At 61.1% G+C, this 54691-nt stretch carries 54 protein-coding genes and 1 rRNA gene; 23 read left to right on the top strand and 32 right to left on the bottom strand.

What is annotated here, in order from left to right; all coding sequences use genetic code 11:
- Positions 1-90 precede the first annotated feature (90 nt).
- Both ABIB44_RS20405 and ABIB44_RS20400 read right to left on the bottom strand, forming a co-directional pair.
- Entirely contained in the window at positions 91-417 is a 327-nt protein-coding gene (locus ABIB44_RS20405; protein ID WP_354586533.1) for a hypothetical protein, read from the bottom strand.
- Positions 418-476: 59 nt separating this feature from the next.
- A complete protein-coding gene (locus ABIB44_RS20400; protein ID WP_354586532.1) occupies positions 477-1286 on the bottom strand; it encodes a PhzF family phenazine biosynthesis protein in 810 nt (269 codons plus the stop codon).
- A gap of 209 nt (positions 1287-1495) precedes the next feature.
- Between ABIB44_RS20400 and ABIB44_RS20395 the strand changes: the two genes are divergently transcribed.
- The 3 genes from ABIB44_RS20395 to ABIB44_RS20385 all read left to right on the top strand — a co-directional run bounded on the left by ABIB44_RS20395 (position 1496) and on the right by ABIB44_RS20385 (position 4518).
- The gene (locus ABIB44_RS20395) at positions 1496-2068 is read left to right on the top strand and encodes an RNA polymerase sigma factor (protein ID WP_354586531.1); all 573 of its coding nucleotides are present in this window, start codon (positions 1496-1498) and stop codon (positions 2066-2068) included.
- Complete coding sequence (locus ABIB44_RS20390; RefSeq protein ID WP_354586530.1) at positions 2065-3732, top strand: outer membrane beta-barrel protein; 1668 nt, start codon at positions 2065-2067, stop codon at positions 3730-3732. The genes ABIB44_RS20395 and ABIB44_RS20390 overlap by 4 nt, the downstream gene beginning before the upstream one ends.
- Before the next feature lie 267 nt (positions 3733-3999).
- Positions 4000-4518: a 2'-5' RNA ligase family protein gene (locus tag ABIB44_RS20385; RefSeq protein ID WP_354586529.1), complete on the top strand. Its 519-nt coding sequence runs from the start codon at positions 4000-4002 to the stop codon at positions 4516-4518.
- Here the strand turns inward: ABIB44_RS20385 and ABIB44_RS20380 are convergent.
- The 4 genes from ABIB44_RS20380 to ABIB44_RS20365 form a co-directional block, all read right to left on the bottom strand.
- Positions 4467-5003: a BLUF domain-containing protein gene (locus ABIB44_RS20380; RefSeq protein ID WP_354586528.1), complete on the bottom strand. Its 537-nt coding sequence runs from the start codon at positions 5001-5003 to the stop codon at positions 4467-4469. The genes ABIB44_RS20385 and ABIB44_RS20380 overlap by 52 nt on opposite strands.
- Before the next feature lie 222 nt (positions 5004-5225).
- A complete protein-coding gene (locus ABIB44_RS20375; RefSeq protein WP_354586527.1) occupies positions 5226-6767 on the bottom strand; it encodes a glycosyltransferase family 39 protein in 1542 nt (513 codons plus the stop codon).
- A gap of 156 nt (positions 6768-6923) precedes the next feature.
- Positions 6924-7922, bottom strand: a complete 999-nt coding sequence (locus ABIB44_RS20370) for an alpha/beta hydrolase family protein (protein ID WP_354586526.1) — start codon at positions 7920-7922, stop codon at positions 6924-6926.
- Between the two features lie 49 nt (positions 7923-7971).
- Complete coding sequence (locus ABIB44_RS20365; protein ID WP_354586525.1) at positions 7972-8235, bottom strand: hypothetical protein; 264 nt, start codon at positions 8233-8235, stop codon at positions 7972-7974.
- 166 nt (positions 8236-8401) lie between these two features.
- Here ABIB44_RS20365 and ABIB44_RS20360 point away from each other — a divergent pair, with 166 nt between their 5' ends.
- A complete protein-coding gene (locus ABIB44_RS20360) occupies positions 8402-9757 on the top strand; it encodes a YfcC family protein (protein ID WP_354586524.1) in 1356 nt (451 codons plus the stop codon).
- Positions 9758-9892: 135 nt separating this feature from the next.
- On the opposite strand, the gene ABIB44_RS20355 is transcribed toward ABIB44_RS20360, so the two are convergent.
- Positions 9893-10294, bottom strand: a complete 402-nt coding sequence (locus ABIB44_RS20355) for a GlcG/HbpS family heme-binding protein (protein WP_354586523.1) — start codon at positions 10292-10294, stop codon at positions 9893-9895.
- Positions 10295-10305: 11 nt separating this feature from the next.
- Positions 10306-10938 (bottom strand): flavin reductase family protein, encoded by a 633-nt coding sequence (locus tag ABIB44_RS20350; protein WP_354586522.1) that lies wholly within the window; start codon positions 10936-10938, stop codon positions 10306-10308.
- 71 nt (positions 10939-11009) lie between these two features.
- On the opposite strand from ABIB44_RS20350, the gene ABIB44_RS20345 reads away from it, so the two are divergent.
- Complete coding sequence (locus tag ABIB44_RS20345; protein ID WP_354586521.1) at positions 11010-11483, top strand: MarR family winged helix-turn-helix transcriptional regulator; 474 nt, start codon at positions 11010-11012, stop codon at positions 11481-11483.
- Between the two features lie 44 nt (positions 11484-11527).
- Here ABIB44_RS20345 and ABIB44_RS20340 read toward each other — a convergent pair whose 3' ends face one another.
- Positions 11528-11938: a DUF6960 family protein gene (locus ABIB44_RS20340; RefSeq protein WP_354586520.1), complete on the bottom strand. Its 411-nt coding sequence runs from the start codon at positions 11936-11938 to the stop codon at positions 11528-11530.
- A 183-nt stretch (positions 11939-12121) separates the two neighbouring features.
- On the opposite strand from ABIB44_RS20340, the gene ABIB44_RS20335 reads away from it, so the two are divergent.
- On the top strand, positions 12122-14014 hold the full coding sequence (locus ABIB44_RS20335; RefSeq protein WP_354586519.1) for an alpha-amylase family glycosyl hydrolase: 1893 nt from the start codon (positions 12122-12124) through the stop codon (positions 14012-14014).
- Between the two features lie 149 nt (positions 14015-14163).
- Entirely contained in the window at positions 14164-15513 is a 1350-nt protein-coding gene (locus tag ABIB44_RS20330; RefSeq protein ID WP_354586518.1) for a carboxylesterase family protein, read from the top strand.
- A gap of 178 nt (positions 15514-15691) precedes the next feature.
- Here ABIB44_RS20330 and ABIB44_RS20325 read toward each other — a convergent pair whose 3' ends face one another.
- On the bottom strand, positions 15692-16321 hold the full coding sequence (locus ABIB44_RS20325) for a nitroreductase family protein (protein ID WP_354586517.1): 630 nt from the start codon (positions 16319-16321) through the stop codon (positions 15692-15694).
- Positions 16322-16505: 184 nt separating this feature from the next.
- On the opposite strand from ABIB44_RS20325, the gene ABIB44_RS20320 reads away from it, so the two are divergent.
- The 7 genes from ABIB44_RS20320 to trpS all read left to right on the top strand — a co-directional run bounded on the left by ABIB44_RS20320 (position 16506) and on the right by trpS (position 23299).
- Positions 16506-18344: a glycosyltransferase gene (locus ABIB44_RS20320; RefSeq protein ID WP_354586516.1), complete on the top strand. Its 1839-nt coding sequence runs from the start codon at positions 16506-16508 to the stop codon at positions 18342-18344.
- Positions 18345-18380: 36 nt separating this feature from the next.
- Positions 18381-19250, top strand: a complete 870-nt coding sequence (locus ABIB44_RS20315; RefSeq protein ID WP_354586515.1) for a DUF4198 domain-containing protein — start codon at positions 18381-18383, stop codon at positions 19248-19250.
- A 71-nt stretch (positions 19251-19321) separates the two neighbouring features.
- A complete protein-coding gene (locus tag ABIB44_RS20310) occupies positions 19322-19696 on the top strand; it encodes an STAS domain-containing protein (protein ID WP_168675310.1) in 375 nt (124 codons plus the stop codon).
- 178 nt (positions 19697-19874) lie between these two features.
- Positions 19875-20786, top strand: coding sequence for a ribonuclease Z (locus ABIB44_RS20305; protein WP_354586514.1), 912 nt, complete (start codon positions 19875-19877; stop codon positions 20784-20786).
- Positions 20787-20927: 141 nt separating this feature from the next.
- The gene (locus ABIB44_RS20300; RefSeq protein WP_354586513.1) at positions 20928-21674 is read left to right on the top strand and encodes a queuosine precursor transporter; all 747 of its coding nucleotides are present in this window, start codon (positions 20928-20930) and stop codon (positions 21672-21674) included.
- A 30-nt stretch (positions 21675-21704) separates the two neighbouring features.
- Entirely contained in the window at positions 21705-22316 is a 612-nt protein-coding gene (locus tag ABIB44_RS20295; protein WP_354586512.1) for a hypothetical protein, read from the top strand.
- A gap of 8 nt (positions 22317-22324) precedes the next feature.
- Entirely contained in the window at positions 22325-23299 is a 975-nt protein-coding gene (gene trpS / locus ABIB44_RS20290) for a tryptophan--tRNA ligase (protein WP_354586511.1), read from the top strand.
- 63 nt (positions 23300-23362) lie between these two features.
- Here trpS and ABIB44_RS20285 read toward each other — a convergent pair whose 3' ends face one another.
- From ABIB44_RS20285 to ABIB44_RS20265, 5 genes are all read right to left on the bottom strand, one after another.
- On the bottom strand, positions 23363-24307 hold the full coding sequence (locus ABIB44_RS20285) for a hypothetical protein (RefSeq protein WP_354586510.1): 945 nt from the start codon (positions 24305-24307) through the stop codon (positions 23363-23365).
- Positions 24308-24421: 114 nt separating this feature from the next.
- Entirely contained in the window at positions 24422-25639 is a 1218-nt protein-coding gene (locus ABIB44_RS20280; RefSeq protein ID WP_354586509.1) for a CaiB/BaiF CoA transferase family protein, read from the bottom strand.
- Between the two features lie 47 nt (positions 25640-25686).
- A complete protein-coding gene (locus ABIB44_RS20275; RefSeq protein WP_354586508.1) occupies positions 25687-26376 on the bottom strand; it encodes an ATP-binding cassette domain-containing protein in 690 nt (229 codons plus the stop codon).
- On the bottom strand, positions 26373-26705 hold the full coding sequence (locus ABIB44_RS20270) for a hypothetical protein (RefSeq protein ID WP_354586507.1): 333 nt from the start codon (positions 26703-26705) through the stop codon (positions 26373-26375). Before ABIB44_RS20270 ends, ABIB44_RS20275 begins: the two co-directional genes overlap by 4 nt.
- A 46-nt stretch (positions 26706-26751) precedes the next feature.
- Positions 26752-27498 (bottom strand): class I SAM-dependent methyltransferase, encoded by a 747-nt coding sequence (locus ABIB44_RS20265; protein ID WP_354586506.1) that lies wholly within the window; start codon positions 27496-27498, stop codon positions 26752-26754.
- A gap of 325 nt (positions 27499-27823) precedes the next feature.
- On the opposite strand from ABIB44_RS20265, the gene ABIB44_RS20260 reads away from it, so the two are divergent.
- Positions 27824-29563, top strand: a complete 1740-nt coding sequence (locus tag ABIB44_RS20260; protein WP_502916507.1) for a DEAD/DEAH box helicase — start codon at positions 27824-27826, stop codon at positions 29561-29563.
- A 79-nt stretch (positions 29564-29642) separates the two neighbouring features.
- Here the strand turns inward: ABIB44_RS20260 and ABIB44_RS20255 are convergent, their stop codons facing one another.
- The 5 genes from ABIB44_RS20255 to argS all read right to left on the bottom strand — a co-directional run bounded on the left by ABIB44_RS20255 (position 29643) and on the right by argS (position 34863).
- Positions 29643-30461: an SDR family oxidoreductase gene (locus tag ABIB44_RS20255; protein WP_354586504.1), complete on the bottom strand. Its 819-nt coding sequence runs from the start codon at positions 30459-30461 to the stop codon at positions 29643-29645.
- Between the two features lie 110 nt (positions 30462-30571).
- On the bottom strand, positions 30572-31468 hold the full coding sequence (locus tag ABIB44_RS20250) for a 1,4-dihydroxy-2-naphthoate polyprenyltransferase (RefSeq protein ID WP_354586503.1): 897 nt from the start codon (positions 31466-31468) through the stop codon (positions 30572-30574).
- Positions 31469-31620: 152 nt separating this feature from the next.
- Positions 31621-32214 (bottom strand): glutathione peroxidase, encoded by a 594-nt coding sequence (locus ABIB44_RS20245; RefSeq protein ID WP_354586502.1) that lies wholly within the window; start codon positions 32212-32214, stop codon positions 31621-31623.
- A gap of 108 nt (positions 32215-32322) precedes the next feature.
- Positions 32323-32904 (bottom strand): LOG family protein, encoded by a 582-nt coding sequence (locus ABIB44_RS20240; RefSeq protein WP_354586501.1) that lies wholly within the window; start codon positions 32902-32904, stop codon positions 32323-32325.
- 165 nt (positions 32905-33069) lie between these two features.
- A complete protein-coding gene (gene argS, locus ABIB44_RS20235; RefSeq protein ID WP_354586500.1) occupies positions 33070-34863 on the bottom strand; it encodes an arginine--tRNA ligase in 1794 nt (597 codons plus the stop codon).
- 326 nt (positions 34864-35189) lie between these two features.
- On the opposite strand from argS, the gene ABIB44_RS20230 reads away from it, so the two are divergent.
- Positions 35190-36122: a DNA adenine methylase gene (locus ABIB44_RS20230; RefSeq protein WP_354586499.1), complete on the top strand. Its 933-nt coding sequence runs from the start codon at positions 35190-35192 to the stop codon at positions 36120-36122.
- A gap of 8 nt (positions 36123-36130) precedes the next feature.
- Here ABIB44_RS20230 and ABIB44_RS20225 read toward each other — a convergent pair whose 3' ends face one another.
- The 3 genes from ABIB44_RS20225 to ABIB44_RS20215 all read right to left on the bottom strand — a co-directional run bounded on the left by ABIB44_RS20225 (position 36131) and on the right by ABIB44_RS20215 (position 38143).
- Positions 36131-36634 carry a hypothetical protein gene (locus tag ABIB44_RS20225; RefSeq protein ID WP_354586498.1) on the bottom strand — a complete coding sequence of 168 codons (504 nt, stop codon included), beginning with the start codon at positions 36632-36634 and terminating at the stop codon, positions 36131-36133.
- Between the two features lie 4 nt (positions 36635-36638).
- The gene (locus ABIB44_RS20220) at positions 36639-36878 is read right to left on the bottom strand and encodes a helix-turn-helix domain-containing protein (protein ID WP_354586497.1); all 240 of its coding nucleotides are present in this window, start codon (positions 36876-36878) and stop codon (positions 36639-36641) included.
- Between the two features lie 290 nt (positions 36879-37168).
- Entirely contained in the window at positions 37169-38143 is a 975-nt protein-coding gene (locus ABIB44_RS20215) for an arginase (protein ID WP_354586496.1), read from the bottom strand.
- A 313-nt stretch (positions 38144-38456) separates the two neighbouring features.
- Between ABIB44_RS20215 and ABIB44_RS20210 the strand changes: the two genes are divergently transcribed.
- Together ABIB44_RS20210 and ABIB44_RS20205 are read left to right on the top strand one after the other, a co-directional pair.
- Positions 38457-39854 carry a type III PLP-dependent enzyme domain-containing protein gene (locus ABIB44_RS20210; protein WP_354586495.1) on the top strand — a complete coding sequence of 466 codons (1398 nt, stop codon included), beginning with the start codon at positions 38457-38459 and terminating at the stop codon, positions 39852-39854.
- 96 nt (positions 39855-39950) lie between these two features.
- Positions 39951-40106 carry a hypothetical protein gene (locus tag ABIB44_RS20205; RefSeq protein WP_354586494.1) on the top strand — a complete coding sequence of 52 codons (156 nt, stop codon included), beginning with the start codon at positions 39951-39953 and terminating at the stop codon, positions 40104-40106.
- Between the two features lie 221 nt (positions 40107-40327).
- Here ABIB44_RS20205 and ABIB44_RS20200 read toward each other — a convergent pair whose 3' ends face one another.
- Both ABIB44_RS20200 and ABIB44_RS20195 read right to left on the bottom strand, forming a co-directional pair.
- Positions 40328-40738: a hypothetical protein gene (locus tag ABIB44_RS20200; RefSeq protein WP_354586493.1), complete on the bottom strand. Its 411-nt coding sequence runs from the start codon at positions 40736-40738 to the stop codon at positions 40328-40330.
- Complete coding sequence (locus tag ABIB44_RS20195; RefSeq protein WP_354586492.1) at positions 40735-41253, bottom strand: D-glycero-alpha-D-manno-heptose-1,7-bisphosphate 7-phosphatase; 519 nt, start codon at positions 41251-41253, stop codon at positions 40735-40737. The genes ABIB44_RS20200 and ABIB44_RS20195 overlap by 4 nt, the downstream gene beginning before the upstream one ends.
- Before the next feature lie 73 nt (positions 41254-41326).
- Here ABIB44_RS20195 and hemG point away from each other — a divergent pair, with 73 nt between their 5' ends.
- On the top strand, positions 41327-42667 hold the full coding sequence (gene hemG, locus ABIB44_RS20190) for a protoporphyrinogen oxidase (protein WP_354586491.1): 1341 nt from the start codon (positions 41327-41329) through the stop codon (positions 42665-42667).
- Positions 42668-42791: 124 nt separating this feature from the next.
- Positions 42792-43529, top strand: a complete 738-nt coding sequence (locus tag ABIB44_RS20185) for a polyprenol monophosphomannose synthase (RefSeq protein WP_354586490.1) — start codon at positions 42792-42794, stop codon at positions 43527-43529.
- 123 nt (positions 43530-43652) lie between these two features.
- Here ABIB44_RS20185 and ABIB44_RS20180 read toward each other — a convergent pair whose 3' ends face one another.
- Positions 43653-45773: a transglycosylase domain-containing protein gene (locus ABIB44_RS20180; protein WP_354586489.1), complete on the bottom strand. Its 2121-nt coding sequence runs from the start codon at positions 45771-45773 to the stop codon at positions 43653-43655.
- A gap of 206 nt (positions 45774-45979) precedes the next feature.
- Between ABIB44_RS20180 and purB the strand changes: the two genes are divergently transcribed.
- From purB to ABIB44_RS20165, 3 genes are all read left to right on the top strand, one after another.
- A complete protein-coding gene (gene purB, locus ABIB44_RS20175) occupies positions 45980-47320 on the top strand; it encodes an adenylosuccinate lyase (protein ID WP_354586488.1) in 1341 nt (446 codons plus the stop codon).
- 38 nt (positions 47321-47358) lie between these two features.
- On the top strand, positions 47359-47856 hold the full coding sequence (locus ABIB44_RS20170; protein WP_354586487.1) for a DUF6252 domain-containing protein: 498 nt from the start codon (positions 47359-47361) through the stop codon (positions 47854-47856).
- A gap of 105 nt (positions 47857-47961) precedes the next feature.
- Positions 47962-49065 carry a glycosyltransferase family 9 protein gene (locus ABIB44_RS20165; RefSeq protein WP_354586486.1) on the top strand — a complete coding sequence of 368 codons (1104 nt, stop codon included), beginning with the start codon at positions 47962-47964 and terminating at the stop codon, positions 49063-49065.
- A 37-nt stretch (positions 49066-49102) separates the two neighbouring features.
- On the opposite strand, the gene ABIB44_RS20160 is transcribed toward ABIB44_RS20165, so the two are convergent.
- From ABIB44_RS20160 to rrf, 6 genes are all read right to left on the bottom strand, one after another.
- Positions 49103-50239, bottom strand: coding sequence for a glycosyltransferase (locus tag ABIB44_RS20160; RefSeq protein ID WP_354586485.1), 1137 nt, complete (start codon positions 50237-50239; stop codon positions 49103-49105).
- A gap of 7 nt (positions 50240-50246) precedes the next feature.
- Positions 50247-51239, bottom strand: a complete 993-nt coding sequence (locus ABIB44_RS20155) for a glycosyltransferase family 2 protein (protein ID WP_354586484.1) — start codon at positions 51237-51239, stop codon at positions 50247-50249.
- Complete coding sequence (locus tag ABIB44_RS20150) at positions 51217-51741, bottom strand: DUF4199 domain-containing protein (protein WP_354586483.1); 525 nt, start codon at positions 51739-51741, stop codon at positions 51217-51219. The genes ABIB44_RS20155 and ABIB44_RS20150 overlap by 23 nt, the downstream gene beginning before the upstream one ends.
- 51 nt (positions 51742-51792) lie before the next feature.
- A complete protein-coding gene (locus tag ABIB44_RS20145; protein ID WP_354586482.1) occupies positions 51793-52350 on the bottom strand; it encodes a DUF4199 domain-containing protein in 558 nt (185 codons plus the stop codon).
- Positions 52351-52426: 76 nt separating this feature from the next.
- Positions 52427-54487: a BatA domain-containing protein gene (locus ABIB44_RS20140; protein WP_354586481.1), complete on the bottom strand. Its 2061-nt coding sequence runs from the start codon at positions 54485-54487 to the stop codon at positions 52427-52429.
- A gap of 108 nt (positions 54488-54595) precedes the next feature.
- Positions 54596-54691 (bottom strand): 5S ribosomal RNA (rrf, locus tag ABIB44_RS20135); the annotation flags it as partial.

The raw sequence follows: 54691 nt of genomic DNA, 5'->3' as shown, positions 1-54691 counted from the left end.
AGCCTGCAAAACTGGTTGGCCCTGCACTGGCTCGCTTTTACCGTGCTGCTACTGCGTAAAATTACGTCGCCGACTACTTCCTAAACAGCTTCATATGCAGCTTAAAATCATCTTTTGGATGTTGCTTAATTCATTTTCAATTTCTGCATCTGGTTCGTTAAAATAGACCCTACAAGGTGAAATCAACAGTTCATTATCAACCCATATTGTTAAGGAAAATGGGTGAATCAGATTATCAACCTTATGAATTTGCCCATCTGTCAGTTCCACATTATTAACATCAAACGGCAAAATATTTAATACCGCTTCAACGTCACTTTTCAGTACACTAGGAAAAGCGTTGAGAAGCCTTTGCCTATACTCCGAATAGCCTTCTTTTCTAAACCAATTTATCATCACCGAAGTCTGTTTTAACAACGAATTTAGCTGTTAATCAACGTATTTACTTTGGACAATGCTAGCGAAAGCGGCGGTTTTCAACTCCCCGCCCCCACCAGCAGCTCCCCCGCCGCGTACGTCACGGCGTAGCCTCCAATATCCACCCGGCCGCCATCGCGCAAACGGCACCAGAGGTCGCCGCCACGGGGCGAAATCTGGCGGGCGCGCAGCTCGGCGCGGCCCAGCTCCTGGGCCCAGAACGGGATGAGCGTGCTGTGGGCTGAGCCCGTGACGGGGTCTTCCGGCACGCCCACGCGGGGGGCGAAAAAGCGCGACACAAAATCAATTTCGCCCGCGCCGGGCGCGGTGGCGATGATGCCCACGTAATCGAAGGTAGCGATGGCGGTCATATCAGGTTTCAGAGCGGCTACTTCGGCTTCGGAAGCGAACACGGCCACGAGGTCGCGGGCGGCCAGCACGGCGTGCGGCGTGCCACCGAGGGCCGCCGCCAGGCCGGCCGGCACCTCGGGCAACAGCTGCGGCGGGCGCGAGGGGAAGTCGAGCACGAGGCGGCCACTGGCTTCGCGGGCTACCCGCAGCGGCCCGCTTTGGCTGTGGAAGGTGACCTGCTCGCCGGCAAAGCCCAGGTGCTGAAACAGCACGTGCGCCGCCGCCAGCGTGGCGTGCCCGCAGAGGTCGATTTCGACGGCCGGCGTGAACCAGCGCAGGTCGAACTCGGCCGTCGTGCCGGCGCGGGGCACGAAGAAAGCGGTTTCGGCTAGGCTGTTCTCGGCCGCGATTTGCTGCATGAGCGCGGGCGGCAGGGCGGTTTCGAGGGGGCATACGCCGGCGGGATTGCCGGCGAAGGGCGTTTGGGCAAAGGCATCGACGTGGAAGTAGCGGAGCACGGCTGCGGAAGATTTAGATGGATGGCACGGATTGATTTGGCTGGCAAGATTACGACGCGGAACAACGAACTGCAGCCGGAAACCGGAGCCGCTATTGCAAGCTTGATTTCAAAATACTTTTGGGGCCGCGCAACCCACCCGATGCCTCGCCGGTCAGGGGTGCACGAGGCGGGTTGGTACCGTTCGCCTTTCTTTTCCTTTCCTACTGCATGCCGCCTCCCGTGACCACGGTTGATGACGCCTTGCTGGCCGCGTGCCGGCGGGGCGAGTCGGCCGCGCAGCACCAGCTTTACCGCCTGCTGGCCTACCGGCTGATGGGGGTGTGCCTCCGCTATTGCCCCAATCGAACCGAAGCCGAAGACGCCCTGCAAAACACCTTCGTTAAAATTTTTACCCGCCTCGACCAGTACCGCGGCCAGGGCCCATTCGAAGCCTGGGCCCGCCGCATTGCCGTCACCACCTCGCTGCACGCCCTGGAGCAGCACCGCCTGCGCCACCCCGGCCCGACCGGCGACACCCTTGCCGACCTGGCCGCCGACCTGCCCACCACCGAGCCCTCGGCCCTCGACCACCTAGCCACCGCCGACCTGCTGGCCCTGCTGGCCACGCTGCCGCCCGGCTACCGCACGGTGCTCAACCTCTACGCCGTGGAAGGCTACTCGCACCAGGAAATCGGCGAGCTGCTGGGCATCGCCGAAGGCACTTCGAAATCGCAGCTGGCCCGGGCCCGGCGGCTGCTCGAAACCCGCCTGGCGACCCACCATTCGCCCCAATTACCATGACCGACCACCAACCCGACGACTTATACGACGCCTTGCGCGACCGCCTGGCCGACTACGGCCAGGAGCCGCCCGCGCCGCTGTGGGCCAACATTCGGGCGCAGCTGCCGCCGCCGGTTGCGGCCCCGCAGCTACGCCCGCGAACCCGGCGGCGCAGGCTGGCGGCATTGGCCTTGCTGCTGCTGCTGGTGATAGTGAGCGTGGGTACCTGGCAGTGGTGGCAGCCGGGTAGGCAGTCCGTTGGCCGGATAGCCACGCGGATTACCAGCAAGCAGGCAGCTCCGGCGGCCAGTCCACCAGCCGGATTAACGGCAGCAGCGGGGCATTCTGCTACAGCCGCGGCACCCGATAATACGATTCGGCAAGCTTCGGCTGATGCGCTGGCGCGTGCCTCCGGGGCAGCAAGCGGAGCTGCCAACGACGGCTTATTACACGAAGCGGCAGCAGCAAAGTCGGGGGTAGTCGCTGCCTCGTCGCGCCGCTCGCCGGCCGCAGCAATTTTCAACACTACGCCGCGACCTCGGACATTGGCTGCTGCCCGGGCAACCGGGCCTGGGAGCGGAGTAGCCGTGCGCGCGGCCAGCCAGGCGGGAATCGACAAGCTGACTTCCGAGCTCGCTACTCCGTCGGCCCTGGCGGTGGCGCGACCCGTTATTACTGCTCGCAACCATCCCTTGCGGGCCCCGCAGCTTCCGGCCAGCGGCCGGGAAAGCGCGGCCCGCACTGCTTCCCAACTGGCGATTTCGGCCACTGGCAAGCAGCAGCCAGCCGAGATTTGGTTAGAATCATTGGCCCAAACCACTCAGAAACCACTGCTGCCGGCCGCTGTGTCCGCCCGGGCGGCCTGGCAATTGGGAGTGCCACGGGTAGCCGAATTGGTACTACCTCCTTTCCCGGTTCCGGCGCAGTTGGCGCGGGCTGGCACCCTGCCGCCCCTGTCGGTGGCGAAAGTCCGACGCTGGGCGGTGCAGGTGGTGGCCGGGCCAGCCCTCACCGGGCGAGCACTGGGCGCGGGGCAGCTTAGCTACGCCTCCGGGCCAACGCCCCCCTACCTACCCAGCAATGGCCTGATGCGCAACCTATTTACCACCAGCTCAGTGGAGCATGAGCGAGCCGCCACCGGCTTTGGCGCGGAGGCACAGCTGCAACGCCAGCTGAACGGGCGCTGGAGCCTGGGCACTGGCCTGGGCTACCAGGCATTCGCGACCAACCAAGCGGTGCGCGTGCGCGTGTTGCCTGGTGCGCCCACTGCCAGTAACCCCTCCCCCGATTCGGTAGCAACGATAACCGTGCGCAACACCTACCATTTTCTGACCTTGCCACTGCGCGTGAGCTATCAGCTGGGGGCCGGGCACCCACGCCTGCGCTACGGCCTGCGGGCAGGGGCCGACCTCGCCTTTTACCTGGGCGGCCACAGCACCGAAGGCACTAGCTACAGAGGCAGCAGCTCCAGCTGGGGTGCCAGCGGTAGCCCTTACCGCCCGCTCAGCCTAGCGCTGAGCCTGGGTGCCGAAGTCCGTTTCCAGCTCGCCCCCCGCTGGGAGCTGCTGGCCCAGCCCACGCTCACGCACTTTATTACGTCGGTGGCGCGGCCATCCTTGGGCTATGTGCCTCGTTATCCGTTGGCCGCCACCGCGCTGGTAGGCGTGGCGTATTGGCTGCGATAGGGCGGCATGGGCTTATTGCAGTCTGACCCAATCATTCCCACGCGCACCGGGTTTTTGCCCGGCCAATGCGCGATTTCGGCTCCGCTGCCCAGGTCCGGCCCCGGTGGTATCGGTGCGCTTGGCGGGCTCCAGAATACCGCAGTTTGCGGCGCGGCCGGCTGAATCAGGAGGAAAATGGGGCATGGACGAGCTGGAAAGGACCGGCCGCCAAAGTGCGGCCACGGCCGCCGGCTTTGCGTATCTACCGGCACCAGCAGCTTTTCCGCAATGCCCGACAACGCCCCCGCTCCCCTCATCCTCACCCTGAGGCTCGACCCGGCCTCCCAGGCCTATTTCGATGCCCTGCGGCAGCGGCACTTTCCGCCCGCCATCAATTACCTGGCCGCCCACCTCACGCTGTTTCATCACCTGCCGGGAGCTGAGCTAGCTGCCGTGCGGGCCCATTTGCAAACCCTGGCTCGCGCTACCGGGCCCCTGCCGCTGCGCGTGGCGGGGCTGCGCTCGCTGGGCCGGGGCGTGGCGTTCAATCTTGAAAACGACGAGCTGCGTGCCCTTCACCGCCAACTGCAAACGCACTTCGCCCCCTACCTCACTTCGCAGGACCAGCAGAAGCTCCAGCCGCACGTCACCATCCAAAACAAAGTGGACCCCGCCGCCGCCCGCCAGCTGCTGGCCGAAATGCAGGCCGATTTTGTACCGTTCGAAGCCGTGGGCACCGGGCTGCGCCTGTGGGCCTACCGCGGCGGGCCGTGGGCCAGCTTGGCCGAATTGCCATTTGGGGGCTGAATGGATGGCGAGCGCTGCGGGGGGTGAGCCGCGCGGTCGCCAGGCTGGCCGAGTACGTGCGAACAATGCAATTCCACGAATTCCAGCAGTAAATCGGCAATCACTTCCGGTTCGTCGTAGCCCTGCGGCGGCAATACGCGGCGGTGCGACTGGTCGAGGCAGGCCGTGAGACGGACTAGCGCGTCGGGCGCGACTTCGGCAAAGCCCAGGCTGGCGTACGGAAACAGCGGCCCGCGCACGGCAGCCGCTTCGAGGGCACGCACGGCGTGGTGGCGCGGGTCGGCAGCAATGCGCGCATACAAAGTTGCCACGGCCGGCTCCGGGCCCTCGAGCACTCCCAGAAACTGCGGGCCGGCCCGCAACAGCAGCCCCCCAATGCCCTCACTGTAGTTGTAGATGCGGGCCTGCATGAGCAGCCGTTCGAACTCGGCCGACCCGAATGAACGCGCGGCCGTGCTAGCATAGGTAATGCGGTAGGTTTCCATAGGCAGAGAGGTAGAAGCGTATTTCTTTGGTTGGGAAGGCTACCTGGCGCTGGCCCGGAGGCCGTACCGAATCAGACCAAAAGCCGCTTCCCTGCTTGCTTACACAAAAACCACGGAGGCAGGCGGCGCGGGCAAACAACCCCGCCTTGGCACCAGATTGACCATCGGGCCAATTCAATACATAATATATATTGAATACTTTGCAAATAAAAGAAACCGGGCTTATCGAGCCTTATTTTCCCACTGAGCCAGTTCGGCACGCCACTCCTCGTTCACCCGCGCTAGGAGGGCAGGCCCGGGCCCCCGGCCCAGGATGATGCGGGTACCGCGTTCGCGGGCGTAAGGGTCGGCTACGGCCCCGAGCTCGCGGTAGCTGGCGAAGTACCCGGCCAGCTCGGGGTGCAGCTCATCGTCGATGATGAGCACGGCCTGCCAGTCCTGCCGCACCGGGAACCAATACAGGAAGCTGCCATTGAAGCTCTGGGCCGGCGTCAGGGGCCGGTGCCGGTTGTAGTAGTTGATGGCGCTGGCCTGGCCATAGTTGGCGCATTTGATGAGGGTGTGGGCGCGAACCGCAGCGGGCAGGCTTTGGTAGGCGGCCCAGGTTTTATCGGCCAGCTCGCGCCAGCCGCGCATATCGGCATAGTCCTGGGGCAGGGCGTGGATGCGGCCATCCTCCCAGGTGTACAGGCCCAGCGGCGCGAAGCGGGCGCGCAGGGCAGCCATGGCCGCCGGCGGCCGCATCGGGTAGATGAACGGCAGCAGCGGGGCCAGCAACGCCAGCGGCAGCAGCACCAGTATTGGCCGCAGCCCCGCCGCCAGCCGCGGCCACGCCAGGCCCGCCAGCCGCGCCTCCCACCACCACGCCCCGAAGCTGAACAGCCCCGGATAGTAGCCCAGCGTGTAGTAGGCCTTGCCGTGCAGTGCCACCTGAATGCCCACGCCCAGCACCGCCACCCACCCTACCACGCAGTAGGGCCGCAGCCGGGGGCTAAGCAGCAGCGCCAGCAGCCCCGGCACCCACACCCACACGGCCCCCAAGCACATCAGCAGCTGCAGCTTCCAGAACTCGGTAGGGTCGACGTGCACCAGCTGGGTGTCGTGCAGCAGCTGCATGTGGTGCCGAAACGGGATGCCGTGACGGAGTTGCCAGGCCAGGTTGGGTGCCCACACCAGCAGTGCCAGTGCCGCCGCGCCCCAGAAATGCCGGTTCAGCAGTACGCGGCGGGTAGGCGTGAGCAGCAGCGCGCCGCCCAGCGCCGCGATAAAAAACAGCGTGGTGTACTTGTTCAGCAGGCCCAGCCCGAGGCCCAGGCCCAGCAGGTAGAGGAAGCGGGGCCGCTCCGTTTGCACGTAGCGCACCAGCCAGTAGAGGCCGAATACAAAGCCAAACACCTCGAACGAGTTGGGCTGAAACAGCAGATTGAGCCGGGCGAAGGCCGTGCCCAGGTAGCAGGTGCCCGCCAGCGCCGTGGCGAACCAGCCGCCGCCCAGCCGCTGCGCCAGCCGCATGACGAGGTACAGCGTGGCCGCGCCCCACAAAAATGGCCAGAACCGCACCCAGCCTTCGCCGCCGCCCAGCGCCAGGCTCAGCCAGCCCTGCGCGGCACTCAGGGGCGGCACTTCGAGGTAGCCCCAGGCCAGGTGCCGGCCGTGGTTGAGGTAGAGGTATTCATCGCGGTGCAGGTCGTACTGCGAGCTGATGAGAAAGTAGCCCGAAACGAACTTGAGCAGGGCAAAGGCGAGCGGCAGGCGGCGGTTCATGCGGGGCAAGGTAGCGGAGCCGATGTAAAAGCAAGATATTACAATGTTATAGAACCAAGCATTTTTGCTAGCCGGCGGTATTTCAATTTGCAAATCATGCATAACAATGGCCAGCTTACCGACGTGGACCGGCTGGTCGAGTAGCCCCGGCCGGCACTATTTAGGCCACAGCCCCGCCCAGCGCAGAAAGTCCTCCCCCACCTGGTCCCAGTAGAAGTCGTCGTAGTCCAGCTGCCCGTTTTTCACGCCGAAGAAATTATGCTCGCGCCCGGGGTACTCGCGGAAGGTGAAGTTGGGGCGGTGCTGCCGGATGGTTTCCAGGCGCAGGTAGTCGTCGCCGGCCACGCCCCGGTCGAGCGTGCCGAAGCCCACGAACACCGGCACCCGCGTACGCAGCAGCTCGGGCATTTCTGAAGCCGCGAAGCCGTAGGAATTGCGCGGGTCGTCGCCTTGGCAGTCGGTACGGGTAGGGTCGGCCACCACTTCCTGCCAGCGCCGGAAAGTGCCGGCTACCTCGGCCGTATCGGCGGCTTGTCGGCCCATGGCCAGCATCGACATCTGCCGGCCCAGGGGGTTGCCGCTCAGATACACCGCCCGGCTCACCAAACCCGGCACGGCGGCCAAGTGGGCCACTACGGAGGTGCCCTGCGAGTGCCCGCCGATGACGACGTGCGCCGCATCCACCCACGACTGCTTTTTGAGGTAGCGCAGCACGGCCTCGTCGCGCCGCACATAGTAGCCGAGGTAATTGCGGGCGCAGTAGTAGGGCGGCGGCTGGCGCTTGCCCACGGCGTTGGGATTTTGCCCGGTCACGTCGGCCGTAAGCGGCAGGCCAGGCTTGCTGATGATGGCCAGATGGCAGCTTTCGAGCACCTTATTGGGGTGAAACGGGAAGGCCGGGTAGGCCCCCTGCTCGTCGTAAAGCACAAGCGGCATAGGCAGCGAGCCCTGCTCCCAAAGCAGCAGCGGCTTCTTGAGCTGCTCCTCGCCGGGCTTCGAAAGCAGTAGTACCTGCACGCTGTCGCGCCCGAACATCACCGTCAGGCGGCGGTAGCCAAAGGCTTCTGGCGGGCGCGGGGCGGCGGGGGCAGTTTGGGCGAGAGCCGGGCTACCGAGGCAGGCCACCAGCAATAGCAGCAGTAGTAATTGGAGCATGCAGCCCCTTTTGACCCTACGGCAAAGTTGCCGGGGCGGCGCAAGGACCTTACAGCCCCACGGGCAGTTGCACCCGGGCCAGGTACTCGCCCAGCCCGGCGGGCTTCTGAAAAACGTGGATGAAGAGGATGTGCTCCTCGCCCCGGCTGCGCCAGGTTTCGGCATAAAAGCCCTCCACGGCATAGAGCGTGAGCTCGAAGCTGTCTTCCTGGCGCTCGGCCAAGCGGGTGCCGTGCCGGGCGAGGTGCTCGGTCTGGTGGCGCTGGTGCAGGGCTTTGAAGACGGTGATGGTCATGGTGGTAGGGCAGTACATAACGCAAAAGAACGTCATGCTGAGCGTAGCTGAAGCATCTCTACCGCAGGAGTAAACTCAATCGAAAGGGTTAGTTGCGCGGTAAAGATGCTTCGGCTACGCTCAGCATGACGGCCTTGTGACGCTCGCCTGACGTTCTTTTGTTCCCGATTCCTCATCCTTTGCAATGAACAAATTCCGTTTTCCGCACCCACTGGTGCTCATCGTGGGCTTTATTTTCCTAGCCGCTGCGCTCAGCTACGTGCTGCCGGCCGGCGAATTCACGCGCCACCTCGATGCCCTGACCGGGCGGCAGGTGGTAATAGCCGGCTCCTACCACGCCGTGCCGGCCACGCCCGTCGGCCCGCTCGACGTGCTGGTGGACATCCCCAAGGGCCTGGCCGATGCCGCCGCCGTGGTATTCCTGATTTTCCTGGCCGGCGGTGCCTTCACCGTGGTCGACCAGACCGGAGCCCTGCGCTTCGGCGTGGACTGGCTTCTGCGCCGCGCCCACGGCCGCGAGGTGCTCGTAATTCCGCTGGTGGGCACGCTCTTCGCCACCATGGGCGCGCTGGAAAACATGGGCGAGGAGATAATTCCGCTGGTGCCGGTGCTGCTCGTGCTCATGCGCCGGTTGGGCTACCCGGTGCTCACGGCCGTGGCGGCCAGCGTGGGGGCGGCCTTTGTGGGGGCCTCATTCAGCCCGATAAACCCGTTCCAGGTGGGCATTGCCCAAAAGCTGGCGCAGCTGCCGCTGCTCTCGGGCGGGGCCTTTCGCATGGGCTTCCTGCTGGTGGCGGTGGGGCTGTGGCTGTGGGCCACCACGCGCCACGCCGTGCGCCACCGCCAGGCTCCGGATTTAAGCCTCGATGCCAATGAAGCCGCCACCGGTCCGGCCGCGGATGGTGGCCGCCCCGGCCTGGTGCTGCTGCTGATGCTGGCTGCGTTTGCCGCGTTTGCCTACGGCGTGGTGCAGCTGCACTGGGAGTTCGAGCAGATGTCGGCGCTGTTTCTGGGGCTGGGCATTGTGGCCGGGCTGGTGGGGGGCCGCGGCCTCACGGGCACGGCCGAGGGCTTCATTGCCGGCTTCCGCGACATTGCCTTTTCGGCCCTGCTGATTGGGTTTGCCCGCGCCATTTTCGTAGTGCTGGAGCAGGGCCATATCGTCGATACCATCGTGCACGGCCTGGCCACGCCACTCGGGCACCTGCCCGTGGCGCTGGCCGCCCTAGGCATGATGGGCGTGCAAACCCTGTTGCACGTGCCCGTGCCCAGCGGCAGCGGGCAGGCCACACTCACGATGCCGCTGCTGGTGCCGCTGTCCGATATTCTGGGTCTCTCGCGGCAGGTGACAGTACTGGCGTTTCAGTACGGGGCGGGGCTGTGCGAGCTCATCACGCCCACCAACGGCACGCTCATGGCCATGCTGGCCGCCACCGGCGTACGCTTCGAGCAATGGATAAAATTTGCCGCGCCGCTGTGGGCCGCGCTGTTCGTGCTGGGTGCCGTGGCGGTGGTGGTAGGCATCGCGGTGGGCGTGTAGATTATTCTACTGGCCGTCTTCATACCTCAGCATGGGTCCCTCCTGTCCATCAAGGAATAGAGCCGAGGAAACAGCACCAGCAGTTGGGTAATGAATCTCCTCACCCCAGCGGCAACCGCCGCATAATCCGGGTCGTCAGGTAAGCGACGCGACAGCAGCTACAACCGCCGCGCCGATGGCCTGGTCCTGCTCAAAATTGCCCCCGGCGATGCCCACTCCGCCAACTACCCCGTCTTTCCCAGCCAGCGGAAATCCGCCCGGCAGGCTGGAAATGGCCAGATTGGTCGCAAAAGATGCCTGCAGGGCTGGAAATTTCTGACCAAGCTCGCCCACCACGTGGCTGGGGATGCGCAGCTGCGAGGCCGTTATGGCCTTGAGCCGGCTACTTTCCAGCGCGAAGTAGCTGCATCCTTCCTGGCGCACCAGGGCCCGCACGTGCCCCCCGGTGTCGACTACGGTTACGGTAACGGGGATGCACTGGCGTTGCGCTTCCTGCTGCGCGGCCAATAAAACGGCCGCTACGAATGCTTGGGTCATGATGCCGGAAATTAACGGGTACCTGGGGAAAACTTTTCGTCCTCGATGACAAACGTGTCGGTGGTGCGGGCGTAGCGGGAGCCAGCCATGCGGCCAATGGCGCGCAGTTGCCTAAAATCTACCCGGAAATGGTCATCGATGAGGGCATCATCCACGTGCAGATATACCACTTCCCCGATAACCAAGCGCGACCGGCCGACCTCAACGACGTGCAACGTTCGGCACTCGAATGATACCGACGCCTCACCGATGCGCGGGGGCCGCACCATGGCGCTGGCCGCCGGCGTCAGGCCCGTGAAGTCGAACTCCGACACATCGGCTGCCAACGGCGTGGCCGTGCGGGCCATTTGCTCGGCGTAGTATTCTGTGGCAATGTTGACGACAAACTCGCCGGTTCCGCCCTCGGTGGTTAGCTGGGCATTGCGCAATGTGTCTTTCCAGGTACCATCGGGCTTGGGGCCGGCCACGGCAAACGACAAGGCCATGGGCGCGTGGCCGACAATGCTGAAGTAGGAGAACGGGGCCACATTCAATATCCCATTGGGCGAGATGGTCGAAATTACGGCCACCGGACGCGGTACGATGGTGCCGGTTAGCAACTTGTAACGGGCCTCAATGGGCAATTCGTGAGCGGGCAGGTGCATAGCAGGGGATTATTCGGTGCAATAGTAAGCACTACTGACCAAATAGTAACCCCAGCTGACTACTTTTGTTTATGACTGCTCACGAAGAGACAACTCGACAGATTACCGAAAAGAACCTCGCGGGCCACGTGCACTACTTTTCGCGGCTGTTAGCGCAGCTCAGCGAGCACCGCTGGGCGGCCGATGGCTACCCCGAACTGCGCAGCGGCCACGTGCAGCTGTTGCGCAATCTCGACCCGGCCGGTACGCGCGCCACGGTGTTGGCGCACCGCGCCCAGGTCACTAAGCAAACAATGGGACGCTTGGTCAAGGAACTGGTTGGCGCGGGCTACCTGGCCCTGATGCCCGACGCAGCCGACAGCCGCGCCCAACTCGTGCAGCTGACGCACCGGGGAGAAACGTTTTTGGCGTACCTGGCCACTACGCTGGTAGACCTGGAGCAAGCCTTTGGGCGAGTGCTCGGAATATCCCGGTTGGCCGCCTTCAACGCCGCCCTGCGCGAACTGACTGCCTTTGCCGAAATCCGGCGGCAGCAACTGCCCTAAAGTTATTTCCCGGCCATCGTATTTGACAAGGCCGTTTTCAACAATTAATCCGCCCGCAGCTCATTCGCCTGAAACACCGTTGGCAGCTTGCGCTTGCGCTCCACAATCTGGTAGGTGGCGGTGTCGGTGGCCTCGTCCCAGAACACGTCGGAGACGAGGCCGAAGTGGCGGTACTGGCCCGGCGCGGGCGTTACCTCCTCCACCGAATCGCCGAAGCTGAAGGCGGGCTTGTGATAGATTTCCTTGAACAGCTCGGGGCGCACGAGGAACTGCTGCTCGTCGTAGCGAATGGTAATCCACTCACCTTCGTCGTCTTCGGCGATTTTCTCGAAGAGCTTACCCACGGGCTCCAGCAGCTCAAAAGCGCGGCGGTTGGCGGGGTGAATGTAGCGGAAGCCGTAGTCGGGCGACCAGCCGTAAAGGCCAAAAATGACGGGTTTGGGGCGAGTTTTCAAGCGCAAAAATTCAGAATCGAAAAACAAACTAACAACGCGGGCCGGCAAAAAGCTTCCGGTGGATGGCTATGCCGGCGCGGTAAACCAGGTTAGCCAAAAAGCCGGGCCAACCGTATAACCGGGCTCCCCTGCCCAGTACCGGCCGCATTTTCGGCTGCCCGGGCGGCGGGCAGCTTTTTTTCGATGCCGAACGCTTCCGCTTCCAAACCCGCTCCGCAGGCCACCACGGCCGCCAAAGCTCCTGCTGCTAAAGCTCCCCAACCAACCACTTCTTCCCAGCCGGGCCCCGCGCCGCAACCCGGCATGGGTGCCGTGCCCCACGCGGCCGGGACCACCTTCCGGGTGTGGGCTCCCCACGCCGATACAGTGGCGGTCATCGGCACCTTTAATGACTGGGCGGGTGATAAAAACCCACTTCAGCACGAAGCCGATGGGTATTGGGCCGTGGATGTGCCCAACGCCCAGCCCGGCGACGAGTACAAGTTTCACCTCACCAACGGCGACCAGACCTTCGACCGCAACGACCCTTACGCCCGGCAGGTAACGAACTCGGCCGGCTCGTCGGTGGTCCACGACCCGAGCTTCGATTGGGGCGACGACAACTTTCAGATGCCCGCCTGGAACGAGCTGGTGATTTACGAGCTGCACGTGGGCACCTTCAACGCGCCGGATGCGGAGAATGTGGGCACGTTTATGAGCGTGGCCGAAAAGCTGCCTTATCTGCGCGATTTGGGTATCAACTGCATCGAGTTGCTGCCGGCTACGGAGTTCCCGGGCAGCCGCTCGTGGGGCTACAACCCAGCCTGCCCGTTTGCACTCGAAAGCGACTACGGCGGGCCAGTGGCCTTCAAGGAACTGGTGAAAGCGGCCCACCAGCACGGCATCGCCGTGGTGCTCGACGTGGTGTACAACCACTTCGGCCCCGGCGACCTAGACCTCTGGCAGTTCGACGGCTGGAGCGAGAACGATGGCGGCGGCATCTACTTTTACAACGACTGGCGCGCCAAAACGCCCTGGGGCGACAACCGCCCCGACTACGGCCGCCCCGAGGTGCGCCAGTACATCCGCGACAACGCCCTGATGTGGCTGAACGAGTACCGCTGCGATGGCTTGCGGGCCGATGCCATTTCCTTCATCCGCAACGTGAACGGCGAGGAAAACCCCGACGAGGACCTGCCCGACGGCTGGAGCCTGATGCGCTGGATTAACGAGGAAATCGACCAGACGATGCCCTGGAAAATCACCATCGCCGAGGACCTGCGCGGCAACCCCGCCATCACCGAAACCACGGCCAGCGGCGGCCAGGGCTTCGACTCGCAGTGGGATGGCTCGTTCGTGTATCCCATTCGCGATGCCCTGACGGCGGCGAATGATACCGACCGCGACATGCAGGCCGTGGCCCAGGCCCTGACGCAGCTTTACAACGACAACGCCTTCCGCCGCGTCATCTACACCGAAAGCCACGACGAAGTGGCCAACGGCAAGAGCCGCGTGGCCGAGGAAATTATGCCCGGCGCGGCCGACCACTGGTTTGCCAAAAAACGCACTACCCTGGGCGCGGCCCTGGTGCTCACGGCCCCCGGCATCCCGATGATTTTCCAGGGCCAGGAAATGCTGGCCGATGGCGCATTCGTCGACACCGAGCCCGTGCAATGGCAGCATCTGGAGGCCCGTGGCGGCCTCGTGCACCTCTACCGCGACCTCATCAGCCTGCGCCGCAACTACCACGGCACCACGCGCGGCCTGAGTGGCCAGCACACCCAGGTTTTCCACGTGAACGACGACGAAAAGCTGGTGGCCTTTGCCCGTCAGGCCGGCGAAGGCGGCCCCGGCGACACCACCGTGGTGCTGGCCAACTTCGCCAACACGGCCCACGAGGCCTACACTATCGGCCTGCCCGGCCCCGGCCACTGGCAGGTGCGCTTCAACAGCGACTGGCAGGGCTACGACGGCGAGTTCAGCGACATGGAAAGCTTCGGCATTGCAGCTGAAGCCGGCGAATACGACGGGTTTGAATGGCACGGCAGCATTGCCCTGGCCCCGTATGCGGTGCTGATTTTGTCGCAGGAGGCATAGGCTGGCTGTTTTAATAAACGAAAAAGCACGTCATGCCGAGCGTAGCCGACGCATCTCGCGGGCAGCAGCAAACCAATCGTTGCAACGGCGCGAGCGAGATGCCTCGGCTACGCTCGGCATGATGCACTAAACAGCTTCTCGCTCTCTACTTGTCGCAAACCCGCCCCACCGCCCCAACATTCCACACCCCGGCCGGCACTATCATCGGCTGGGCCGATGGACCGGTAGTGCGCGCCACGGGCATTCGCTACGCCCGGGCGGCGCGGTTTCGGCCCCCGGTGCCCGAGCCGCCCGCTTCCGAGCCCATCCGGGCCACGGCCCCCGCGCCGGCTTGCCCGCAGCTTGCCGACCCTCGGGTCGACCAGGTGATGGGCGACTTATTTGCGGCGCTCAGCTTTGATGAGGACTGCCTGCGCCTGTCCGTTACGCGGCCGGCCGATTGCCGGCCCGGCGAGCAGCTGCCCGTAATTGTGTGGGTGCACGGCGGCTCGTACGTATCTGGGGCGGGAGATTTGGCGATTTACGACCCCGCCACCTGGGTCGCTGAGCAGCGGGTGGTGTTTGTGGCGGTTACCTACCGGCTGGGGCTGTTCGGATTTCTGGGCACCACTAGCACGCCGCCCAACCTCGGGCTGCTCGATTTGCAGGAAGCCCTGCGCTGGGTGCGGCACAACATTGCCGCGTTCGGTGGCGACCCGGCCCTGGTAACCTTATTCGGTCATTCGTCGGGGGCCGACGCCATTGCCCAGCTCATGCTGGTGGACGGGGCCGCCGGGCTGTTTCGCCGCGCCATGCTGCACAGCGCACCGCTGGGCCTCACCCGCAACCGCCAACGCATGCTGCGGGCCATGAGCCGGGCCGTGGGCACCCTACCCCCCACCGCTACCGCCGCCGAAGTACTGGCCCGGGAAAGCGCCGTCACGAAAGCCGCCCGCTGGCAGGGCTTGAAAAGCGGCATGCCCTTCGGCCCGCAGTACGGGGCCGCGCCACTGCCGCCCGAAGCCGAAATTGACGCTACCTGGGCCGCCGTGGCCCCGCACATCGATGTGCTCATTGGTGCCACCGCCGAAGAAACCCGATTTTTCGCCGTCATCGACCCCACTTTCAACTGGTTGCAGCGCCTGCCGCTGGCGGGCAGCCGACTGGTGGGTTTGCTCACCCGCGTAACGTCGCGCCGCATCTACCTGAACCCCGCGCGGGCTTTTGCCGAACACCAGGCGCGGGCCGGCGGCCGGGCCTGGCGGTTCCTGCTCACCTACCAACCGCCCGGCAGTCCGTTTGGGGCCGCGCACGTGGTCGACTTGCCGCTGCTGTTGGGCAACCGGGCCAGCTGGGCCGCTACCCCGCTGCTGGGCACCGTCAATTGGGAAGAATTTGACGCGGCCGGCCGGCAGGTGCGGCAACTCTGGGCCGATTTTGCCCGCACCGGCGCACTACCCCAGCAGGTAATTATCCCCGGCGTGTTGGAGGTGCGTCAGGTGCACCATGGGAAGGAATAGCTTTGCCCTAATAACGCGTGCTACAATGGCGCGTGCTACAATGGCGCGCAAAAGAAACGTCATGCTGAGCTTGTCGAAGCATCTCTCCCGCAAAGAGTAATTATTTACTACTGCGGTAGAGATGCTTCGACAAGCTCAGCATGACGTACTTAATGACTGTATCTTTCTCAACCAACCCTTACACCGGGGCCTGGTCGTATCGCTCGCCGGCAAGCGTGGGCCAGGCTCCTTCAAACAGGAATTCGGCCAGGGGCTTGCGGGTGCGGGGCGCGGTTTCTTTTTCGCTCAGCCCGGCGGGCAGGTCGGAGGCCGGGCCAGGGTAGCCCAGCGTGAACACCACCACCGGCTCGAAGCCTTCGGGAATGCTGAAGGCAGTGCGCAGGGCATCGGGCGAGAAACCCGCCATCTGGTGGATTTGCAGGCCTAGTTCGGCGGCCTCCACGGCCAGGGTGGCGGTGGCCTGGCCCACGTCGTATTTGGCCCAGCCGTTGGCGTTGCCGTCGTGCGAGAAATTCAGCTTGGCCACGCCTACGGCCAGTACGTGGGCTTTTTTGGCCCATGCCTGGTTAAATTCCATGAGGCCGCCCAGAATTTTTTCGAATGCGTCGGGGCTGCTCGTCTGGCTGCCCATGATGTAGCGCCAGGGTTGCTCGCCGTAGCAGGACGCGGCCGACGAAGCGGCCGTGAAAATCTGCGCCACCACTTCGGCCGCTACGGCTTTGTCGGAGTAGGCGCGGGGGCTACGGCGCTGGGTCAGCACCGGCATGATTTCGTGTTCGAGGGTAAGAACGTTGGTGGTGTCGGCCATGAGTCGGGGAGTATGATGAAACTATCGGCGGCTTAACAGTGGCCAGGACCCGAAGTTTTGCCCGGACCAAGGGCAATGATAGGGTGTTGCTGCCGAAAAATGCTTTCCGGAGTTGGCGGGTGAGGCCCAAACCGGCTTACCTTTCGCCACGTTCTTTCGCCCGCTTTGCCCTTCCGCTATCCCTATGCAGCCGACGCCCCACGCCCCCGATACTTTGTTTCCCGATTCGTTACTGGTTGAAGTGGCCTGGGAGGTGTGCAACCAAGTGGGTGGTATCTACACCGTTATCCGCAGCAAGGTACCAGCTACCATGCCCGCCTGGGGCGACCGGTATTGCCTGCTGGGTCCCTACTTCCCGCACATGGCCCAGGGCGAGTTTGAAAGCTTCGACGACCTGACGGTACACACTGCTTCCGACCCGTTTGGGGCCGCCGTGCGCACCATGCGCGCCCAGGGCTACGACGTGTGCTACGGCACCTGGCTCGTGACGGGCCGGCCCCGCGTGGTGCTCATCAACCCGTTTCAGACCTACGACCAGCTGGGCCAGCTCAAAACCGACCTGTGGGCCCGCCACGGCATTCCGGCCCCCGACCACGACGATTTGCTGCACCAGGTCATCGCCTTCGGCCACCTCACCACCATTTTTTTCCAGCACCTGGCCGTTCAGCTCCAGGCGGAGCAGCGCCTGCTGGGCCATTTCCACGAGTGGATGACCGGCGTGGCCATTCCCGAGCTGCGCCGCCTGCAGGTGCCGGTGCACCTGCTCTTCACTACCCACGCCACGCTGCTGGGCCGCTACCTGGCCATGAACGACGCGGCTTTCTACGACCACCTGATGTGGGTGAGCTGGGAAGCCGAAGCCAAAAAATTCAACATCGAGCCCGCCGTGCGCATGGAGCGCGCCGCCGCCCACGGCAGCCACGTGTTCACCACCGTGAGCGAGCTAACGGTGCGCGAATGCATCTACCTGCTCGACCGGATTCCGGACGCGGTGCTGCCCAACGGCCTCAACATCGAGCGGTTCGTGGCCCTGCACGAATTCCAGAACCTGCACCAGCAGTACAAGGCCAAAATTCACGAATTTGTCATGGCCCACTTCTTCCAGTCGTACGCCTTCGACCTGGATAAGACGCTGTATTTCTTTACCTCGGGCCGCTATGAGTACCACAACAAGGGTTTCGACCTCACCCTCGAAGCCCTGGCCCGCCTCAACTACCGCCTCCAGCAAAGCGGCATTGAAACCCAGGTGGTGATGTTTTTCATCACCAAGCGGCCCTTCACCAGCATCAACCCGCAGGTGCTCGAGCGCCGCGCCATGCTGAACGAGGTGCAGGAAACCTGCCGTGCCATCGAGCGCCAGGTGGGCGAGCGCCTGTTCTACGCCGCCGCCGCCAGCCAGGACCACAAGTTGCCCGAGCTCAGCACGATGGTGGACGACTACTGGCGCCTGCGCTACCGCCGCCAGCTGCAAAGCTGGAAAACCAACGCCCTGCCCCCAGTCATCACCCACAACCTGGTGAACGACGCCGACGACGACATTCTGAACTACCTGCGCCGCTCCGAGCTGCTCAACCACCAGCACGACCGGGTAAAAATGGTGTACCACCCCGATTTCGTGTCGCCCGCCTCGCCCCTGCTGGGCATGGAGTACGGCCAGTTCGTGCGCGGCTGCCACATGGGCATCTTCCCGAGCTACTACGAGCCCTGGGGCTACACCCCGCTCGAATGCGTGGCCCGCGGCGTGCCCGCCATCACCTCCGACCTCTCCGGCTTCGGCGACTACGCCCTGCAAAACGTGCCCGACCCCGAAAGCAAAGGCATTTTCGTGGTGCACCGCCAGGAAAAATCCTTCGACGAATCGGCCGAGGAGCTCTGCGACATGCTCTGGCAGTTCGTGCAGCTCAGCCGCAAGGAGCGCATCACGCAGCGCAACGCCGTGGAAAGCTCGGCCGAGATTTTCGACTGGAAAAACCTGCGCGTGTACTACGACCGGGCCTACGCCTTGGCGCTGGAGCGTAAATAAGCTACTACGCCTGCTGCTTAACCTTCGACATTCCAAATGAGCCGCAGATTACTGATTAGTGCTTTACTGGCCTGTGCCGCCAGCGCCGCCCTCGCCCACGAGGTCTGGCTCGAAGCCCCGCGCTTCCGCCTGCAACCCGGCGACACGGTGCACGTGCGCGCCTTCGTCGGGGCCAATTTCGTCGGCGACCGGTGGTCAAACAAAGCCGCCAAGGTTTACCGCCTCATCCGCTTCGGCCCCGCCCCGGCCGACACCGCCAACCTCACGCCCAAAAATTTCACCGAAACCGATACCTTCCGCACCGCCTTCACCTTCGCGCAGCCCGGCACCCACCTGGTGCTGCTGCAAAGCACCAGCTCCTTCATCGAATTGCCCGCGGATAAATTCACCGCCTACCTGCGCGAAGAAGGCCTCGACTACGCCCTGAAGCTGCGCCAGGAAAACGAAGAAACCGCCAAGCCCGGCCGCGAAACCTACAGCCGCTGCGTCAAAACCCTTCTCCAGGTGGGCGACCCGGCCCTGGTGCCGCTGGCCGCCGACAGCGCCTGCCGCCACGCCTACGGCCTGCCCCTGGAACTGGTGCCCGAGCAAAACCCCTACCGCCTGGCCGCCGACAAGGCCCTGACGGTGCGCGTGCTGCGCGGTGGCCGGCCCGCGTTTGGCGCGGCGGTGCAGGTGTGGCAGCGCCAGCCCGGCGGCCTGCCCACCACGCATTTCATCGCTCGCGCCAACCAAAATGGCCGCATTTTGTTACGCTTGTCCGGGCCCGGGCCCTACCTGCTGGCAACGGTAGATATGCGTCCGGTCCCGCCCCGCCTGCGCGCGCGCGCCGACTGGCAATCCGTCTGGGCCTCGCTCACGTTTGCGGGTCCGCCGGCCGCAATCCGGCCAGCTACAAAACATTAGCCAGCTTCACCAAAAATTTTGGTTTTTCTCTTTACCTTCGTCGTTCTCTTACCCCTCTTGCCCTACGCTGTATGAAGTACACGATTGATAAAAAAGATAGCTACACCATCATTACGATTGAGGAGAAGAAGCTCGACACCACCGTTGCGCCAGACCTTAAGTCGGAGTTCGTGAAGCTGAACGCCGAAGGCATTAACAACCTGATTCTCGACCTCACCAACGTGAAGTACACCGATTCGTCGGGCCTCAGCTCTATTCTTATTGCCAACCGCCTGTGCAACTCCACCGGCGGCCTGCTGGTGCTCACCGGCCTGCAAGACCACGTGCTGAAGCTCATCACTATCAGCAAGCTTGAGTCGGTACTGCACATTCTGCCCACCGTGGAGGAAGGCATTGACCGCGTGTTTCTGCACGCCATTGAGCGCGACCTAACGGATAAGGAGTAGCTTTTTTTGAGCTATTAGCAGCTTCCTTGATGCGAAACTTGGCTGTTAGCTGTTAGCCTTCTTCTCAGGAGTGCTACAGCTGGCAGCCAATTTTATTTTGCCGCTTTGCCGTGTTCAACCTTTCCATTTTTCACCATAAAAAGCTAACAGCCAGCAGCTAATAGCTAACAGCCAACCATTGACTTTTGAGCTGAAGATTCTTGGGTCGGCCTCGGCTACGCCCACCGTGGGGCGCCACCCCACCGCGCAGGTACTCACGGTGGGTACCCAGCACTACCTGATTGACTGCGGCGAGGGCACCCAGTGGCAGATGCTGGAGTATCGGGTGCGTCCGCATCACCTGCGGGCCATTTTTATTTCGCACCTGCACGGCGACCATTACTTCGGGCTGTTTGGCCTGCTGGGCACCATGCACCTGCAGGGCCGCACCCAGCCGCTGGCCATCGTGGGCCCGCCCGGCCTCGATGAGGTGCTCGTGACGCAAAGCCGCGTATCGGGGGTGCAGCTGGGCTTCCAGATTACGTTTACGGTGGTTGATACCGAGGCCCACGCCCTGGTGTATGAAGATGCCGGCCTGCGCGTGCATTCGCTGCCCATGCGCCACCGCGTGCCCTGCGCCGGCTACCTGTTCGAAGAGCAGCCCCGCCGTCCCAACCTACTGAAAGACAAGCTACCCACCGGCCTCACGCCCGTTCAGCTGGCCCGCCTGGCCCAGGGCGACGACCTGCCGCCCGACGAGTACCAACCCGGCCTGCGCCATGCCGACGTGGCCGGCCCCGCCCCCACCCCACGCCGCTACGCCTTTTTCTCCGACACGCTCTACACGCCGGCCCTAGCCCCGCTCATCGCCGGGGCCGACCTACTCTACCACGAGGCCACCTTCCTGGACGAGCTGCGCGAGCGCGCCGCCCAAACCCACCACAGCACCGCCCGCCAGGCCGCCCTGCTGGCCCAGGCCGCCGGCGTAAAACAGCTGCTGCTGGGCCACTTCTCCAGCCGCTACAAGGCCCTGGAGCCGCTGCTCTACGAGGCGCGGCCCGTGTTCCCGCGCACCGAACTGGCCACCGAGGGCCTGGTAGTGAGGCTGTAGCCCGCGGTAGTCACCCAGGGTAGAAATGGCCTACTTGCGCCTGGTTATGGAACGTCACGGGCCTAATCCTATCTACTGGTAGACGCAAATAGGCGTCTCCACATCGTTCTATTTGCACAGGCTCCGGCACCGTTACCACACATGAATACCTACACCCACAAAAAGCAGCAGCTGTACCTCGTACTCAGCGGGATTTTCCTGGTGAATGCCCTGCTGGCCGAAATCATCGGTGTCAAGATTTTCTCGGCTGATAAGCTGATGGGGCTGCCCGGCAACCTCACGGCGGGCGTACTCATCTGGCCGGTGGTGTTCGTGACGACGGACATCATCAACGAGTATTTCGGCAAGGCCGGCGTACTGCGCATCAGCTACCTCACGGTGGCGCTCATCCTGTTTGCGTTTGGCGTCATCTACCTCACCACCAAGCTTCCCCCGGCCGATTTCTGGCTCGATGTGAATAAAACCGATAACGCGGGCCGACCTTTCAACATTGACTTCGCTTACCAAAGCATTTTCCGGCAGGGCCTGGGCATCATCACCGGCTCGATTGTGGCGTTTGGGGTGGGACAGGTACTCGATGCGACCATTTTCGAGGCCATTCGCCGGGCCACGGGCGGGCGCTACATCTGGCTGCGCGCCACGGGCTCAACGCTGATTTCGCAGCTGGTCGATTCGTTCGTAGTGCTCTACGTGGCCTTTTACGTGTTCGGCAATTGGAGTATGGACCAGGTCCTGAGCGTGGCCAACACCAACTACTGGTACAAGTTCGCGGCGGCTATTCTGCTCACGCCGGTGCTCTATCTGGCGCATTTTCTGATTGACCGCTATCTGGGACCAGCAGAGACCGCCGAGCTGCAAGTTGAAGCGGCCGAAAATGTGAGCGTGTAACTTTTTTTCGCCCGCTACCCTTTCTCCGCCATGCGACTATTCAATTTGGTATTGGCGGCCGGCGCGTTGCTGCTACCGGCCGTGGCCCACGCGCAGTTCAGCTTCGCCCCCGGCACCTACCAGCTCGCCAACGGCTCGCAGGGCAATGCTTCACTGAAGCTGGCCCTGGCCGAAAACGGCAACCCAACCATGATGGTAGGCGTGAAAAACGGCAAAGAGCGGCGGTTTCGCGCCGCCGAGGTAACCGCCTTCACCGTCGAAAACCACCGGTTTGTGCGGGCGAATGACTTCCGCTTTCGCATCGGCACCGATGCTGATTTCAAGGAGCCCGCGCTGCTGGAAGTCACGGAATCCGGGCCCGTGGAGCTGTTTTACTACCACTACCAAGTCGAAATGAGGCCGGGTTTAATGGGCCATGTGAAGCTGCCGGTGCTGCGCAAAGCCGGCACGAGTACGTTCTTTGCGTACAGTCCCGGCCGTTCGCCGGGGTTCGACCAGAAATTGGCTCCCGGCCCCTTCGTGGCGGCGCTGTTTCCGGCCGACCCCGTGCTACAGCGGCAGTTTGCCATCAATGCCGTCAGCCGGGCTCAGCTCGCTGCCGTCGTGCACGCCTACAACCAGGGCGTGCGCTTAACTCCTTAATATTCCGCATGTCCCGCATTCTTACCGGCATCCAGAGCACCGGCCGGCCGCACCTCGGCAACTTGCTCGGGGCCATCCTGCCCGCCATTGCGCTGTCGAAAAACCCGGCCAACGACTCGCTGTATTTCATTGCCGACCTGCACTCGCTCACCACCGTGCGCGACCCCGAAGTGCTACGCGCCAACACCTACGCCGTGGCCGCCGCCTGGCTGGCCTGCGGTTTCGATACCGAGAAAAACCTGTTTTACCGGCAGTCCGACGTGCCGCAGGTAACCGAGTTGACCTGGTACCTGAGCTGCTTCACGCCCTACCCGATGCTGGCCAACGCGCACAGCTTCAAGGATAAGAGCGACAAGCTGTCGGACGTGAACGCCGGCCTCTTCACCTACCCGGTGCTGATGGCGGCCGACATCCTGCTCTACGATGCCGAAATCGTGCCCGTGGGCAAGGACCAGATTCAGCACCTCGAAATTGCCCGCGACATTGCCAAAGCCTTCAATAGTCGCTACGGCGAAACGCTGGTGGAGCCCCAGGCCCGCGTCGACGAGCAGCTGATGACTATTCCGGGCACCGACGGCGCGAAGATGAGCAAGAGCTACGGCAACATCATCGACATTTTCGCGCCGGAAAAAGAGCTGCTGAAAGCCATTAAAACCATTATTTCGGATAGCACCCCGCTCGAAGAACCCAAGAATCCGGACACCGACGTTACCTTCAAGCTCTACTCGCTGCTGGCCACGCCGGCCGAGCGGGAAACGATGCGCGCCAACTACCTGGCTGGCGGCTATGGCTACGGCCACGCCAAAAAAGAGCTGTACGAGGTGATTCTGCGTCGCTTCGCCGTAGAGCGCGAGCGGTTCGATTTTTACATGAACAACCTGCCCGAGCTGGACGCCGCGCTGGCCATCGGGGCCAGCCGAGCGCAGGAATACGGCGCGGGCGTGCTGGCCAAAGTGCGGCAGAAAGTGGGCTACGGGAAGTAATGAATAATGGTTAGTGGCTAATGATGGGGTTTCCTTAATCATTGACCACTAACCATTAATCATTTAAAACATCTGCTGCGCCGAAAAGCTGAAGCCGACTTTGCTGCCCCGGCTCACCTGCTGGTTTTCCAGCTTCTGCTTCACGCTGATTTTCTGAATTTCGGGTAAGGGCGGCGCAATGAGGTCGTTGTTGACAGCGGCAATCATGGCGCTTTCCACGAACAGCTTCATCATTTCGGGGGTGATGGCGTTGTCACTCATGTCGTTGTCGGGCAACTCCAACTGCTGCACGCCTTCGAGGAAATAGTGGTTATTGATGTTGATGAGCAGACGGCCGACGAGGTAGCCAGGGTCGTTCAGACGCTGGTACTTGATGCTGTCGGCCATGAAGTTGTAGGCCATGATGTGGCCGAAGAAGCGACGGCGAAAGTCGGCTTCGACGTACTTGCTGGGCATGGGGCCGTAGTCGTCGGGAAAGGTAACGATGTTGGAATGCAGTACAAAGACCAGCAAATCGCCCGAAAACCGAATGTGAAATTCCATTTCATTGATGGAGCGGTACTCGATGACGACGCTTGAATCGAGGGGCGTGAGCTTGCGGCTGAGCTCCACCACCAGTTCCTGCGATACCAGCCGCAAGCAGTCGAACGCGGCCAGCGTGTTGCGGTAAATGGCCTGCTTGGCGGTAGATTTCTGTTTGAGCCCCTCAAAAATCTGGTTGAGGCGGTCGGCCGGGGCCTCGGTGGGCGAGCCGGCCTCGGCGGTAGGACGGTTGTTGGTGGCAGTAGCACCCGAATGGGCCAGCGAATCGGCCAGGGAATTGGCTTTGGCAGCTTTGGCCGGGCCCGCTTTGCGGGACTGGGCGGCCTTGGTTCGCGACGGCTGCCCGGGGCGGGCTGGGCGCTTGCGCGGCGGCACGGACGGCGGCAGCTCGGTGGGCACCGGTGGCACGTTGACGGGGCTGAACAACTCGGGGTCGACGGATTTTTTGGTGGTTTTCTTGGCCATGTGAGAAGGGATTTGCGCGCCCATTGCGGGGGCGGAACCTAAGTATGGGCAGCCCCGCAAGCAAAGCGTACTGCCCGGCTGCTGCCGAATTGGGCCGGCAGCGGCCCCGCGCCCTTAACCGGGCACCAAGGTAGGTACGTCGGCCACCCCACCCGCAGTTTCAGCCGGACCCGCCAACACTGCCCCGAAACCGGTGGCCGCCGCTGTGCCCAAAGCCGGCGGCGCGCTCAAGTCAGCCACCACCGGCCATTGCGAACTGCGGAAAGCTACCGTGCGCAGTCCGGCTGGCCCCGCCCCAACTGCCGGCAGCAGCATCGCAGTCGCCGAAGGCTGCCGCAGGGCCTCACCTACCGAGCGCACGGCTCCGGCGGGCACGGCGCGGCGCTCCAGGTCGGCCAGCAGCGCGTCGCCATCCAGGGCGGCAATGGTTTCGGTGAGCATACTATCCAACTCCGCACGACGGGTTACGCGGGCGGTATTGGTAGCAAAACGGGCATCGGTAGCCCAATCAGGCCGGGCCAGCGCGGCGCACAGCTGCCGGAACTGGCCATCGGAGCCCACGGCGAGCACCAGCTGGCGGCCGTCGAGGGCGCGGTACACGGTGCCGTAGGGTACGATGCTGGGGTGGCCCGAGCCCAGCGGCTGCGGGTCGTGGCCGGTTACCAGATACGTGGCGGCTTGGTTGGCCAAAGCAGAAAGCGCACTATCGAGCAAGCTGACTTCCACCAGCGCCCCGCGCCCACTGTGCTCACGCTGAAAAAGTGCGGTGAGCAGTCCTTCTTTCAACTGGTGCGCGGCTAGCAAATCGACCATGGCCACGGGCATTTTCTGGGGCGGCTGGCCGGGGCCGGCGGCGTTGAGATACATGAAACCAGCTTCGGCCTGCAGCACGGCATCGTAGCCGGCGCGGGCATTTTCGGGGCCGTAGCCGGTGAGGTGCCCGTAAACAAGTCGTGGGTTTTCGGCAGCCAGGGTGATGTAGTCGGCGCGGAGCTTTTCGGCATCGCCGGGCTTGTAGCTGGTGAGAACGATGTCGGCCGAGGCCGCCAGATGGTGCAGCTCGGTTTGGCCGTCGGCGGTGGTGAGGTCGAGCACCAGCGACTTTTTGCCCCAGTTGGAAGCCGAGAAATAGGCGGAAACCGAAGCGTCGGCAGCCTCGGGAGCCACCGTTTCGGCGCTGGTTTTCCAGGTGCGGGTGACGTCGCCGGCGGGGCTTTCTACTTTGAGGACTTCGGCCCCCAGTTCGGCAAAAAACTGCCCTACCTGCGGGCCGGCCAGCACCGAAGCCAGCTCGAGCACGCGGAGGTGAGCGAAGGGAAGTTGCAACGACATAGCAAATTGGCTGGAAAGCCGGCAAGCTACACGCTCCGCCTACAATCTCAACTCGCCAGATACCCATAATCCCGCAGCTGCTCGCGCACGTCGCCCGTCAATTCCAGCAAGCGGCCCTGGTGCAGCAGATACACCACGTCGCAGATGGGCAGCACCTCGGCGTAGCGGTGGTCGGTGATGAGCAGGCCTTTGCGCTGTTTCGTTAGCTGCATTTCCTCGGCCAGGGTTTCGACGTGCACTGGCATCACACCCGAAAACGGCTCATCGAACAGCGAAAAAGCGGTGTCGGCGTGCAGCAGCAACAGCGCCTGCACCAGCCGCGCCGACCCGCCCGACAATTCCCCCAGCCGCCGGCCAAACTGCGCGCGCAGCTCCGGAAACCGGGCCGTGGCCAGCTCGATATCCACGCCCAGCAGCCGGGCCGCCCGGGCCAGCGACAACAAGGGCGGCAACAGCGGCTCCTGCGGCAAATAATTCAGCAGGCCGGGCTGGCGGAAGGCGGGCACCACCCGCCGGCCGTTCACGCGCACCGAGGCGTCGGCCACGGCGCGGGCCCCGAAAATGGTTTGCAGTAGCACCGACTTTCCGCTGCCGTTACGGCCCAGCAGGCCCACAATTTGGCCGGTTTGCACCCGCAGGTAGATGTTGCCAAGGACCTGCCGCCCGTTGAACTCGATGCGAATGCCATCAGCCTCCAGCACCTGCGAGCCGACGGCATTACGAGATACTGAACTCACGACAGGACGGCCCGCACGAGCAAAGCGCTTCCCAGAAACAGCCCGGCGTCCAACGCCACCACGCCGGTCCAGAGCTGGCGGCGCGAGATGTTCAGGTTAAAATAAAGCCAGTACTGGCCCGGTCGCAGCTGTTCGGCCAAGTACCACACCACCGGCGCGGTAGCCAGCTTGGCCAGCAACAGCCGGAAAATCAGGTCGTGGGTAAAGCCTTCGAGCAGCGCGGGCACCAGCACCGCCAGGAGCAACAGGCCCGAAATACCCGCCATAAAGGGCGCGACGCTACGGTAGAACAGCAGCGTGGCCCGGAGTCGCGTCAGCAGCAAAGTCATAGCAGAAAACAAGGAGGAATATCCGGTCAACGCTGGGCGTTGCTGTTTATTCTACCCGCCCGGCCCGGGCAAATATGGGAAAAGTGGCGGGGCGCGCCTGCGGCCCCCATAGCCGCGTCAGCTCGTCGGCCACCAGGGCCACCAAGTCGGCTCCAGCGTGCTGCCGGGCGTAGTTGGCCGTGGCCGACCAGGTGCGCAGGTAATTCAGCATGTCCGAGGCAGTCCACTGCTTTTCCACGGTGAAGCGCGCCCGCCGCACGTCGGCAAACGGAAAGGGCAGGTCGGCGTACTCGGTTTCGATGTGGCGGCGGTTAGCGTCCCAGTACGGGGCCGACGTTACGTCGTGAAAATCATCGAGCACCTGGTTCAGCTCGGGCGTTTCGAGGCGGCACAGCTGGTAGCCCCACTCGGCCAGCACCGCCCCGGGCCGGGCCACGCGGCGCACCTCCCGGTGGTAGGCTTCGTTATCGAACCAATGCACGGCCTGCGCCACCGTGATAAGGTCGAAGCGCTGATTGGGGAAGGGGGTGTGCTCGGCGGTGGCCCGCTGGTAGTGGATGTTGGGGCGCGGCGGGGCCTGCGCTAACTGGTTTTCGCTGAGGTCGGTGGCATCGACCCGGATGAAGGATTCGGCCAGCACTGCCGCCACCTGGCCGTTGCCGGTGGCGCAGTCCCAGGCGCGCTCGCGGCTTTCTACCTGGGGCAATAGCCAGTCGTAGAGCTCGTCGGGATAGGCGATGCGGTAGCGGGCATAATCGGCAGCTTGGGCAGAGAAACGGTCGAGGACAGGCATGGTTTGAGTGGGCTTTAGGAGATGCAACAGTCAAAGGACGTCATGCCGAGCGCAGCCGAGGCATCTCGGTCGGGGGAGCAATCATAATCGGTAAACGATTGAGTCATCACTGCCCGCGAGCTGCCTAGGCTGCGTTCGGTATGAAGTTCTTTTATCACCCCTAATGCCCATTTCCACCTCCCCGCCGCCTGCCGTATCTTTACCTCAAATCAAGCGGTTTGCTGGCCAAAGCATCAAGGTCAGCCTTTTACCATTCTCAATAAGCTGAACCTTGACGTTTCACGAATTCAACCTCCACGACGACCTGCTCGCTGGCATCGATGCCATGAACTACCAGCAGGCCACCCCCATTCAGGAGCAGGCCATTCCTAAAATCATCGATGGTAAAGACCTGATTGCCTGCGCCCAAACCGGCACCGGCAAAACGGCCGCCTACCTCCTGCCGCTGCTCGACAAGATTTCGCACGCCAAGCACGGCCACACCACCACCCTCATTCTGGTGCCCACCCGCGAGTTGGCTACTCAGATTGACGAGCAGGTGATGGGCTTCGGCTACTACGTGGAGGCCAGCAGCATCGCCATCTACGGCGGCGGCAAATCCGAAAACTGGGAACAGCAGAAGCGCGCCCTCACCTCGGGGGCCGATATCATTATCGCCACGCCTGGCCGCCTTATTGCCCACCTCCAAATGGGCTACGTGAAGTTCGACCAGATTAAGTATTTGGTGCTGGATGAAGCCGATAAGATGATGGACATGGGCTTCAGCGATGACATCTTCAACATCGTGCGCCAGCTGCCCAAGGAGCGCCAGACGCTGCTGTTCTCGGCCACCATGCCCAGCAAAATCCGCGACTTCTCGCAGCAGATTCTCAACAACCCTGAGGAAATTCGCCTGGCCGTTTCGAAGCCCGCCGCCGGCATCGACCAGCAGCTGTACATGGCCTTCGACCGCCAGAAAATCTACGTCCTCGAGCACATCATCAAAACGCAGGAGGTGCAGAGCATGGTGCTCTTCACCAGCCAGAAAGCGGCCGTGGCCGGCATCGTGAAGGCCGTAAACAAGCTCGGCATCGAGGCCCGCGGCATCAGCTCCGACCGCACCCAGGAAGAGCGCGAGGAAATCATGCGCGCCTTCAAAAACAAGCAGTTCCCCATCCTCGTCGCCACCGACGTGCTCAGCCGCGGCATCGACATCGACTCGCTGAGCCATGTCGTGAACTACGACATCCCCCGCGCCGCCGAGGACTACGTGCACCGCATTGGCCGCACGGCCCGCGCCGCCACCAAAGGCACTGCCATCACCTTCATCTCGGACCAGGACCAGGACCGGGTGCTGAAAATCGAAAAGCTCATCGAGCGCGAACTCGAAAAGCGGAACATTACCGAGGAATTGGGCTTAGGCCCGGCCCCGGAATTCGACCCCAAGCGCTTCGCCGGTCTGGGTGGCAAAATCGGCGGCCGCCCGGTGCGTGGTGGCCACAGCGGCGGTAGCGGTGGCGGCAGCCGCGACCGTGGCCCCCGCCCCGAAGGCGACCGGGGCCCGCGCCGCGAAGGCGGTGCCGGCGGCCGCGACGGTGGCCGCGATGGCGGCAAGCCCCGCCGCGACACCCCCGACCCCAAAGACCCCAAGCACCTGGAGCGCCTCGCCAACGCTAAAAACGCCCTCGCCGCCCTCGATGCCGGCATTGCGCCCGCCGTGCCCTACCAGCGCCCGCCCCGCCCCGAAGGCGAGGAGCGCCGCGACCGTGGCCCCCGTCCCGAGCGCACCCCACGCCCCGAGGGTGAAGCCCGCCCACCCCGCGAGCCCCGGCCGGAAGGCGAACCGAAGGACGGCGTTAGCCAAGCCCGCCCCCCGCGTGAACCGCGGGCCGAAGGCGAAAGCCGCCCGCCCCGCGAACCCCGGCCCGAAGGCGAAACCCGAGAAATCCGCGAACCACGCGCCGATGGCGAGCGTCGCAGCCGCGGTGGCCGCAACCGTAATCGTGGCCCCAAGCCCGAGGGCGGTGCGGCGCAGGCTCCCGGCGAATCGCCCGCAACACCGGCAGCCCCAGCCGTTGCTGAGTAAGTCCAACTATAAATCCATAAAAAAAGCGACCCTTGAGGTCGCTTTTTTTATGGGCCATCCGGTTGAAAATCCAAGGCAGCTACACGCCGAAATTCTGCTGAATCATAGCCGCGAAATCGGCCTCACTCATCTGGGCTTTCGCGCCGAGAATGCGCTGGGCATCCTCGCCGGCGATATAGCGGAGCTGCGACGTGCCATCGGTAGCGGCGGTGTAGATAACCTCGGCAATCTGCTCGGGAGTGGAAGCCGCGCCGCCGCGCTCGCCGAAGGCAGCCAATACACTGCGCACCTGTGGCGCGTAAGGGTCGGCGTCGTTGGCCGGGTCGATGGTCATTTTGAGGGAGCGGGTGGCAAAGTCGGTCGCCACGCCGCCGGGGGCCACCACTTTCACCTGGATACCGAACGGAGCCAGCTCGTACCACAACGACTCGGAGAAGCCGTCGAGACCAAACTTGGTGGCGTGGTAAAGCGAATTCATCGGAAAGGCCGTACGCCCGCCCACCGAGGTGATGTTGATGATAACGCCGGACTTCTGTTCGCGGAAAATTGGCAGCGCTGCCCGCGTCACGGCAAATACGCCGAACACATTAGTGGAAAATTGTTGCTGAATCTGCTCGTCAGTGGCCATTTCGAAGGGGCCTACGAGGCCGTAGCCGGCATTATTGATGAGCACGTCGAGGCCGCCAAAATCGGCGTGGGCCTGCTCGATGGCGCGCGGCGCGGCATCGGCATCGGTCACGTCGAGGGCGTAGACGCGCACGTTGGGCAGGTCGTCGAATTTAGCATCGGCGGGGTTGCGCATGGTGGCGGCTACCTGCCAGCCGTGCTGGGCAAAGAGGCGCACAGTAGCGGCCCCGATACCGGTGGAAGTGCCGGTGATGAAAACAGTTTTGGGCATGGAAAAAGTATTTATGCAGTTAAAACGCCAAAACCATGAACGTATCAATCCCGCAAATACTTTAGCTCGACTACTATTTGCGATATTCGTCGGCTACGACTGCAAGCTTGTCAGCCCACTACCTGTCCTACCCCGAATAGCACCGTGAACACCAACGTGCTCAGCGCCATCTGCTTCAACAGCGGGTCTATCTGCATCGATTCCTGCCGCTGCCATATCTGAGCGGCGTTGAAGGCGAACAGTGGCGCGGCCAGCGCAAACAGCCACTGCCACGGCGAATGGTAGGTAAGGGCCACAAACACCGTGGCGCAGCCCAGCCCCAGTACCAGCAGCAGCCAGTGGTAGCGCCGCGCATAAATAGGCCCCAAGCGCACCGGGATGGTAATTTTTCCGGCCAGCACATCGGAATTGATATCGCGAATGTTGTTCACGTTCAGCACCGCCGTAGCGAAGCAGCCGAGGGCGGCGGCAGGCAGCAGTACTGACAGCGGCAGCGTGCGGGATTGCAGGAAATAGGTGCCGCAAACGCCCACAATGCCGAAAAACAGGAACACCGAAATATCGCCCAGGCCCGCGTAGCCGTAGGGATTTTTACCCGCCGTGTAGTTCACCGCCGCCCAAATGGCGGCCAGCCCCAGCGCCACAAATGCCAGGAACAGCCCCAGCCCGGCCGCGCCCAGCGCCACCCACAGCAGCGTGAGGCCGCTGCCCAGCGCCAACAGGCCACAAATCCACATGCCGCGCTTCATCTGGGCCGGGGTGATGGCCCCGCTCTGCACGGCGCGTTGCGGGCCCTGGCGGTGCACGCTGTCGGCGCCGTTCTGGGAGTCGCCGTAGTCGTTGGCCAGGTTGCTGAGGACTTGGAGCAGGATGGTGGTGAGGGCCGCCAGCGCCACTATCGGGCCATTAAAATTGCCGGCCGCCTTGGCCAGGAAGCCGCCGGTAAGGATGCTGGCCAGGGCCAAAGGCAGCGTGCGCGGACGGAAAGCAGAAATCCAGGGAGACATGGGCAAAGGAGAAATCAAACAGCAAAAAGAACGTCATGCTGAGCTTGTCGAAGCATCTCTACCACTTCGTTGCAACCACTAAATTAGTTGCGCGGGAGAGATGCTTCGACAAGCTCAGCATGACGTTCTGAATAGTCAGGGACGGCAAGTAATTACTTCATGATATCGGCCAGTAGCTCAGGGCTCAGGGGCGTCACTTTCGAGGGATAGAACTTCAGTACGTGGCCTTTTTCATCGACCAGGTATTTGCAGAAGTTCCAAGTGGGCACGTCGCTCACGGCCCCGTTCTTGGTTTTATCAGCCAGGAATTTGAACAGCGGCGCCGTATCGATTCCTTTCACCGACACCTTGCTGAAGAGCGGGAATGTCACGCCGTAGTTCTTCTCGCAGAAGGTGGCAATCTGGGCTTCGGTGCCGGGCTCCTGGCCGCCGAAGTTATTGGCCGGGAAGCCGAGCACGGTCACTTTGTCGCCGTGCTGCTTGTAAAGCGCCTCCAGCTCTTTGTACTGAGGGGTGTAGCCGCACTCCGAAGCGGTGTTCACAATCAGCAGCTTCTTGCCCTTGTACTGGCTCAGCTTCACGTCTTTACCATCGATGGATTTCACGGTGAAATCGTAGACGGAGGCGGGAGCGGCGGTGGTTGCAGTGGTTTCTTCAGTCATGGTGGTGAGAGTGGCTGGTTTGGCGGCGATGAAAACCACGGCCGTAGCGGCAGTGGCCAGCGTGAGGAGAAGTGACTTGTTCATGAGTTGGAGGTAGGGATTTGCGCGGATGCGTGCGTAACCGTACGAAGGCCAGCAGGGTTTTGGACGTAGCGCGGGCGTACCCGGCAGGCACTTTTAGTCCGCGCTACATCAGGTCGTCTTCGACGTTAGCCACTTCTCCAGCTGCACTGGCTGGTACGCCGCCATCTGCGCCAGCAGCTCTTCCGGACTAGACGATTGCAGGAGTTGGGCGCGGTTTTCGGCGCGCAGCAGCTCATCGTCGCGCATGCGGTCGAGGGATTGCAGGAGCAGGTCGTAGTAGCCGTCCACGTTCAGCAGGGCCACGGGCTTCTGGTGCAGGCCAAGCTGGCCCCAGGTCAGGACTTCGAACAGCTCTTCGAGGGTGCCGTAGCCGCCGGGCATGGCGATGAAGCCATCGGCACGGTCGGCCATCATCAGCTTGCGCTCGTGCATCGATTTCACGACGTGCAATTCGGTGCAGCCTTTGTGGGCCAACTCTTTGGCATCCAGAAAATCGGGAATCACGCCGATAACCTGACCGCCGAGGGCCAGCACGGCATCGGCGATGGTGCCCATGAGGCCCACGCGGCCGCCGCCGTACACCAGCGTAAGGTTTTGGGCCACCATGGCGGCGGCAAGGGCCTGGGCCTGGGTGATGTAGTTCGGGTTGGTTCCGGCGCTGGAACCGCAGTAAACGGCAATGCTTTTCATAGTTTGTTGGTCGTCGACAGAGAAAAATGCCCGTCATGTCGAACGCAGCCGAGACATCTCGCGTGTGGCAGTAACATAACCGTGCGAACGGATTTGAATTCCTTCAGCACGCGAGATGTCTCGGCTGCGCTCGAAATGACATTTTGGGTAGCGTTAATCCACTTATTACATGCGCTCGGGCACCTGGATGCCCAGCAGGCCAAAAGCCACTTTCAGCTGCTCGCCGGTGCGGGCCGAAAGGGCCAGGCGCAGGTTGCGCTTGGCCAGGTCGGTTTCAGCGAAGATGGGCACTTTGGCGTAGAAGCGGTTGTAGTTGCGGGCCAGGTCGTAGGCGTATTGGGCCACCACGGCAGGCGACAGGTTCTTGGCCGCCTCCGCTACCACGGCCGAGTAGCGCGCCAGCTCCTGAATCAGCTCGCTGTCGGCAGAGTGCAGCTCGGTTACGCTGGCCCAATCGGCGGTTTCATCAACCCCAAGCTCCACTGCCTTGCGCCGAACGGCGGCCGTGCGCGAGTGCGAATACTGAATAAACGGCCCCGTGTCGCCCTCCAGGTTCACCGACTCTTCGGGATTAAAAAGCATACGTTTTTTAGGGTCCACTTTCAGCAGGTAGTATTTCAGCGCGCCGAGGCCCAGCATGTGGTAGAGCTCCTCCAATTCGGCATCGCTTAGGCCTTCGGTTTTGCCCTTTTCGAGGGTGGCGGCTTTGGCGGCGGCCACAACGTCGCGCACCAGCTCGTCGGCATCGACTACGGTGCCTTCGCGGGTTTTCATCTTGCCGGTGGGTAGGTCCACCATGCCGTAGCTGAGGTGGTTGATGGAATCGGCGTAGGGCTTGCCCAGCTTTTTGAGCGTGGCCTGCAGCACCTGCATGTGGTAGTTCTGCTCGTCGGCGATGACGTAGATGCTGCTGTCGTAGCCAAAATCCTGGTACTTCAGCTCGGCTGTGCCCAGGTCCTGGGTGATGTAGACGCTGGTGCCGTCGCCGCGCAGCAGCAGCTTTTCATCAAGGCCTTCAGCCTGCAAATCAACCCACACCGAGCCATTCTCCTTGTTAAAGAATACCCCCTTGGTCATGCCTTCCTCTACCCGCTCCTTGCCCAGCAGGTAGGTCCCCGACTCGTAGTAGAACTTGTCGAAATCGACCCCGATGGCCGCATAGGTCGCGTTGTGGCCCCCGTACACCCAGCCGTTCATCTGCCGCCACAGGGCCACCACTTCCGCGTCGCCGGCCTCCCACTGCTGAAGCATCTGCTGGGCATCCAGCATGAGGGGGGCTTTGCGCTTGGCTATATCGGGGGCTACGCCTTCGGCTTCGAGCTGGCGCACTTCCTCGCGGTAGTGCTTTTCGAACAGCACGTAGTATTTACCCACAAGGTGGTCGCCTTTAATATCAGCACTCTGGGGCGTTTCGGCGTGGCCGAAACGCTGGTAGCCCAGCATCGACTTGCAGATATGGATGCCCCGGTCGTTCACCAGGTTCACCTTGGACACCGTGGCGCCGGTGGCTTTCAGAATCTCGGCCACCGAGTAGCCCAGGAAGTTGTTGCGTAGGTGGCCCAGGTGCAGGGGCTTGTTGGTGTTAGGCGAGGAGTACTCCACCACCACGTTCTGCGGGCCGTCGGTGGCCACGGGCGTGGTGGCGGGCTGGGCGCGCAGCTGCTCAAACACAGCCAGCCATTCGGCATCGGCAATTTCGAGGTTCAGGAAGCCTTTTACGACGTTGAAGCCGCTCACGCGGGGCTCGTAGGCTTTGAGCCACTCGCCCAGGGCCTGGCCAATTTGCTCGGGGCCTTTACCCAACGCTTTGGTGAGCGCAAACGTGACGAGGGTGAAGCTGCCGGCAAACTCCTTGCGCGTAGGCTGGAGCGTGAGGCTGGCGGCGGGGATTTCGACGCCGAAAACAGCCTGAGCGGCGGTTTGCAGGGCGGTTTTGAGGGAGTTTTCTAACTGTTGCACGGGGCAAAGGTACGGGCGGGGGTTAACCCTCACATCAGAACGTCACGCTGAGCGCAGTCGAAGCATCTCTACCGCTTCGCCCTCACGTCAAACCTCACCCCCTACCCCTCTCTCGCATAGATGGGAGCCAGGCGAAGCATTAGAACTGCTTCGGCAAGCGGACGCCAGATAAGCATGACCGTCAAACGAATTTCCCTAAACGCTCATTAGCCTCCCCCCTCCCAAAACTTGCAGCAACAAAGTGCCTCAGTAGTGGCTGACGGGGCACTTTGCTTTAATTATGCTACTTATTGTATGTAAAGCGTCCCGTTGCGTACCTTCGAGGTATGGATTTATTTGGTGAAGGAAATGGCGCAAAGCCGTTCTTGAAATGGGCTGGTGGCAAGCGCCAGTTAATTCCCACTATTCAGGCGACACTACCGGCTACACTCGCTCAAGAAACCGACCTCACTTATGTTGAACCATTCATTGGAGGCGGGGCTGTACTTTTTTGGATGTTGCAACGGTATTCCAACATTCGAAACGCCATTATTAATGATATTAATCCAGACCTGACCACAGCTTATCAAGTGGTCCAACAGTATCCGGAAGAACTCATCAAGGCGCTGAATACAGTTCAGGAATTCTACGATAAGCTGGGTACGGAAGAAGCCCGTCGCTCTTATTTTGATGAGATGCGGGCCGAGTTCAACCAACGGCCGCTAGCACCACTACGGAATACGGTGGTACTTATTTTTCTGAATCGCACCTGTTTCAATGGCTTGTACCGGGTTAATAGCAAGGGTGGCTTTAACGTCCCTTTTGGCCGGTACGACCGTCCCAGCATCTGCAATCCGGCTACCATTCGTGCAGATAGTGCCTTGTTGGCCCGCGTGACTATTCTCAACGGCGACTTTGCCGAAGTCCTCCCCCATATTCCCTCCAACGGCTTTTTCTATTTTGACCCCCCGTACAAGCCCCTGAGCAAAACCGCTTTGTTCAATGCTTACGCGACGGAGACGTTTGACGATGATTCTCAGTCCCGGTTAGCTGCCTTTTGTCGCACCCTGGATGCCCAAGGGCACCGATGGCTACTCAGTAATTCAGACATGCAGAACACCGACTCCGCAGATGCTTACTTCGACGATTTATATACCGGCTTTGCATTGCAACGAATTCAAGCCAAGCGCACTATTAACTCCAAAGCCGGGGGCCGAGGCCATATCAGCGAATTGCTCATCAACAATTATGCGCTGGCCGATATGCCACAGTTAGCCTAATACAGCGCCTACAAGCCCAACTTGTCGAGCGGAATTTCGAGAAAGAAATAGTCGCACCCTACTTCCTCAATATATTGGAGCACATCCCGATAAGAAGCGGCTTTGAACCAGTCGCTGAGCAAGTAGTGAAATTCCACCCGGATGCCTAACGGTGCCAGCAGTTTTGTGTACTGCCGCAATTTAAAATGGCAGGTCTGCAGCTTTTCATCCACGGAGCCAGCTCCGGCCTGGTATTTCTTTTCAATGATGTGTAGAATTCCTCCTACCAATAAGGCATCATCGGGCAGTAGCTTCTTGCTCAGGAGTTGCTTATAGTCGACACCCTGTGCTTCCAACAGGTTTTTGTAAAGCTTATTCTTTTCGAACAACGTCCCTACTTTCTGGTCAGTAGCTCGGTCAATCACATTATCGCCATGCAATTTGTAACGGGGATGGTCGATGAAAGCATCGCGCAGGTCGGCCCCACGCTCGAAAGCTAAACCATTGCGGGTAGTATTGGCTCCGCCACCCACGGTATTAGGCGAACGTCCCAAGTGCTGCTTCGTAACGGATGAAAAATTCTGGTAGCGACACACCCAGATGGCGACACAGCGTCAGCACATTAATTAACGAAGGGTTACGCTCACCCCGCTCTATCTGGCCTATGTAGGTGCGGTGAAATCCGCACTGGTCAGCTAGCACTTCTTGAGAAAGGCGACGCTCAGCACGCCAATGGCGCACCTCTTGGCCGAAAGCTTTCAGTGTCGGTTCTCTCATCCACAAAAATCGCTACTTGTTGTCTGCACAACAACCGACAATAAGTATCATCGCAGTAAGCAAAAAGCCTCGCCAGCTACTGGCGGGGCACTTTGCTTACTATTGCGAGTTGGGCGGTGAAATTGAGGCCGCGTCACCTTTAGGGTCGCTCTTAACGAGGCCATAACCGACCATAATGCTGAGGCTCGCAGCATCCTGTCACGCTGCTGCGATTCGTTTAGCGGCGAGTCGATGCCGCGTACCTCAGCATAAAAGATGGCAGGCAAGACTCAATTAATGCAATTCATAACCTACCGGCTCACCACCTCCTCCAACTTCAGCCGCCGCTCAATCGCATCCGTCGCCTTTTCCAGAATATTAAAGGCATTCTTTGCCATCGTATTCCCGTTGTCCAGCGTGGGGTTGATTTCGACCATCTCAAAGCACACCACCCGCTCGTTTTCCAGTAGGTCCTGGCAGAGGTTTTCGGCTTCGGAGAGGTAGAGGCCGTCCTCCACGGGCGTGCCCGTGCCGATGCTAAAGCTCGAATCGAGGCTGTCGACATCGAAGGAAATGTACACCATGTCGCAGAAGCGCAGGTGCTGGTAAATCTCGCGGGTGAGCTGGCGCGAGCCCTTGGCCTTAATTTCGGGCAGCTTTATCCACTTGATGCCCAACTCGGCAATCAGGGCGTCTTCCTGTTCCTCGGTGTCGCGCACCACCACGTACACCAGGTGCTCGGGCAGCAGCTTGGGGCCGGGTTCGCCCAGGTTCTGCAGCCGCCGCCAGAAGAATTCGGTTTCCGCGTCGGGCACGTTACGCTGCTGCTTCAGGTTGTCCACACCCAGGGCGGCGGCCAGGGGCATGCCGTGCACGTTGCCGCTGGGCGTGGTGTAGGGCGAGTGCAGGTCGGCGTGGGCATCAATCCAGATGACGCCCAGCGTTTTGGCCGGGTACGCGGCCTTGATGCCGGCAATGGTGGCATTGGCGCTGCTGTGGTCGCCGGCCAGCACCAGCGGAAACTCGCCGAAGCGCAGCGTCTGCTCCACGGCCGCCGCAATGCCCTTTTGCACGGTATAAATCGCGTCGATGTGCTTGGCAAACGGGAACGGCGTTTTCTCGAACAGCACGTGGTTCAAATCGGGCACCACCACGGCGTTGAACCGCCGGAAATAGTCGGAACCCTTGTTGAGGCAGGCCACGCGCAGGGCGTCAATGCCCATGCCGGCCCCGCGGGTACCCGCCCCCAGCTCGGAGCGGACTTCCAGTAATTTGATGCGTTTCATCGGAAAGTGGGAATTTAGGATAAGCAGGATGGCGGCACCGTTCCAAATCAGTTATCAGTGAGCAGTTAGCCGTTATCAGTGGACGTTTGATTGCTCACTGATAATTGATAACTGCTCACTGATAACTGACTTCGAGCGCTGCCTTGCGGCCGAAGAATCTGCCGTAGCCAAGTCGCTTACTATTCCATCGTCACGATGCAGGGCGGAATAACGTGAGAACAACAAGCGGTTCCCGGCCGTTATCCTGACCCCGGCGGTACTTTTGTACGGCCCGCCGCAAAGGTCGGGCTTTTTTGCCGTTTTCAAAACCCGAATGGATACGTACCACGACCTCATTTCCCAAACCTTCGATTTTCCCACGGCCGACTTCACCGTTCAGGACCACGAGCTGCGCTTCCACGACATCGACCTGATGGCTCTCGTGGAAAAATACGGCACCCCGATGCGCCTCACCTACCTGCCCAAAATCAGCTCCCAGATTCAGCGGGCCAAGAAATGGTTTGCCGATGGCATCGCCGAAACCGGCTACACCGGCACCTATTCCTACGCCTACTGCACCAAGTCGTCGCACTTCCGCTTCGTGCTGGAGGAGGCCCTGAAAAACGACGTCGACCTCGAAACCTCGTCGTGGTTCGACATCAGCATCATCCGCAACCTGCACGCCCAGGGCAAGGTCGACAAGCAGAAGCACATTATCTGCAACGGCTTCAAGCCCGAAGCTTACAAAAAGGAAATCGCCGACCTCATCAACGACGGGTTCGTGAACTGCATGCCCATCATCGATTCGCCCAACGAAATCGAATACTACCACGACCACGTGCGCGAAAACGTGAATATGGGCATGCGCCTGGCTTCGGATGAGGAGCCGCGCTTCCAGTTTTACACCTCGCGCCTGGGCGTGCGCTACGCCGACGCCATCCCCATCTACGAGCAGCGCATCAAGGACGACCCGCGCTTCACGCTCACCATGCTGCACTACTTCATCAGCACGGGCATCAAGGACACGTCCTATTACTGGTCCGAGCTGAGCCGCTTCGTGCACAAGTACTGCGAGCTGCGCAAGGTGTGCCCCACGCTCAATTCCATCGACATCGGCGGCGGCCTGCCCATCCAAACCAGCATCCAGCCCGAGTACGACTACCCCTACATGGTGGCCGAAATCCTGCGCACCATCCAGCGCATCTGCGCCGAGGAAGGCGTGCCCGAGCCGAATATTTTCACTGAGTTCGGCATCTTCACAGTGGGCGAAAGCGGGGCCACCATCTACAGCATTCTCGACGAAAAGCTGCAGAACGACAAGGAGCTCTGGTACATGATTGACGGCTCGTTCATCACCAACCTGCCCGACACCTGGGCCCTAAACCAGCGCTTCATCATGCTGGCCCTCAACGGCTGGCAGAAATCGTACAAGAAAATTCAGCTCGGCGGCCTCACCTGCGACTCGCAGGACTACTACAACTCCGAGAAACACATCTACCAGACCTTCCTGCCCGAGCGCAAGCCCGCCGATGCGCAGCCGCTCTACGTCGGCTTCTTCCACACCGGTGCCTACCAGGAGAGCCTGAGCGGCTACGGCGGCATCAAGCACTGCCTCATCCCCGCCCCCCAGCACATCATCCTCGACCGCGCCGAAGATGGCACGCTCATTGATTCGGTGTTTGCGCCCCAGCAGGAAGCCGCCAGCATGATGCGCATCCTCGGATACGAATAATTCAATTTCGACGTTATAATTTTTAGCAGAATATAGGGCTGACTGCTTATCTTTGAAGCCCAGCCAGTCATCCCTCAACCCGTTTTAATATAAATTATGAAAAAGTTCGTATTGCTCGCCGCCGCCGGTGCCGCCCTGACCCTCGGTGCCTGCAACCGCCAGAAGTGCCCCGCCTACAGCAGCACCAAGGAGGCCAACCGCATTTCCTCGCCCATCACGGCCAGTGCGGCTACCCCGGCTGCGCGTCAGTAGTGCTTTCGGATTCGAAGTAAAAAGGCCGGCTTCCCGCGTGGGAGGCCGGCCTTTTTTTATGGCCGTTGCTTAGCAAGGATGGCTTTTTTGTCGCTTGTCATCCTGAGCTTGCGAAGGACCTTATTAAATTCGCATCGTCTGGATTACCAGCAAAACGTTCTGTTGTAATAAGGTCCTTCGCAAGCTCAGGATGACAGACTTTTTGATTATCTAAACAGCTTCTATGGTCTCTTAATTTGGTAGCGCCTGATTAGCCCCGTTTTATCGGCCGCACTCGGACTGAAAACCGACACCTCTATGTAAGCCGGAAACCGACGGTATAAGGTGATGTGCTCGCTGCCCGCCGCCTTCACCACCGAATCGCCGACCTGAATATATTGCTGCCCAGCGGCGGTCAGAGCCAGCGCCGGGGTTTCGCCGGTGGCCAGCTTTATCTTTTGAATACCTCGGGAATTGGACAGGATTTTCTCCACGCGGCCAGCTAGCAGCAGGGCTTTGTAGCGTTCAATTTCGCGCTTGCTGTTGGCCGTAGTGTTAAAATAAAAAATCAGCTGCCCGATGATGACGCACACCATCAAAAACACAGTATTGCGGTTTCTGGCTATCCAACCCGGCTTTTCGTCCTTGCTCATTGGCTCAAGATAAGCGCCGTGGCCGCCCGCAAGTCCGCAACGTGGGGCGCGAAACCTTCCGTATTTCCCTCCTCCCCCACCAGAATACCGCGCACGCCAATGTTGGCCCCGGCTTGCATATCCCGCAGCCGGTCGCCCACTATCCAGCACTGCGCTATATCCAGCCCAAACCGCGCCACGGCTTTTTCCAGCATGCCGGAACTGGGCTTGCGCAGAATGGATTCGCTCACGCTCGGGTGCGCGTCGGCGAAATACAGTGCGTCGATGATGCCGCCGCAGGTACTTTGCAGCTTGGCGTGACAGGCGCGCACCTCAGCGGCAGTGTAAAGCTTTTTGGCGATGCCAGCCTGGTTGGTAACCACGATGAGGTAGTAGCCGGCCGCTTTGAGGCGAGCCAGGCTTTCGGGCACGCCCTCGCAGATGATAAATTTATCGGGCTCCCACACGTAGGCACCAATTTCTTCATTGAGCACGCCGTCGCGGTCGAGAAAAATGGCTTTGTTGTTTGTTGACATAGCGGCAAAGCTACGGGCGAACCCGCCCGGTGCGGCCGCTACCTTTACAGCCCTCTCTTTGCGCTTCCAGACTATGAAAATTGCGATTATCGGCGGCGGCATCAGCGGCCTTACCCTGGCCTGGTACCTACAAAAAAGCGGCGTGGCTTACGACCTGTTTGAGGCTGACACCCGCGCCGGCGGCAATCTGCGCACCTGGGCCACGCCGGAAGGCTACCTGCTCGAAACCGGTCCCAACTCCCTCCAACTCAGCCCTGAGTTGGAGGAGCTGCTCGCCGACCTCGGCCTGAGCGACCAGATTGAAGACGCCGCCGCCGTGAGCCAGCTCCGCTACGTGCTGCGCGATGGCCGCTACCAAGCCCTGCCCGGCTCGCCCCCCGCCCTGCTCACCAGCAGCTTCTTCAGCCTGAAAGCCAAGTGGCAGCTACTGAAAGAATTCCGCCAGCCTGCCGTCCTCATCGACGAGTATGAAACCGTGGCGCACTTTTTCCGTCGCCGCTTCGGCCCCGAAATCGTGGACTACGCCGTCAATCCCTTCATGGCCGGCATCTACGCAGGCGACCCGGAGCAGCTCTTAATCAATAAGACCTTTAAGCAGCTGCCGGCCCTGGAGCAGGCGCACGGCTCGGTGCTGCGCGGCCTGATGAAAGCCGGCAAGGGCGCGGGCCGCCGCCGCATCATCACCCTCAAAAGCGGGGTGCAGACTATCGCCGAAACGCTGGCCGCCAAACTCACCAACTACCAGCCGGGCACCGCCGTTTCAGCCATTTCGCGGGCCGCCGATGGCAGCTACCAGCTGGAGCTTAGCAGCGCGCGCGGCCTCGAAGCGGCCCCCGGTTACTCGCACCTGGCCCTGGCCCTGCCCACCTACGCCGCCGCGCCGCTGCTGGAGCCACTGTTTCCGGCCGCAGCCGCGGCACTAGCCGCCGTGCATTACCCGCCCATGAGCGCCGTGTACTCGGCCTACGACCGCAGTGCCGTCACACACCCGCTCAACGGGTTCGGGGCGTTGCATCCGAAGGCGGAAAACGCTTACGCGGCCGGCTCGGTCTGGACCAGCTCCATCTACCCGCAGCGCGTGCCTGCGGGCCAGGTGCTGTTCACCACCTTCGTGGGTGGCACGCAGTACGAAGCTGCCGCCCGGCAGCCCGAGGCCGCGCAACTGGCCGCCGTGCACGCCGAGCTGAGCAAATTCTACGGCATCAGTGGTGCACCGCGCTGGCAGGGGCGCTACTACTGGCCGCGCAGCATTCCGCAATTCGACCAAGCCATTGTGGGCGCGCACGCGGCCGCCGACACCCTGGCCGCCGCGCACGTGCTGGCCGTGGCCAACTGGCGCGCTGGCGTGAGCGTGCCTGACTGCATCCGCTACGCCCGAAACACGGCCGAAATGCTACGCGCAATGAAGCGTTAGCAGTGCAGGGAAGCGGGGCTATTACTACCGATTATTCATTGTCCCCTGCTCACTGCTCATTAAGCGCAGCGTTGTGTGCAGCTTCGGGAGGGTAAAGCCTATCTTTGGGGCCAATTTAGAAGCTATGAGTGAAGGCCTCGTCCTAATCCCCACGTACAACGAGCGCGAAAATGCGGAACTAATTATCCGCAAGGTGATGTCGCTGCCGCGGGCCTTCGACGTACTGATTATCGACGACGGCTCGCCCGACGGCACCGCTACCATTGTGCGAGGCTTGCAGGCAATATTTCCGGGCCGGCTGTTTCTGGAGGAGCGCACGGGCAAGCAGGGCTTGGGCACGGCCTACATCCACGGCTTCCGCTGGGCGCTGGCTCACGACTACGAGTACGTGTTTGAGATGGATGCCGACTTCTCGCACAACCCCGACGACCTGCTGCGCCTACACGATGCCTGCGCCGTGGAGGGCTACGACCTGGCCATCGGCTCGCGCTACATTCAGGGCGTGAACGTGGTGAACTGGCCCATGTCGCGGGTCCTGATGTCGTACTTCGCCTCCTGGTACGTGCGCCTGATTACGGGCATGCCCATCCGCGACGCCACGGCGGGCTTCAAGTGCTACACGGCCCGCGTGCTGCGCGCCCTCGACCTGAACAACATCCGCTTCGTGGGCTACGCGTTTCAGATTGAGATGAAGTGGCTGGCCTACCAGTTGGGCTTTCGCATCCAGGAGGTACCCATCATTTTCACCGACCGCACCCGGGGCACCTCTAAAATGAGCAAGGGCATCGTGGAAGAGGCCTTCTTCGGCGTGCTGCAAATGAAGCTCAGCAGCTGGTTTAGCCCGCTGAAGCGGGCGGTGTAGGCAGCTGAGTTGCGATTCTAAGGAACGCCATGCTCATCTGGCGTCCGCGCAGCCGAAGCATCTTTACCGCCATAGTGAATGGAGTATTAATGCGGTAAAAGGCTTCGCTTTGTACAACCGTTCTTACTTCGGGGGCTTGGCGGGAGCTGGCTCCGAGGTTCCCGAATTCACCCCGGCATCCGGAGTAGCGCCGGTGTTCAGCAGGTCAATCAGGTTCAGGGGTTCAAAGTCGCTCGAATCGGCCTGCTGCACGGCACGCGTAGTATCGGGGCGGGGAGCGAAGGCCATGTACTGTCGCGCCGGCCCGGTGAGGTGCAGGGCGTACGGCAGGTTTTCGCGGTCGTTGTTGCTGATGAGGCCGCGCGTGAGCATGATATCAGAAATCAGGCGGAAGAAGTAGCGCGTGCTGCGGCGCAGGTCGCCGTAGGCATCGAACGAATAGCGCGCGAATTTGGGCTTGGGGATGATGCTGGCCAGGTACAGGCTCTCGGGTAGGTTCAGCTCGTTGGGCCGCTTGCCGTAGTAGAACAGGGCGGCGTCCTTCACGCCGTACACCCCGCGCTTGCCGCTGGGCCAGCGGTATTTGCTCGGCCCCCATTCGATGATGTTCAGGTACACCTCAAACATGCGCTGCTTGCTGGCCAGGCCGGTATTTTCGATGAGCCACACCATCAGGGCCTCTTCCACTTTGCGGGCCACGGTTTTCTGACGGGTCAGGAACACGTTTTTCACCAACTGCATCGAAATGGTACTGCCACCCCGGGCAAAGCGCCGCTCCTTGATGTTCTGGATGGCCGACTTCACGAAAGCCTGCTCCATGAAGCCGTGGTGCGAGAAAAAGCGCGGGTCTTCGGCCGTGGTGATGGCGTGGATGAGGTAGGGCGACACGTCGTTGTAAGCTACAAAATCGGGGTTGATGGGCCCCACGGCGAAGGTGCGCACCGAGTCACCCTTGTCGTTATACACCGTTTGCAGGAAGGGCGTGTTCAGCTTGTTCAAATCCTCCTCACCGAAACGGGTAAGGTGGAAATTCCGGCCGCGCAGGCTCGAATCGAAGCGCAGGCTGTCGACGTTGGCCATATCGAGGTTGGCGCTGAGGCGATAGCGCAGCGTGCCGGTGCCCTGGGTACCGCGTATCTCATCAAAGATTCCGGTGGGCAACGAGTTGAAGAAGTCGTTGGCCGGGGTTTCGTCGGAGGTCACGCTCAGGTTGATGGCTTGGCTGGGCTTGGTCCAGATGGCGATTTCAGGGTTGAGCACAATTTTATTCACCACCAGTCGGCTGCCCTTTTCCAGTGCCACCGTGCCCCGGCCCAGCGTGGCGATAAAGTCGAGCGAGCCGCGCTTCACTTCAATTTCGTTGGCGGCCAGCTTGGGGTGATAGAGGCTGAAGCCCCGCGCCGCCAGCGAGCCCCGCACCGTGAGGCGGCCACCGGTGTCATCGTCCTCGAAATCCTTGCCGTCGAGCCGCACCAGCACCGTATCGAAACTCACCAGCGCCCCAAAGCGGCGCGGCACGTAGGGCAGCTGCACCGAACCGCCCACCCCAAACACCCGTGCCGTGAGGGAATAATCGCCCGGCTCAATGTGTCCGCTGATGCCCAGCTTATTAGCCAACGAATCGACGGTGGCCGTCATGCGGCCCGAAATGTCACCGTCCTGAATTTTCAGCTCGGGCAGCCGCAGCACGGCCGAGTGGCGCGGGCTCTCGTAGCTCACAAAAAAATTCTGGAAGCTGGCCTCGCCGGGCACGTTCCCAAAGGCCGTTTCCAGGGCCTGGTTCAGCAGCAGGCCGTAGTTGGTGCCTTTGGAATTATCGCGCGGCGCGGCGCTGGCTTTCTTCTTGATGAGGAAGCCGTAATTGTCGGATGTGGCCGTTTTACGGGCCGTGAGGCGGGCCGTGATAATCTGCAAATCGCTGAACACCGGCCGACCGGCAAACAGCGAGCGTACGCTTAGGCCGGCCTGCAAGCGGCGGGCAGCGAGCAGCGTATCCGTGGGCGCGGCACGGGGCACCAGGCTCATCCCCTGAATCTCGACGGTTTTAAAGCCGACAAACCGGGCCGGGCCCAGGGTGAGGATAACGGGATACTTGCGCTCAATTTTCTCTTTCACGAGGGCCAGGGCCGAGGTCAGCAGCTGCTGGCGCTTCCACTGAAACACGGCCAGAGCCAGGAGCACCACGGCCACGAGGCCGCTCAGAATGCCGATGAGAAGACGCTTGGTCGAAGGAGATATGCGCACGGAAATCAGTCAGGTATTTTGGCTTAGCCAACGCCAAAGGTAAGAAGAGGGTAGCGGGGTTTCGCTCGGAGTAACGCAAAAGTCCAAAAGGGAGTGCCATCGGCAGCCATACCGCGTGCATTGGGCCAGCCGAATTCCTGTATAGCGAAAAGCCTGTGAAAGGTTGCCGGCCACCCGAAAGGCGTGGCAGTTGGTACTTTTGCCCCATGCCCAGCCCCCTCCTCGCCCTCTCGCCCCTCGACGGGCGCTACGCCCGCGCCACCGCACCCTTGGCCGCCCGTTTCTCCGAAATGGCCCTCATCCGCTACCGCGTACTTGTCGAAGTCGAATACTTCATCGCTCTGGCCGAGTTGCCGCTGCCCCAGCTCGCGGGGGTATCAGCCGAACGTTTTCCGGCGCTAAGAAGCCTATATGAGAATTTCACCGAAACCGATGCTGAGGCCATCAAGGCCCACGAGGCCATCACCAACCACGATGTGAAGGCCGTGGAATACTGGCTGCGCGATGAGTTCACGAAGCTGGACCTGGGGGCCTTTATCGAATTCATTCATTTCGGCCTGACCTCGCAGGATGTGAACAACACCGCCATTCCGCTCAGCTTTCGGGATGCGCTGATGGGAGTGCTGCTGCCGGCCTATGCCCAGGTGCGCAACGTGCTGGCTGCCCGCGCTCAGGAGTGGCAGGCCGTACCCATGCTGGCCCGCACCCACGGCCAGCCGGCCTCGCCTACCCGCCTGGGCAAGGAAATTGAGGTGTTCGTGGCCCGGCTCGATGCGCAGGTGGCGCTGCTGGCTCAGATACCGTTCGGAGCCAAGTTTGGTGGGGCTACCGGCAACTTCAACGCCCACTTCGCTGCCTACCCTGGCACCGACTGGCACACCTTCGCCGCCACCTTCGTGAACGACCGGCTGGGCCTGCACCGCTCCTTCCCCACCACCCAGATTGAGCACTACGACCACCTCGCGGCCCATTGCGATGCCCTGAAGCGCCTCAACACCATTCTGCTCGACCTGGCCCGCGACGTGTGGCAATATATCTCGCTGGGCTACTTCAAGCAAACCATCAAGGCCGGGGAGGTGGGCTCGTCGGCCATGCCGCACAAGGTCAACCCCATCGATTTTGAGAATGCTGAGGGTAACTTGGGCGTGGCCAACGCTCTGCTGGAGCACTTTGCCGCCAAGCTGCCCATCTCCCGCCTCCAGCGCGACCTCACTGACTCCACCGTGCTCCGCAACCTGGGCGTACCGCTCGGCCACATCCTGATTGCGTTGGGGGCTTTGCAGCGCGGGCTGGGCAAGCTGGCGCTGGATGAGTCGACGCTGAAACGCGACCTCGAAGCCAACTGGGCCGTGGTGGCCGAAGGCATCCAAACCATCCTCCGCCGCGAGGCCTACCCCGACCCCTACAACGCCCTCAAAGCCCTTACCCGCACCGGCGAGGCCATTTCGGCGGCCAGCATCGGGGCCTTTATTGATGGGCTGGACGTAAGCGAGCCCGTGAAAACCGAGCTACGCGGCATCACGCCGCATAGCTACGTGGGGCGCTGAGCAGCTTTTCACCCATTTTTCCTTTCCTTCTATTATCCATGAACCTGACTACCATCCGCCCCTTTGGCCTCGCTACCGGCGCGCTGGCCCTCACGGTGCTCGCCGCCTGCTCCTCCAACATAAAAGACGACCCCAAGCCCCCGACAACCGGCATGAGCTGGACGGTGGATGGGGCAGCTGTGAGCACCACCAACCTGCAATCGCAGAAAAGCAGCACCACGGTTTCGGTCGCGGGCACGATTACCAACGGCTCGGCGGTTACTTACATGGGCCTGGAAGTTCCGAATGTCGTGGGTACGCACACGTTCGGGACTTCGTCGGCCGCGGCGGCCACTTACAGCACCAATACCGGCAGCACGGCGGCCGTGTACTTCGCCGGGGCTTCGGGTGGCGGCACCGTCACGGGCGCGGGCACCATCGTGGTCACGGCCCTCACTACTAACACCATTACGGGCTCGTTCACCTTCACGGGCATCAACCCAAATACCGGGGCATCCAAGTCAATTACCAGCGGCACCTTCAACGTAGGGCTGTAAAGAGCATCGAAGACTTACCAGACCGTCGGCGTTCTCTGGAGCGGCGACGGCTTTTTTGGGGCCGATGCTGCCTGTTACTTTTACCCTTTCAACTGCTCCCGCCCCGTGCCCCAGCTCGCCGATACCGTTGCTCACCCCGACTGCCGCCACTTTCGCGGCGACCTCCCCTGCCACCCTAACAAAACCCACGGCTACGTGTGCGACGGCTGCCCGGTGTATGTGCCCGTTACGAGCCGCATTCTCATCATAAAGCTCGGGGCCATTGGCGACGTCATTCGGACCACGCCCCTGCTGCGCCGCCTGCGTCAGGAGCACCCCGGCTGCTACATTACCTGGCTCACGCTCACACCCGCCATCCTGCCCCAGCGCGAGATTGAGGAAATTCTGAAGTTCGATTTCGCCAGCGCCCTGCAATTGCAGGGCCGCGAGTTCGACGTCGTCATCAATCTCGACAAGGAAAAAGAGGCTTGCGTGCTCCTGAACAACATCACGGCCAAGGAGAAATTTGGCTACGCCCTGCGCCCCTACGACGGCGTGGCCTGGCCCGTGAACCAGTTGGCCGAGCACAAATTCCTCACCGGCGTGTTCGACCAAATCAGCCAGGCGAACACCAAGCCCTACGTGCAGGAAATCTTCGAGCTCTGCGGCTTCGATTTTCGGGGCGAAGAATACGTCTTCGATACCCACGACGACAAAGGCTACGACTGGGCCGCCCTGCCCGCCGCCACTGGCCCCCGCATCGGCCTCAACACCGGCTGCGGCGACCGCTGGACCACCCGCCTCTGGAGTACCGAGAAGTGGATTGAGCTCATCACCGGCCTACAAGCCGCGGGCTACACGCCCGTGCTGCTAGGCGGCGAAGCCGAAGATGCCCGCAACCGTGAGCTGCACGCCACCACCGGCGCGGCCTACCTCGGCACCTTCCCCCTCCCCCAGTTCATCAACCTGATGAACCAAATGGACGGCATCGTAACGCAGGTAACCATGGGCATGCACATCAGTATCGCCCTGCGCAAGCCTACTATTTTGATGAATAACATCTTCAACTCTCACGAATTCGACCTCTACGGTCGGGGTCAAATCGTGCAGCCAAATAAGAACTGCGTCTGCTTCTACCGGGGTAGCTGCCAGTTGGGTACAAGTTGCATGGAAGATTTGCCGGCGGCCAAGGTGCTGCAAGCTGTGCGCGAAAGCGTACCATTGTTGTAGCTGTTGGCCCCGGCTTTTTTCGCGAAATGGGCCGCAGCTAACGGCTTCGTGTAGCCACCTCTTTCAGCGCCGCCACCATTACGGGCCACGAGAACTGCTTTTTCTGCTCGCGCACCCCCGCCGCAAAAGCTTGTTCGCGCTGCTGCTCATAGAAATCGACTACCGCGTCGGCAATGGCGGCCGGCGTAGGCGGCACCACGTAGCCCACCACCCCGGCCGGAATCAGCTCGGCCAGGCCACCCACATTCGTCACCAGCATGGGCCGCTCGAAATGATAAGCTATTTGCGATACGCCACTTTGCGTAGCGTTTTTATAAGGCTGCAGAATTAAATCGGCCGCGCAGAAATAGTCTACTACTTTTTCATTCGGAATAAAATCTGTGGCCCGCACAATCCGACTTTCCAGCTGGTAGCGCCGAATTAATTCCTCATACGGCGCGGCATCTTCGTAAAACTCCCCGGCAATAATCAGCTTAATGGGCAGCACCGCCACGCGCGCATCGGCCCAGGCTTCAAGCAGTATATCGAGCCCCTTATACGCCCGGATAAACCCAAAAAACAGTACGTAGCCCGCCGTATCGGACAGGCTCAAAGCGGCCAGTGCCTCGGCTTTCGGCTTCATCGGCCCGAAATTATCGTAGAGCGGGTGTGGCCGATACAGCGCCGGCTTATGCCCAAAGCCCAGCCCGCGCAGGTCCTCCAGCACGCTGCGGCTCATGGTCACAAACCCGTCGCAGGCGCTCAGAAAGTAGCGCGTTAGCGGCCCATCGCCCGGCCGCTTCTCGTGCGGAACCACGTTGTCGGTGATGGCCACCACGCGGGTATGGCCGTTGCGGCTAGCCAGCCGCGCCACCGTGCCCAGCGCCGGTCCCATAAATGGCAGCCAGAATCGAAAAACCACCAAATCGGGCCGCTCGCGCCGCAACTTGCGCCCCACCGCCAGCCACGAGAACGGGTTTACCGAGTTCAGGCGCACTTCTATATCAAGGTCGGCCGGGCCGGCCTCGGTGCTGAATTGCGTCTGGCCCGGGAATAGGAAGTTGGGGTATTGCAACGAAAACGTCACAATCCGGACCTCGTCACCGGCCTCGCGAAAGGCGCGGGCCAACCGCTCGTTGTAGGTCGCCAGCCCGCCGCGCAACGGGTAGGCCGGGCCGATAATTACAACCTTCATAAATAAGCTAATTCAACCTTTCTCTAATTAAATAATCATCACGCTTCGGACCGTTTAACTGAATCATTTCGCCCAGAAATCCCGCTACAAATAGTAGAACACCCACAATTACCGCCGTCAAAGCCAGAAAAAACAACGGCTGTTCCGTTACTTGCCGCGCCTTCATATTATGCAGCGAGAGCCATACTTTTTCGCCCGTCAGCCACAGCGTAATCAGTAAGCCCAACAAAAATGACAGGGTGCCCAGCGTGCCAAAAAAATGCATTGGCGCACGCCGGAACCGGCCCACAAACGTGATGCTCAGCAAATCGAGAAACCCAAAAATGAACCGCTCCAGTCCAAACTTGGTCACGCCATATTTGCGTTCTTGATGCTGCACCACCTTCTCACCAATTTTGCGGAAGCCATTCCACTTCGCAATCACCGGAATGTAGCGGTGCATCTCACCGTACACCTCAATGCTTTTCACCACGCGCGAGTCGTACGCTTTCAGCCCGCAATTGAAATCGTGCAGTTGAATTCCCGACATTGCCCGCGTAGCCCCATTGAACAGCTTGGTCGGAATGGTCTTCGAAAGTGGGTCGTAGCGTTTCTGCTTCCAGCCGCTCACCAAGTCATACTCGTCCTCCACAATCATGCGGTACAGCTCGGGCAGTTCCTCGGGCGAGTCCTGCAGGTCGGCATCCATGGTGCACACCACCCGGCCCCGTGCCGCTTCAAAGCCCACGTTCAGCGCCGCCGACTTGCCGTAGTTGCGGTTGAAGCGGATGCCGCGCAGCGTGTCATCGGTGGCCGCCAGGGCCTCCATCACCGCCCACGAGTCGTCGGTCGAGCCATCATCAATCAGAATCACCTCGTACGTCAGCCCATGCGCTTCGAGCACCCGCGCAATCCAGCGCGTGAGTTCAGGCAAGGATTCGGCTTCGTTGAGTAGCGGAATAACAATGGAAATTTCCACCGGAAAAGCAGCGACGGACTTATTCAAATTCGGGTTGGGCATTTTTGATGAACGCCGAGATAACCATCGCCAGAACAACGCCCACCAGCACCGTACCCAGCACGGCAGCTATCAGCGTGAAAGGACCATTCATAAATTTTGCCGACATGGCCATCGCCTGGTCAATCTGTTCGTCCGTCATGCCACCCCGGGCCTCCATATCAGCCCGGATTTTTTCCGTCATCCGGCCCACCACTTCGGGGTCGATGAAGCTCATATATACATAGGAAAAAATTCCTGTCAGCACCCCAACAACCGCCGATAGCACCGCGCCAATACCCACTCCTTGGCCAAAGCTCATAAAACCCTGATTATTTTGCTTGAAGTATTTCATCGCCAGCACCATTCCAGCAATAAGCACCGCAAACGTCGCGTAACGTAACGGACTAGTTTCCTGGTGCGCCACAAATAAGCCAAACGAAATAATAATGCTGACCAAGCCGGTGAGCAAGCCATAGCGCAGGCCTACCGAAGTAGTCGAAACAGACGTAGTATTACTTTCCATTGTAGTTGCAGAAATTGGTTTAGGTAAAGATGAGCCGCAAAGTAACCCGAATTATTCGCGCAGAAATATCCCGGCCGGCACGGCCAGGACCAATCCCAGCACCAGTACCTGCAAAAAATTGCTCGTCGCCATGTCGCCCATTGTCATGCGTTGCACCTGCGCTACTTGCTGCTGCTGCACGGCGGGCGATGCCACCGCCTTGGGGTTTTCGCGCTGTTGCGCCCGCACAATTTCAAGCACTTCGGCCCGGTGCCGCGCCAATGCCGGCTCACCCGCGCCATACGCCAGCCCCACTACCCCAATAGCAGAAATGGTTGCGGCCAGCAGCGCCGTGAGGATACCTACTCCCAGCGACGCTCCCAATCCGGGTTTGTTTGGTTGCGAAGCCTTGCGCAGCAGCCATTGGCTCGCCACCGCTGCCAACGGCACCAGCAGCTGAGCCAATAGCTGCTTCGGCCCAAAACCGTTGCTTCCAGTCAGCTGCAAGCCAACCATCCACACCACGCAAGCTGCTCCAGCACCTATTCCGAAGCGCAGCGCCAGCTGTTTCACCGCTCCCGTGGGCACTTGCACTTCGCGGGTATCGGGTTCTCGGATGGAGGCAGCCATAAAATTGTATCACCAATTAAAGCGGCAAGTTACGCCCTAGAAGTCGTGGCCAGCCCTGTTCGTGCGTGTTTGCGCGTTACGCCGCCACTGCTGCCCGCCCCATTTTGGCCGGGCGGCCGCCAAACCGCAGTACTAGCCCTTCGGCCAGCAACGCCAGCAGCGTCAGCGCCAAAAAGTAGCGCCACAGCGGTTGCCCTATCTGTTCTGCCTGGAACTGGGCCAGGCCAGCGCCATTCGCCCCACCTTCCACCACCTTAACATTGGGATGGCTTGCCCCAATCAATTGCCGCAACTCATCGGCTGAATACGCTGCCAGTTCCGACTCACGCTTGTCTTGGTTGAACGCCAGCGTCGTCAGTACCTTGCCTCCGCGCTGCACTTGGTAAAAGCCCGCCGCATCCATACCAGTTGGCAAATCCAGGCGCAATTCATTAGTTACCACTCGCTGCGCCGGAATCAGCACCAGACTATCCTTCACCAGTCGAATGCTGGCTTCATCGGCCCGGCCAGCCGCACTACTTGCTGTTTCTGCCGCTGGCAGCTTCAGCGTTACCAAGCTTTGCGTCAATCGGTAGGCGGGTAATTGGTCGTTTTGGTAACTCAGCATTGCCATCCGGTACATGACCGGCACAAACAATGCATGCGAAACAAAATCGGAATATTGTTGGGAAAAAGGGGCTGAAAATACATATACCTGTCCTGCTCCACTCGCAAAATTGGCAAGGTAGCTTTCCCCATCCCGCAACCGCAAGATGTCTGTTCCCGTGCGCGGCCACCGCAACACTGGGGCTACCCGAGGCATGCTAGTTCCACGTTGCTGCGCCCCAAACACATCCCGAAAAAACGGTTCTCGAGCACTCGGCATAGCTATTTCACGCAGCTCCGGCACCGTTGCAGTGGCCTCCCACTGCACCGTTCCCAAGCCGAGGGCTTTGAACAATAGTTGGTATGAATCGTGACTGTCATTTGTGCTTGGTGGTATCACTACCACACTTCCACCGCGCTTCACCACACTGCGCAAGCCATCCCGTAACCCGGCGTCAACCTGCTTCAGTTCACGCACCACCACCAGGTTAGCTCGTTGCAAGACGCCATAGTCCACATTCTGCGGCTTCGCATGAGCATAAATAAACAACGGCTCATTACCATACAATTGCTGCGCCACGGGCTCAGCACCAATTTCCAGCACCCGAATAGCCGCCGCCGGTTGTAGGGTAAAATAATAAGTGTTGTCGAATGCGACTGGCACGTCTTCCGTCATCACCCGCCCCATTGCCAGCGCGTTGTCCGTTACCTGTACCTGCACCACCGAAGTAGCCGCTTGCCCCGGTTCCACCGTCGCCCGGTATGCAGCCACCTGCCGCGCCCCCAAAAACACCTTCACCGGTGAGTCAGTCAGTTTGACATTACCCCCATTACGCACGCGAATGTGCAGTCCCACATTCGTACGGGCGCGCACAAAGGCATCATCTAACCATACGCTATCAACATATAAATTCCCCCCTCCCTTATTTCTTAAGGGAACCAGAACCACTTCACTATTTTTCATTTCTGTTAATGTCTTTACATCAACAGCTTTTTTTTGGAAGTCCGAAATGACATACAATGTATTACTATCATCAGACTGTGCAATAGCTTCCTTTTTAAGCATTGAAATCGGATTCCGGGAAGTCATTTTCAATTCGTCAAGCGCCGTTTGATAAGCAGATGACGATAGCGAAACAATTCCATTATTTATCAGCCGGAAATGTCCTCCTATCGAACTCGACTGACCGATACGATGAGCTTGCCCTACCGCTTCTGCGAACAAAGACGTCTTACCAGTCCCCCCTGCTTGCATACTGAAGGAATTATCCACTAAAACAGTCATTCCAGTCGAAGCCCTAACATCCTTCCGCGCCGGGACAAACGGTTGGCAAAACACCAATACCAAAGCCATCATCCCAAGTACACGCGTCGCCAAAAGTAGCCACCGCTGCACATTGCGGTGCCGAACCGTCACTAAATTCACCTGCTGTATAAAGGCCGTATTCGTAAACAGCAATCGCTTAGGGCGCCGCAGCTGCAACAAATGAATAATAACCGGAATGGCAATCGCCAACAACCCAACCAAAAACCACGGATATCTTAATTGCATAAGTAAATCAACGACTAAAGAACGAGAGTCAGGGCTTTTGGGGCCTTATCACAAGCAAAAACCCTCTTAGCTGCTGATGAAAGCATCCAAGAGGGTTTCCTGTTGTAAAGTTGGCGGCGACCGACTCTCCCACCGGTGAAGGCAGTACCATAGGCGCACCGGGGCTTAACGACTCTGTTCGGAATGGGAAGAGGTGAACACCCG

Source organism: Hymenobacter sp. UYCo722, assembly GCF_040547115.1.
In the GTDB taxonomy this organism is placed as follows: Bacteria; Bacteroidota; Bacteroidia; order Cytophagales; family Hymenobacteraceae; genus Hymenobacter.
This window is presented reverse-complemented; position numbering and strand designations above follow the sequence as displayed.

Excerpts from the sequence above, each read along its gene's own strand:
- ABIB44_RS20295 (WP_354586512.1), top strand. The coding sequence starts at position 21,705 with ATGCGACTATTCAATTTGGTATTGGCGGCCGGCGCGTTGCTGCTACCG.
- ABIB44_RS20205 (WP_354586494.1), top strand. The coding sequence starts at position 39,951 with ATGAAAAAGTTCGTATTGCTCGCCGCCGCCGGTGCCGCCCTGACCCTC.
- ABIB44_RS20255 (WP_354586504.1), bottom strand. The coding sequence starts at position 30,461 with ATGCCCAAAACTGTTTTCATCACCGGCACTTCCACCGGTATCGGGGCC.
- ABIB44_RS20240 (WP_354586501.1), bottom strand. The coding sequence starts at position 32,904 with ATGAAAAGCATTGCCGTTTACTGCGGTTCCAGCGCCGGAACCAACCCG.
- ABIB44_RS20195 (WP_354586492.1), bottom strand. The coding sequence starts at position 41,253 with ATGTCAACAAACAACAAAGCCATTTTTCTCGACCGCGACGGCGTGCTC.
- ABIB44_RS20320 (WP_354586516.1), top strand. The coding sequence starts at position 16,506 with ATGCAGCCGACGCCCCACGCCCCCGATACTTTGTTTCCCGATTCGTTA.
- ABIB44_RS20155 (WP_354586484.1), bottom strand. The coding sequence starts at position 51,239 with ATGCCCAACCCGAATTTGAATAAGTCCGTCGCTGCTTTTCCGGTGGAA.
- ABIB44_RS20390 (WP_354586530.1), top strand. The coding sequence starts at position 2,065 with ATGACCGACCACCAACCCGACGACTTATACGACGCCTTGCGCGACCGC.
- ABIB44_RS20140 (WP_354586481.1), bottom strand. The coding sequence starts at position 54,487 with ATGCAATTAAGATATCCGTGGTTTTTGGTTGGGTTGTTGGCGATTGCC.
- ABIB44_RS20365 (WP_354586525.1), bottom strand. The coding sequence starts at position 8,235 with ATGTACTGCCCTACCACCATGACCATCACCGTCTTCAAAGCCCTGCAC.
- ABIB44_RS20185 (WP_354586490.1), top strand. The coding sequence starts at position 42,792 with ATGAGTGAAGGCCTCGTCCTAATCCCCACGTACAACGAGCGCGAAAAT.
- ABIB44_RS20360 (WP_354586524.1), top strand. The coding sequence starts at position 8,402 with ATGAACAAATTCCGTTTTCCGCACCCACTGGTGCTCATCGTGGGCTTT.
- hemG (WP_354586491.1), top strand. The coding sequence starts at position 41,327 with ATGAAAATTGCGATTATCGGCGGCGGCATCAGCGGCCTTACCCTGGCC.
- ABIB44_RS20385 (WP_354586529.1), top strand. The coding sequence starts at position 4,000 with ATGCCCGACAACGCCCCCGCTCCCCTCATCCTCACCCTGAGGCTCGAC.
- ABIB44_RS20335 (WP_354586519.1), top strand. The coding sequence starts at position 12,122 with ATGCCGAACGCTTCCGCTTCCAAACCCGCTCCGCAGGCCACCACGGCC.
- ABIB44_RS20350 (WP_354586522.1), bottom strand. The coding sequence starts at position 10,938 with ATGCACCTGCCCGCTCACGAATTGCCCATTGAGGCCCGTTACAAGTTG.
- ABIB44_RS20260 (WP_502916507.1), top strand. The coding sequence starts at position 27,824 with ATGAACTACCAGCAGGCCACCCCCATTCAGGAGCAGGCCATTCCTAAA.
- ABIB44_RS20270 (WP_354586507.1), bottom strand. The coding sequence starts at position 26,705 with ATGACTTTGCTGCTGACGCGACTCCGGGCCACGCTGCTGTTCTACCGT.
- ABIB44_RS20355 (WP_354586523.1), bottom strand. The coding sequence starts at position 10,294 with ATGACCCAAGCATTCGTAGCGGCCGTTTTATTGGCCGCGCAGCAGGAA.
- ABIB44_RS20395 (WP_354586531.1), top strand. The coding sequence starts at position 1,496 with ATGCCGCCTCCCGTGACCACGGTTGATGACGCCTTGCTGGCCGCGTGC.
- ABIB44_RS20280 (WP_354586509.1), bottom strand. The coding sequence starts at position 25,639 with ATGTCGTTGCAACTTCCCTTCGCTCACCTCCGCGTGCTCGAGCTGGCT.
- ABIB44_RS20210 (WP_354586495.1), top strand. The coding sequence starts at position 38,457 with ATGGATACGTACCACGACCTCATTTCCCAAACCTTCGATTTTCCCACG.
- ABIB44_RS20285 (WP_354586510.1), bottom strand. The coding sequence starts at position 24,307 with ATGGCCAAGAAAACCACCAAAAAATCCGTCGACCCCGAGTTGTTCAGC.
- ABIB44_RS20230 (WP_354586499.1), top strand. The coding sequence starts at position 35,190 with ATGGATTTATTTGGTGAAGGAAATGGCGCAAAGCCGTTCTTGAAATGG.
- ABIB44_RS20250 (WP_354586503.1), bottom strand. The coding sequence starts at position 31,468 with ATGTCTCCCTGGATTTCTGCTTTCCGTCCGCGCACGCTGCCTTTGGCC.
- ABIB44_RS20265 (WP_354586506.1), bottom strand. The coding sequence starts at position 27,498 with ATGCCTGTCCTCGACCGTTTCTCTGCCCAAGCTGCCGATTATGCCCGC.
- ABIB44_RS20310 (WP_168675310.1), top strand. The coding sequence starts at position 19,322 with ATGAAGTACACGATTGATAAAAAAGATAGCTACACCATCATTACGATT.
- ABIB44_RS20375 (WP_354586527.1), bottom strand. The coding sequence starts at position 6,767 with ATGAACCGCCGCCTGCCGCTCGCCTTTGCCCTGCTCAAGTTCGTTTCG.
- ABIB44_RS20315 (WP_354586515.1), top strand. The coding sequence starts at position 18,381 with ATGAGCCGCAGATTACTGATTAGTGCTTTACTGGCCTGTGCCGCCAGC.
- ABIB44_RS20220 (WP_354586497.1), bottom strand. The coding sequence starts at position 36,878 with ATGAGAGAACCGACACTGAAAGCTTTCGGCCAAGAGGTGCGCCATTGG.
- ABIB44_RS20325 (WP_354586517.1), bottom strand. The coding sequence starts at position 16,321 with ATGGCCGACACCACCAACGTTCTTACCCTCGAACACGAAATCATGCCG.
- ABIB44_RS20215 (WP_354586496.1), bottom strand. The coding sequence starts at position 38,143 with ATGAAACGCATCAAATTACTGGAAGTCCGCTCCGAGCTGGGGGCGGGT.
- ABIB44_RS20345 (WP_354586521.1), top strand. The coding sequence starts at position 11,010 with ATGACTGCTCACGAAGAGACAACTCGACAGATTACCGAAAAGAACCTC.
- ABIB44_RS20150 (WP_354586483.1), bottom strand. The coding sequence starts at position 51,741 with ATGGAAAGTAATACTACGTCTGTTTCGACTACTTCGGTAGGCCTGCGC.
- purB (WP_354586488.1), top strand. The coding sequence starts at position 45,980 with ATGCCCAGCCCCCTCCTCGCCCTCTCGCCCCTCGACGGGCGCTACGCC.
- ABIB44_RS20380 (WP_354586528.1), bottom strand. The coding sequence starts at position 5,003 with ATGGAAACCTACCGCATTACCTATGCTAGCACGGCCGCGCGTTCATTC.
- ABIB44_RS20145 (WP_354586482.1), bottom strand. The coding sequence starts at position 52,350 with ATGGCTGCCTCCATCCGAGAACCCGATACCCGCGAAGTGCAAGTGCCC.
- ABIB44_RS20245 (WP_354586502.1), bottom strand. The coding sequence starts at position 32,214 with ATGAACAAGTCACTTCTCCTCACGCTGGCCACTGCCGCTACGGCCGTG.
- trpS (WP_354586511.1), top strand. The coding sequence starts at position 22,325 with ATGTCCCGCATTCTTACCGGCATCCAGAGCACCGGCCGGCCGCACCTC.
- ABIB44_RS20370 (WP_354586526.1), bottom strand. The coding sequence starts at position 7,922 with ATGCTCCAATTACTACTGCTGCTATTGCTGGTGGCCTGCCTCGGTAGC.
- ABIB44_RS20200 (WP_354586493.1), bottom strand. The coding sequence starts at position 40,738 with ATGAGCAAGGACGAAAAGCCGGGTTGGATAGCCAGAAACCGCAATACT.
- ABIB44_RS20170 (WP_354586487.1), top strand. The coding sequence starts at position 47,359 with ATGAACCTGACTACCATCCGCCCCTTTGGCCTCGCTACCGGCGCGCTG.
- ABIB44_RS20300 (WP_354586513.1), top strand. The coding sequence starts at position 20,928 with ATGAATACCTACACCCACAAAAAGCAGCAGCTGTACCTCGTACTCAGC.
- ABIB44_RS20160 (WP_354586485.1), bottom strand. The coding sequence starts at position 50,239 with ATGAAGGTTGTAATTATCGGCCCGGCCTACCCGTTGCGCGGCGGGCTG.